This window comes from Nocardioides sp. CFH 31398 (genome assembly GCF_022436705.1).
In the GTDB taxonomy this organism is placed as follows: domain Bacteria; phylum Actinomycetota; class Actinomycetes; order Propionibacteriales; family Nocardioidaceae; genus Nocardioides.
The window spans coordinates 168,377-223,905 of the sequence record NZ_JAKUHT010000011.1 but is presented as its reverse complement, the minus strand read 5'-3'; the positions used below and the strand labels follow the sequence as shown (position 1 = coordinate 223,905).

General features: G+C 74.4%; 58 protein-coding genes, 1 tRNA gene and 1 riboswitch (1 of these 60 cut by a window edge). Of the genes, 44 read left to right on the top strand and 15 right to left on the bottom strand.

Annotated elements, in window-relative coordinates:
• Positions 1–416: 416 nt before the first annotated feature.
• Genes MJ876_RS10845 through der form a run of 13 tightly spaced genes read left to right on the top strand, consistent with a single transcriptional unit; the run spans position 417 to position 9,938 of the window.
• Positions 417–1,232 (top strand): ParA family protein, encoded by an 816-nt coding sequence (locus tag MJ876_RS10845; RefSeq protein WP_308192592.1) that lies wholly within the window; start codon positions 417–419, stop codon positions 1,230–1,232.
• Positions 1,217–1,543, top strand: a complete 327-nt coding sequence (locus MJ876_RS10840; protein ID WP_240236294.1) for a hypothetical protein — start codon at positions 1,217–1,219, stop codon at positions 1,541–1,543. The genes MJ876_RS10845 and MJ876_RS10840 overlap by 16 nt, the downstream gene beginning before the upstream one ends.
• Positions 1,544–1,570: 27 nt before the next feature.
• Complete coding sequence (locus MJ876_RS10835; RefSeq protein ID WP_240236293.1) at positions 1,571–2,407, top strand: ScpA family protein; 837 nt, start codon at positions 1,571–1,573, stop codon at positions 2,405–2,407.
• Entirely contained in the window at positions 2,400–3,044 is a 645-nt protein-coding gene (scpB, locus tag MJ876_RS10830; RefSeq protein ID WP_240236292.1) for an SMC-Scp complex subunit ScpB, read from the top strand. Before MJ876_RS10835 ends, scpB begins: the two co-directional genes overlap by 8 nt.
• Complete coding sequence (locus MJ876_RS10825; RefSeq protein WP_240236291.1) at positions 3,041–3,808, top strand: pseudouridine synthase; 768 nt, start codon at positions 3,041–3,043, stop codon at positions 3,806–3,808. Before scpB ends, MJ876_RS10825 begins: the two co-directional genes overlap by 4 nt.
• Before the next feature lie 4 nt (positions 3,809–3,812).
• The gene (locus tag MJ876_RS10820; protein ID WP_240236290.1) at positions 3,813–4,475 is read left to right on the top strand and encodes a hypothetical protein; all 663 of its coding nucleotides are present in this window, start codon (positions 3,813–3,815) and stop codon (positions 4,473–4,475) included.
• A complete protein-coding gene (locus tag MJ876_RS10815) occupies positions 4,468–5,247 on the top strand; it encodes an AraC family transcriptional regulator (protein ID WP_240236289.1) in 780 nt (259 codons plus the stop codon). Before MJ876_RS10820 ends, MJ876_RS10815 begins: the two co-directional genes overlap by 8 nt.
• A gap of 4 nt (positions 5,248–5,251) precedes the next feature.
• On the top strand, positions 5,252–5,659 hold the full coding sequence (locus MJ876_RS10810; protein ID WP_240236288.1) for a VOC family protein: 408 nt from the start codon (positions 5,252–5,254) through the stop codon (positions 5,657–5,659).
• 24 nt (positions 5,660–5,683) lie between these two features.
• Entirely contained in the window at positions 5,684–6,073 is a 390-nt protein-coding gene (aroH, locus tag MJ876_RS10805) for a chorismate mutase (RefSeq protein ID WP_240236287.1), read from the top strand.
• Complete coding sequence (locus tag MJ876_RS10800; protein ID WP_240236286.1) at positions 6,066–7,148, top strand: prephenate dehydrogenase; 1,083 nt, start codon at positions 6,066–6,068, stop codon at positions 7,146–7,148. Before aroH ends, MJ876_RS10800 begins: the two co-directional genes overlap by 8 nt.
• Before the next feature lie 11 nt (positions 7,149–7,159).
• The gene (gene cmk / locus MJ876_RS10795) at positions 7,160–7,852 is read left to right on the top strand and encodes a (d)CMP kinase (RefSeq protein ID WP_240236285.1); all 693 of its coding nucleotides are present in this window, start codon (positions 7,160–7,162) and stop codon (positions 7,850–7,852) included.
• Positions 7,849–8,622, top strand: coding sequence for a 1-acyl-sn-glycerol-3-phosphate acyltransferase (locus tag MJ876_RS10790; RefSeq protein ID WP_240236284.1), 774 nt, complete (start codon positions 7,849–7,851; stop codon positions 8,620–8,622). The genes cmk and MJ876_RS10790 overlap by 4 nt, the downstream gene beginning before the upstream one ends.
• Entirely contained in the window at positions 8,619–9,938 is a 1,320-nt protein-coding gene (gene der, locus MJ876_RS10785; protein ID WP_240236283.1) for a ribosome biogenesis GTPase Der, read from the top strand. Before MJ876_RS10790 ends, der begins: the two co-directional genes overlap by 4 nt.
• A 20-nt stretch (positions 9,939–9,958) precedes the next feature.
• Here the strand turns inward: der and MJ876_RS10780 are convergent, their stop codons facing one another.
• Both MJ876_RS10780 and MJ876_RS10775 read right to left on the bottom strand, forming a co-directional pair.
• Entirely contained in the window at positions 9,959–10,510 is a 552-nt protein-coding gene (locus MJ876_RS10780; RefSeq protein ID WP_240236282.1) for a cysteine hydrolase family protein, read from the bottom strand.
• A 16-nt stretch (positions 10,511–10,526) separates the two neighbouring features.
• The gene (locus MJ876_RS10775) at positions 10,527–10,826 is read right to left on the bottom strand and encodes a helix-turn-helix domain-containing protein (RefSeq protein WP_240236281.1); all 300 of its coding nucleotides are present in this window, start codon (positions 10,824–10,826) and stop codon (positions 10,527–10,529) included.
• Between the two features lie 153 nt (positions 10,827–10,979).
• On the opposite strand from MJ876_RS10775, the gene MJ876_RS10770 reads away from it, so the two are divergent.
• Positions 10,980–11,053, top strand: a tRNA-Pro gene (locus MJ876_RS10770).
• 494 nt (positions 11,054–11,547) lie between these two features.
• Here the strand turns inward: MJ876_RS10770 and MJ876_RS10765 are convergent.
• Entirely contained in the window at positions 11,548–11,784 is a 237-nt protein-coding gene (locus tag MJ876_RS10765) for a hypothetical protein (protein ID WP_240236280.1), read from the bottom strand.
• A gap of 447 nt (positions 11,785–12,231) precedes the next feature.
• On the bottom strand, positions 12,232–12,372 hold the full coding sequence (locus MJ876_RS10760) for a hypothetical protein (protein ID WP_240236279.1): 141 nt from the start codon (positions 12,370–12,372) through the stop codon (positions 12,232–12,234).
• A 1,324-nt stretch (positions 12,373–13,696) separates the two neighbouring features.
• Here MJ876_RS10760 and MJ876_RS10755 point away from each other — a divergent pair.
• From MJ876_RS10755 to MJ876_RS10745, 3 genes are all read left to right on the top strand, one after another.
• Positions 13,697–14,344, top strand: a complete 648-nt coding sequence (locus MJ876_RS10755) for a DUF433 domain-containing protein (protein ID WP_240236278.1) — start codon at positions 13,697–13,699, stop codon at positions 14,342–14,344.
• Between the two features lie 15 nt (positions 14,345–14,359).
• On the top strand, positions 14,360–14,719 hold the full coding sequence (locus MJ876_RS10750) for a DUF5615 family PIN-like protein (protein WP_240236277.1): 360 nt from the start codon (positions 14,360–14,362) through the stop codon (positions 14,717–14,719).
• A gap of 376 nt (positions 14,720–15,095) precedes the next feature.
• The gene (locus MJ876_RS10745; RefSeq protein ID WP_240236276.1) at positions 15,096–15,404 is read left to right on the top strand and encodes a hypothetical protein; all 309 of its coding nucleotides are present in this window, start codon (positions 15,096–15,098) and stop codon (positions 15,402–15,404) included.
• A gap of 54 nt (positions 15,405–15,458) precedes the next feature.
• Here MJ876_RS10745 and MJ876_RS10740 read toward each other — a convergent pair whose 3' ends face one another.
• The gene (locus MJ876_RS10740) at positions 15,459–16,031 is read right to left on the bottom strand and encodes a helix-turn-helix domain-containing protein (RefSeq protein WP_240236275.1); all 573 of its coding nucleotides are present in this window, start codon (positions 16,029–16,031) and stop codon (positions 15,459–15,461) included.
• A gap of 65 nt (positions 16,032–16,096) precedes the next feature.
• Here MJ876_RS10740 and MJ876_RS10735 point away from each other — a divergent pair, with 65 nt between their 5' ends.
• The 3 genes from MJ876_RS10735 to MJ876_RS10725 all read left to right on the top strand — a co-directional run bounded on the left by MJ876_RS10735 (position 16,097) and on the right by MJ876_RS10725 (position 18,682).
• A complete protein-coding gene (locus MJ876_RS10735) occupies positions 16,097–17,311 on the top strand; it encodes an MFS transporter (protein ID WP_240236274.1) in 1,215 nt (404 codons plus the stop codon).
• A gap of 221 nt (positions 17,312–17,532) precedes the next feature.
• Positions 17,533–17,892, top strand: a complete 360-nt coding sequence (locus tag MJ876_RS10730; RefSeq protein ID WP_240236273.1) for a helix-turn-helix domain-containing protein — start codon at positions 17,533–17,535, stop codon at positions 17,890–17,892.
• 19 nt (positions 17,893–17,911) lie between these two features.
• Positions 17,912–18,682: a GAF and ANTAR domain-containing protein gene (locus MJ876_RS10725; protein WP_240236272.1), complete on the top strand. Its 771-nt coding sequence runs from the start codon at positions 17,912–17,914 to the stop codon at positions 18,680–18,682.
• Between the two features lie 136 nt (positions 18,683–18,818).
• Here the strand turns inward: MJ876_RS10725 and MJ876_RS10720 are convergent, their stop codons facing one another.
• The gene (locus MJ876_RS10720; RefSeq protein WP_240236271.1) at positions 18,819–19,313 is read right to left on the bottom strand and encodes a hypothetical protein; all 495 of its coding nucleotides are present in this window, start codon (positions 19,311–19,313) and stop codon (positions 18,819–18,821) included.
• A 27-nt stretch (positions 19,314–19,340) separates the two neighbouring features.
• Here MJ876_RS10720 and MJ876_RS10715 point away from each other — a divergent pair, with 27 nt between their 5' ends.
• From MJ876_RS10715 to MJ876_RS10670, 10 genes are all read left to right on the top strand, one after another.
• Entirely contained in the window at positions 19,341–20,498 is a 1,158-nt protein-coding gene (locus tag MJ876_RS10715) for an epoxide hydrolase family protein (RefSeq protein ID WP_240236270.1), read from the top strand.
• A gap of 136 nt (positions 20,499–20,634) precedes the next feature.
• Positions 20,635–21,102 (top strand): GtrA family protein, encoded by a 468-nt coding sequence (locus MJ876_RS10710; RefSeq protein ID WP_240236269.1) that lies wholly within the window; start codon positions 20,635–20,637, stop codon positions 21,100–21,102.
• A 164-nt stretch (positions 21,103–21,266) separates the two neighbouring features.
• Positions 21,267–21,773, top strand: coding sequence for an SRPBCC family protein (locus tag MJ876_RS10705; protein WP_240236268.1), 507 nt, complete (start codon positions 21,267–21,269; stop codon positions 21,771–21,773).
• A gap of 116 nt (positions 21,774–21,889) precedes the next feature.
• Positions 21,890–24,175, top strand: a complete 2,286-nt coding sequence (locus MJ876_RS10700; RefSeq protein WP_240236267.1) for an FdhF/YdeP family oxidoreductase — start codon at positions 21,890–21,892, stop codon at positions 24,173–24,175.
• A gap of 43 nt (positions 24,176–24,218) precedes the next feature.
• The gene (locus MJ876_RS10695; protein ID WP_240236266.1) at positions 24,219–24,848 is read left to right on the top strand and encodes an endonuclease; all 630 of its coding nucleotides are present in this window, start codon (positions 24,219–24,221) and stop codon (positions 24,846–24,848) included.
• Between the two features lie 41 nt (positions 24,849–24,889).
• Entirely contained in the window at positions 24,890–26,137 is a 1,248-nt protein-coding gene (locus tag MJ876_RS10690; RefSeq protein ID WP_240236265.1) for an aldolase/citrate lyase family protein, read from the top strand.
• Complete coding sequence (locus tag MJ876_RS10685; RefSeq protein WP_240236264.1) at positions 26,134–26,970, top strand: bifunctional allantoicase/(S)-ureidoglycine aminohydrolase; 837 nt, start codon at positions 26,134–26,136, stop codon at positions 26,968–26,970. The genes MJ876_RS10690 and MJ876_RS10685 overlap by 4 nt, the downstream gene beginning before the upstream one ends.
• On the top strand, positions 26,967–28,319 hold the full coding sequence (gene allB / locus MJ876_RS10680; RefSeq protein WP_240236263.1) for an allantoinase AllB: 1,353 nt from the start codon (positions 26,967–26,969) through the stop codon (positions 28,317–28,319). Before MJ876_RS10685 ends, allB begins: the two co-directional genes overlap by 4 nt.
• Positions 28,320–28,392: 73 nt before the next feature.
• A complete protein-coding gene (locus tag MJ876_RS10675; protein WP_240236262.1) occupies positions 28,393–29,229 on the top strand; it encodes an SDR family oxidoreductase in 837 nt (278 codons plus the stop codon).
• A gap of 104 nt (positions 29,230–29,333) precedes the next feature.
• Positions 29,334–30,818, top strand: coding sequence for a YdiU family protein (locus tag MJ876_RS10670; protein WP_240236261.1), 1,485 nt, complete (start codon positions 29,334–29,336; stop codon positions 30,816–30,818).
• 53 nt (positions 30,819–30,871) lie between these two features.
• Here the strand turns inward: MJ876_RS10670 and MJ876_RS10665 are convergent, their stop codons facing one another.
• Positions 30,872–31,162, bottom strand: a complete 291-nt coding sequence (locus MJ876_RS10665) for a DUF1330 domain-containing protein (RefSeq protein WP_240236260.1) — start codon at positions 31,160–31,162, stop codon at positions 30,872–30,874.
• 4 nt (positions 31,163–31,166) lie between these two features.
• Entirely contained in the window at positions 31,167–32,063 is an 897-nt protein-coding gene (locus tag MJ876_RS10660) for a 3-keto-5-aminohexanoate cleavage protein (RefSeq protein ID WP_240236259.1), read from the bottom strand.
• Positions 32,064–32,095: 32 nt separating this feature from the next.
• Between MJ876_RS10660 and MJ876_RS10655 the strand changes: the two genes are divergently transcribed.
• Together MJ876_RS10655 and MJ876_RS10650 are read left to right on the top strand one after the other, a co-directional pair.
• On the top strand, positions 32,096–32,515 hold the full coding sequence (locus MJ876_RS10655) for a hypothetical protein (protein WP_240236258.1): 420 nt from the start codon (positions 32,096–32,098) through the stop codon (positions 32,513–32,515).
• A 136-nt stretch (positions 32,516–32,651) separates the two neighbouring features.
• A complete protein-coding gene (locus MJ876_RS10650; RefSeq protein WP_240236257.1) occupies positions 32,652–33,185 on the top strand; it encodes a hypothetical protein in 534 nt (177 codons plus the stop codon).
• A gap of 20 nt (positions 33,186–33,205) precedes the next feature.
• Here the strand turns inward: MJ876_RS10650 and MJ876_RS10645 are convergent, their stop codons facing one another.
• From MJ876_RS10645 to MJ876_RS10635, 3 genes are all read right to left on the bottom strand, one after another.
• Positions 33,206–34,180 (bottom strand): alpha/beta hydrolase fold domain-containing protein, encoded by a 975-nt coding sequence (locus MJ876_RS10645; RefSeq protein ID WP_240236256.1) that lies wholly within the window; start codon positions 34,178–34,180, stop codon positions 33,206–33,208.
• Positions 34,181–34,208: 28 nt separating this feature from the next.
• A complete protein-coding gene (locus tag MJ876_RS10640; RefSeq protein WP_240236255.1) occupies positions 34,209–35,480 on the bottom strand; it encodes a DUF1501 domain-containing protein in 1,272 nt (423 codons plus the stop codon).
• A 94-nt stretch (positions 35,481–35,574) separates the two neighbouring features.
• Positions 35,575–37,143 (bottom strand): DUF1800 domain-containing protein, encoded by a 1,569-nt coding sequence (locus MJ876_RS10635; RefSeq protein ID WP_240236254.1) that lies wholly within the window; start codon positions 37,141–37,143, stop codon positions 35,575–35,577.
• Positions 37,144–37,408: 265 nt separating this feature from the next.
• Here MJ876_RS10635 and MJ876_RS10630 point away from each other — a divergent pair, with 265 nt between their 5' ends.
• The 12 genes from MJ876_RS10630 (at position 37,409) to MJ876_RS10575 (ending at position 49,426) form a co-directional block, all read left to right on the top strand.
• Positions 37,409–38,020, top strand: coding sequence for a CDP-alcohol phosphatidyltransferase family protein (locus MJ876_RS10630; RefSeq protein ID WP_308192591.1), 612 nt, complete (start codon positions 37,409–37,411; stop codon positions 38,018–38,020).
• Positions 38,013–38,990, top strand: coding sequence for a DUF881 domain-containing protein (locus MJ876_RS10625; protein WP_240236253.1), 978 nt, complete (start codon positions 38,013–38,015; stop codon positions 38,988–38,990). Before MJ876_RS10630 ends, MJ876_RS10625 begins: the two co-directional genes overlap by 8 nt.
• Positions 38,987–39,319 carry a small basic family protein gene (locus tag MJ876_RS10620; protein WP_240236252.1) on the top strand — a complete coding sequence of 111 codons (333 nt, stop codon included), beginning with the start codon at positions 38,987–38,989 and terminating at the stop codon, positions 39,317–39,319. Before MJ876_RS10625 ends, MJ876_RS10620 begins: the two co-directional genes overlap by 4 nt.
• Positions 39,312–40,067, top strand: coding sequence for a DUF881 domain-containing protein (locus MJ876_RS10615; protein WP_240236251.1), 756 nt, complete (start codon positions 39,312–39,314; stop codon positions 40,065–40,067). Before MJ876_RS10620 ends, MJ876_RS10615 begins: the two co-directional genes overlap by 8 nt.
• Before the next feature lie 31 nt (positions 40,068–40,098).
• Positions 40,099–40,488: a glycine cleavage system protein GcvH gene (gene gcvH, locus MJ876_RS10610; protein WP_240236250.1), complete on the top strand. Its 390-nt coding sequence runs from the start codon at positions 40,099–40,101 to the stop codon at positions 40,486–40,488.
• 105 nt (positions 40,489–40,593) lie between these two features.
• Complete coding sequence (locus tag MJ876_RS10605) at positions 40,594–41,118, top strand: FHA domain-containing protein (RefSeq protein WP_240236249.1); 525 nt, start codon at positions 40,594–40,596, stop codon at positions 41,116–41,118.
• Between the two features lie 59 nt (positions 41,119–41,177).
• Positions 41,178–41,876 (top strand): MerR family transcriptional regulator, encoded by a 699-nt coding sequence (locus MJ876_RS10600; RefSeq protein ID WP_240236248.1) that lies wholly within the window; start codon positions 41,178–41,180, stop codon positions 41,874–41,876.
• Between the two features lie 52 nt (positions 41,877–41,928).
• Positions 41,929–42,393 carry a bifunctional nuclease family protein gene (locus MJ876_RS10595; protein ID WP_240236247.1) on the top strand — a complete coding sequence of 155 codons (465 nt, stop codon included), beginning with the start codon at positions 41,929–41,931 and terminating at the stop codon, positions 42,391–42,393.
• A 338-nt stretch (positions 42,394–42,731) separates the two neighbouring features.
• A complete protein-coding gene (locus tag MJ876_RS10590; RefSeq protein WP_374202468.1) occupies positions 42,732–43,355 on the top strand; it encodes a MerR family transcriptional regulator in 624 nt (207 codons plus the stop codon).
• A gap of 80 nt (positions 43,356–43,435) precedes the next feature.
• A riboswitch (glycine riboswitch) is annotated at positions 43,436–43,539 on the top strand.
• A gap of 87 nt (positions 43,540–43,626) precedes the next feature.
• Positions 43,627–46,527, top strand: a complete 2,901-nt coding sequence (gene gcvP, locus MJ876_RS10585; RefSeq protein WP_240236246.1) for an aminomethyl-transferring glycine dehydrogenase — start codon at positions 43,627–43,629, stop codon at positions 46,525–46,527.
• Positions 46,528–46,556: 29 nt separating this feature from the next.
• On the top strand, positions 46,557–47,885 hold the full coding sequence (locus tag MJ876_RS10580) for a serine hydrolase (protein ID WP_240236245.1): 1,329 nt from the start codon (positions 46,557–46,559) through the stop codon (positions 47,883–47,885).
• A complete protein-coding gene (locus MJ876_RS10575; protein ID WP_240236244.1) occupies positions 47,882–49,426 on the top strand; it encodes a CYTH and CHAD domain-containing protein in 1,545 nt (514 codons plus the stop codon). Before MJ876_RS10580 ends, MJ876_RS10575 begins: the two co-directional genes overlap by 4 nt.
• Before the next feature lie 19 nt (positions 49,427–49,445).
• On the opposite strand, the gene MJ876_RS10570 is transcribed toward MJ876_RS10575, so the two are convergent.
• The 4 genes in view from MJ876_RS10570 to MJ876_RS22220 are tightly spaced (at most 9 nt apart) and all read right to left on the bottom strand, a layout consistent with a single transcriptional unit that may run on beyond the window.
• Complete coding sequence (locus MJ876_RS10570) at positions 49,446–50,873, bottom strand: metallopeptidase TldD-related protein (RefSeq protein ID WP_240236243.1); 1,428 nt, start codon at positions 50,871–50,873, stop codon at positions 49,446–49,448.
• Positions 50,873–52,396 (bottom strand): TldD/PmbA family protein, encoded by a 1,524-nt coding sequence (locus MJ876_RS10565; RefSeq protein ID WP_240236242.1) that lies wholly within the window; start codon positions 52,394–52,396, stop codon positions 50,873–50,875. Before MJ876_RS10565 ends, MJ876_RS10570 begins: the two co-directional genes overlap by 1 nt.
• A gap of 9 nt (positions 52,397–52,405) precedes the next feature.
• Entirely contained in the window at positions 52,406–55,420 is a 3,015-nt protein-coding gene (locus tag MJ876_RS10560) for an AAA family ATPase (protein ID WP_240236241.1), read from the bottom strand.
• On the bottom strand, positions 55,417–55,529 hold the end of the coding sequence (locus MJ876_RS22220; RefSeq protein WP_240236240.1) for an exonuclease SbcCD subunit D. The gene runs 1,039 nt beyond the window's last position; the window shows 113 of its 1,152 coding nt (coding positions 1,040–1,152); its start codon lies off the right edge, out of view; its stop codon occupies positions 55,417–55,419. The genes MJ876_RS10560 and MJ876_RS22220 overlap by 4 nt, the downstream gene beginning before the upstream one ends.

The window sequence follows — 55,529 nt, the reverse complement described above, 5'->3', positions numbered from 1 at the left end:
GCTGCGCTCGCACCTCAACCAGCGGGGGTGCGGATCGGCGTACCCCTCGTCGGGTTTCGAGGCGCGTCGCCGGCGCTCCTCGCACCTGGACCTGCGGCGGGGGAGCGTCGTGACGGCTGAGGTTTCTGAGGCGGCTGCGACACGCCGGGCGTGGGAGCGCACAAGTCGTCGAGTCGACAATTAGCGTCAGTGACGTGAACATGCACGCAGGTCCCGCACCCGCCATGCCACCGCGTCCGCCGATGCCGCAGGCGCGGCCGGACGCCACGGCTCCGCAGAGGTCCACCTCAGCCGAGCCCCTGCCGTTTGAGCGGCCCACCCCCAAGCCCACGCCGGAGGAGCTCCACGCGGCCGACCCGCTGCCGGAGCCCGAGGTCGTCGAGACCCCGGTCGAGATCGGCCCCACCGGCCGTCCGATGCCGTTCTTCCCGGACCCGCCGGCCGTCGAGAAGCACGGCCCGGCGCGCGTCATCTCCATGTGCAACCAGAAGGGTGGCGTCGGCAAGACCACGACGACCATCAACCTGGGCGCGGCCATGGCCGAGATGGGCCGCAAGGTCCTGCTCGTCGACTTCGACCCCCAGGGGTCGCTGTCCGTCGGTCTCGGTCTCAACCCGCACGAGATGGACTTCACCATCTACAACCTGCTGATGGAGCGCGACGTCACGGTCCACGACGTCATCGTCCCGTCCGGCGTGCCCGGCATGGACCTGCTGCCGTCGAACATCGACCTGTCCGCCGCCGAGGTGCAGCTCGTGCACGAGGTGGCGCGCGAGCAGACCCTGCAGCGGGTGCTGCGCCCCGCCATCGCCGAGTACGACGTCATCCTCGTCGACTGCCAGCCCAGCCTCGGCCTGCTGACGGTCAACGCGCTGACCGCCTCCGACGGCGTCATCGTGCCGCTCGAGTGCGAGTACTTCGCGCTGCGCGGCGTCGCGCTGCTGAAGACCACGCTCGACAAGGTCTCGGAGCGCCTGAACCCCGACCTGCAGGTCGACGGCGTCCTCGGCACCATGTACGACGGCCGCACGCTGCACAGCCGCGAGGTCATGGAGCGCCTGGTGCAGGCGTGGGGCGACAAGGTGTTCCACACCGTCATCCGCCGCACCGTGAAGTTCTCCGACGCGACCGTCGCCGGCGAGCCCATCACGAACTACGCCTCCGCCTCGGCGGGCGCAGGGTCCTACCGCCAGCTCGCCAGGGAGGTGCTGAACCGGTGCCACGCCGGGTGAGCCTCCCCGCCGCGGACGACCTGTTCCGGCCCACCGACGACAAGCCCCACCTCACCGCGGCCCCCGAGCCCGAGACGCCGGCCGAGCCCGGCGGTCGGACGGCGAGCGGACGGGTCAAGCACGACGAGAAGATGACGGTCTACGTCACCTCCGGCGAGCTGCTCGACCTGGAGGAGGCCCGGCTGTCGCTGCGACGGCAGAAGCTGTCGGTCGACCGCGGGCGGCTCGTGCGCGCCGCGATCGCCATGGCGCTGGCGGACCTCGACGAGAACGGCGCCGAGTCCGAGCTCGTCCGCCGCCTCTCCTCCTGAGCCGCCCGAGCGTCAGCGAATGAGGCGGTGAGCGAGCAGGCCCCGGAGTTCACCCTCCGGCTCGACAATTTCGAGGGCCCCTTCGACCTGCTGCTCTCCCTCATCGCCAAGCACGAGCTCGACATCACCGAGGTCGCCCTGTCGCAGGTGACCGACGAGTTCATCGCCCACGTCAAGGCGGGCGGCGAGACGTGGGACCTCGAGCGCACCTCGTCGTTCCTCGTCGTCGCCGCCACGCTGCTCGACCTCAAGGCGGCCCGGCTGCTGCCCGCCGGTGACGTCGAGGACGACGAGGACCTGGCGCTGCTCGAGGCCCGCGACCTGCTGTTCGCCCGGCTGCTGCAGTACCGCGCCTACAAGCAGGTCGCGGCCGCCCTCGAGCAGCGGCTCGCGGTCGAGGCGCGCCGCTTCCCCCGCGCCGTCGGGCTCGAGGAGCGGTTCGCCACCCTCCTGCCCGAGGTCCTCATCGGCATCGGGCTGGCCGAGTTCGCCCGGCTGGCGGCGCAGGCCATGGCCCCCAAGCCGGAGCCCGAGGTGGGTCTGGCGCACATCCACGTCAGCCGTGTCAGCGTCCGCGAGCAGGCGGTGATCGTCGCGGAGCGGGTCCGCCGCGCCGGGACGACGACGTTCCGCGCGCTGTGCACCGACGCCGGTGACACCCAGACCACGGTCGCCCGGTTCCTCAGCCTGCTCGAGCTGTTCCGCGAGGGCGTCGTCGCGTTCGAGCAGGCCCACTCGTTCGCCGAGCTCGGGGTGCGGTGGACCGGTGACGACGACGCGACCGACGTCGCCGAGGCGATCGAGGTCGACGAGTTCGACGGGTCGCCGATGATCCCGATGGACAGGAGCCCGAGCGATGAGTGACCCCCGCGACGACGACGAGCAGGCCCTGGACGTCCCCTTGTCGGAGCTGCGCCCCGCGCTGGAGGCGCTCCTCATGGTCGCCGACCAGCCCCTCGACACCGCCACGCTCGCCGCCGCGGTCGGCTACCCGACCGCCGAGGTCGCGCAGGCGCTCGGCGGCCTCGCCGCGGAGTACGACGAGCAGGGCCGCGGCTTCGAGCTGCGCTCGGTGGCCGGCGGCTGGCGGTTCTACACCCGGGAGGCGCACGCCCACGTCGTGGAGCGGTTCCTCGTCGACGGCCAGCAGGCCCGCCTCACCCAGGCCGCGCTGGAGACCCTCGCTGTCGTCGCGTACAGCCAGCCGGTCTCACGGGCGCGGGTCTCCGCCGTCCGCGGCGTCAACGTGGACGGCGTGATGCGGACGCTGCTCGCCCGCGGCCTGGTCGAGGAGGCCGGGCAGGACCCGACCAGCGGCGCCCACCTCTACCGGACCTCGTCGTACTTCCTCGAGCGGATCGGCATCGACTCCCTCGACGAGCTGCCCGAGCTGGCGCCGTACCTGCCGGAGATGGCCGACCTCGAGGACGACCTGCTGGAGGCCACCCCGGCCCCGACGCCGGGTGCGACCGCCGGGGACGAGACACTGCCGGAGCAATGAGCGACGAGCCGAGCTTCAACATCGACATCGAACCGGACGACGAGGGGCTCGTCCGGCTCCAGAAGTTGCTCGCCCGCCACGGGGTCGCGTCGCGGCGTCGCTGCGAGGAGCTGATGCTCGCCGGCGAGGTCACCGTCGACGGCGAGGTCGTCACCCGGCTCGGCACCAAGGTCGACCCCCGCACCGCGGTCGTGCACGTCTCCGGCAAGCGGCTCCCGCCGCTGTCGGAGCACGTCTACCTCGTGCTGCACAAGCCCGTCGGGGTCGTCTCGACCATGTCGGACCCGCAGGGTCGCCGCACGCTCGGTGACCTGGTGGCCGACCGCCCCGAGCGGCTGTTCCACGTCGGGCGGCTCGACACCGACACCTCGGGGCTGATCCTGCTCACCAACGACGGCGACTTCGCGCAGCGGATGGCGCACCCGTCGTACGAGGTGGAGAAGACGTACGTGGCCGAGGTCGAGGGCACCGTCTACCCGAACGTGAAGAGGCGACTGCTGGCCGGCGTGGAGCTCGAGGACGGCCCGGTCGAGGTCCGCCGGGTGAAGGTCCGCGAGGGCCGGCCGGGCTCCTCGATCGTCGAGCTGGTCATCCACGAGGGGCGCAACCGCATCGTGCGGCGGCTGCTCGAGGAGGTCGGCCACCCGGTCACCCAGCTGGCGCGGACCGTCTTCGGGCCCCTGCACCTCGGCGGCCTCAAGCCCGGCCAGATGCGCGACCTCACGCCAGACGAGCTCGGGTTGCTCCTCGACGCCGCGGGCTGAGCCCGTGGCGCTGATGCCGGGCAGCACCGAGGGCGAGGGCTGGCAGCAGACCCCGACCCCGCCCCCACCGGGCGGCATCACGACGTACGACGGCCGCCGCCGGGGTCTCGAGGTCGGGATGCCGGTCATGTCGCGGGGCGGCGCCTCGTGGCTGTACGCCGTCCTCGCCGCGTGGATGCTCCTCGGCGCCGTCGGCTTCGTCGTAGCGGGCGCGGTCGTCCACCCCGCGCTGTACGTCGTCGCGGTGGTGGTCGGGGTCCTCGGTGTCCTGGCCGCCGTCGGGTTCGTGCGCATCCGCGCGAGCGACCCGCAGCTGCGCTTCGGGCTGTGGCTCTGGCCCGAGGGGCTGACGGTCGTCCTGCCCGGCGGGGCGGTCGAGCTCGCCTGGGAGGACGTCCGGGCCGTGCGCCAGCGCTGGACCCGCCGGGCCGCACCCGGTGCCGTCGGCGTGACGGTGATCGACTGGATCGTCCTCGAGACGCCCCGGTGGCCGGGCGGGCAGCGGGCGGGCGTGCGCGGGGTCCCGCTCGCCACGTCGCAGCTCACCGCCGACCGCGACCTCGTGCTGGCACTGCTGCGGTACTACCTGGAGCACCCCGGTGACCGCCACGAGCTCGCGGACGGCCGCGCCGCCGCCCGGTTCGGCCTACCCTGGCCGGGTGCCTGAGCGGCTCCCCGGCCTGCTGTCGCTGACGGCGTACGACGTCGTCGGCGAGCCGGGCGTGCACGTCGGGATGCCGTCGACGACCCTCACCCTGGTCCTGCCGTACGACGACCCGCTCGACGTCGGCTGGGCCGGCGGGCCCCGCACGGTCGCGTGGTCGACGGTGGCCGGCCTGCACACCGTGCCGGCCGCCATCCACCACGGCGCACGCCAGGCCGGGGTCCAGCTGGAGCTCTCCGCGCTGGGGGCGCGCCTGCTGCTCGGCGTGCCCGCGGCGGACCTGCGCCAGCAGATCGTCACGCTGGGCGACCTCGACGCCGCGCTGGCGATCCTGCCCGAGCGCCTGGCCGCCACCCCCGTTCGCGACCGCCCCGCCCTCGTCCGTGACGCCCTGCGCCGGGCGGCCGCCCGGCGGGAGGACGCCGCGGCGGCCCGCGCCGAGGTCGGGCGGTCGCTGGCGCTGCTCACCCGCGGCGTCCCGGTGGCCGCCGTGGCCGAGGACGTCGGGTTCAGCCGCCGTCGGCTGCAGGACCTGGTCCGCGCCGAGGTGGGCGTGACGCCGAAGGAGTTCGCCCGCCTCGCGCGGTTCGAGCGGAGCCGCCGTCTCGTGCGGCCGGGCACGCCGCTCGCGGAGGTCGCCGCCCGGTGCGGGTACGCCGACCAGGCCCACCTCGCCCGTGAGTGGCGGGCGCTCGCCGGACTGCCGCCCAGCCGGTGGCTCGAGCAGGAGTTCCCGAACGTCCAAGCCGCCCGGGCCGGGCTCGCGGCAGGGTGAGCCCATGAGCGCCTCCACCGTGACCTGCTGGCACACCTTCTCCGTCCGTGACGCGGCCGTCATGATCGACTGGCTGCGCGCCGTCGGCTTCGTCGAGCACGCGACGTACCGCGACGACGCCGACCCGTCCGTCGTCGTCCACGCCGAGTGGCTCTGGGAGGGCCCGACCGGCACCGCCGGCGTCATGTTCGGAACGGAGCGCGACTCGGGCGTCGTCCACAACACCGGCCAGGCCTCGGCGTACCTGGTCTGCGCGGACGCCGACGCCGTCCGCGCGACCGCCGAGGCGGCGGTCGCCGCGGGAGGGTCGCTGGAGCAGGCGGTCACCGAGAAGGACTACGGCGGTGCCGGGGGCACCGTCCGCGACCCCGAGGGCAACCAGTGGTCGCTGGGGGACTACCAGCCCTCGTGAGCCCCCTGCCCTAGCCTGTGCGCCATGGCAGTGCGAGCGATCCGCGGAGCCACCCAGCTCGACGCCGACGAGCGCGACCACCTGCTCGAGCGGGTCGCCGAGATGGTCACGGGCGTCATGGGGGCCAACCACCTCGAGGTGGACGACGTCATCTCGATCATCTTCACCTCGACCTCCGACCTGACCAGCGAGTTCCCGGCGTACGCCGCCCGCCAGCTCGGCTTCGGCGACGTCCCGCTGATTTGCGCCCGCGAGCTCGAGATCGAGCGGTCGATGCCGCGCGTGGTGCGGATGCTGGCGCACGTCGAGACCGACCTGCCCCGCGCCGACGTCACCCACGTCTACCTCCACGGCGCCGCGGCCCTGCGGCGCGACCTCACCCGGGTGCAGGCCGTCCCCGACGCCGATGCCTGAGCCGGACGGCGAGCGCGCGGGTCCGGTCCTCGTCGTCGGCGTCGGGCTCCTCGGGACGTCCGTCGGGCTCGCGCTGACCCGTGCCGGTCGCGACGTCCGCCTGCTCGACCCGCACCCCGAGCACGTGCGCACCGCGTCCGGCCTCGGCGCCGGTCGCGCGGCGAAGGACGGCGACCCGGAGCCCGCGCTCGTCGTCGTCGCCTGCCCGCCCGACGCCCTCGGCGGCGTCATCGCCGAGCAGCTGCTGGCCCACCCCGACGCCGTCGTCACCGACGTCGGCAGCGTCAAGACCGCCCCGCTGGCCGCCCTGGCGTCGCGGGTCGACCGCGCGGCGGGCGCCCGGTACGTCGGGTCGCACCCCATGGCGGGCAGCGAGCGGTCGGGGCCGCTCGCGGCGTCCGCGACGCTCTTCGAGGGCCGGCCCTGGGCCGTCACCCCCCACGGCGGGAGCGCCCCGGACGCGGTCGCCGCGGTCGTCGACCTCGCCGAGACGTGCGGCGCGGTCACCGTCACCATGAGCCCGGGCGAGCACGACCTCGCCGTGGCCCGCACCTCCCACCTCCCGCACCTCATGGCGGTCCTCGTGGCCGGCCGGCTCGCCGACGCGCCCCGCGACCAGCTGGCGCTGTCGGGGCAGGGCGTCCGCGACGTGACGCGCGTCGCCGGGGGCGACCCCAGCCTGTGGCAGCAGATCGTCGGGGCCAACGCCCCCGCGGTGGCCGACCTGCTGCGCGAGGTCCGTACCGACCTCGACGGGCTCATCGGCGCCGTCGAGTCCGGCGCGCCGCTCGCGCCCGTGCTCGACCGGGGCGTGGCCGGCGTCCGCGCCATCCCCGGCAAGCACGGCGGCCCGCCGGCGGAGACCTCGCTGGTCGTCGTCGCCGTCCCCGACCACCCCGGCGAGCTGGCCCGGCTGTTCGCCGATGCGGGCGAGATCGGCGTCAACATCGAGGACGTCCGCATCGACCACGACCCCGGCCGCCCCGTCGGTCGCGTCGAGCTCACCGTGACCGCCGCCCACGCCGTCGTGCTGCGCCACGCACTGGGGGAGAGGGGCTGGGAGACCCAGCGATAGGGTCGGGCCCCGTGGAGAACGCGGGACTGGTGGTGGCGATCGACGGCGTGTCCGGGTCGGGCAAGTCGAGCACCTCGCGGGGCGTCGCGTCCCGGCTTGGCCTCGCCTACCTCGACACCGGCGCGATGTTCCGCGCGATGACCTGGTGGCTGCTCCGCGCGGACGTCGACGTCCAGGACGCCGCCGCCGTGGCGGCGCGCTGCGGCGAGCCCGAGATCGTCTCCGGCACCGACCCGGCCGCGCCGACGATCACCGTCGACGGGCGCGACGTCGGCGTCGAGATCCGCTCCGCCGAGGTCAACGCCGCCGTCAGCCCCGTCAGCGCCGTCCCCGAGGTGCGGGCGCGGCTGCTCGCGCTCCAGCGCGCGGTCATCGCCGACGCGACCACCGGCGGGGGCGGGATCGTCGTCGAGGGCCGTGACATCGGCTCCGTCGTGGCTCCCGACGCCCAGGTGAAGGTGTACCTGACCGCCGACCCCGCCGCCCGCGCCGACCGGCGCGCGGCCGAGGAGGGGGCCGGGTCCGCCGTGGACGCCGCAGCCGTCGAGGCCGTGCGCGCCTCGCTGCTGGCCCGCGACGAGATCGACTCCAGCCGTGCCACCGCACCGCTCACGATGGCCGAGGGGGCGGTCCACGTCGACACGACGTCGTCCTCCCTCGAGGAGGTCGTGGACCGGATCGCGGACCTCGCGGGGGCCCGGTGAGCGACCCCGTCACGGCGTCCGCGCACCGGCGGGTGCCGGCCAGCGACCACGTCCGTCACCCGTCCCGCTGGCTGCTGCACGGCGGCCGGCCGCTGTCGCGGTGGCTGATCCGGCGCCGCTTCGCCGTCCGCACCCACGGTGGTGGTCACGTGCCCGCCCGCGGGGGCGTGATCCTCGCCGCCAACCACATCGGCTGGTCCGACGGGCCGCTGCTCGCCATCTTCAGCCCGCGCCCCGCGCACGTGCTGACCAAGGTCGAGATGTTCGACGGCGCGCTGGGTGCGTTCCTGACGGCCTGCGGGCAGCTGCCGCTCGACCGGTTCTCCTACGACCCGCACGCCGTGCGCACCTGCCTGCGTGTCCTGCGCGACGGCGGCGTCGTCGGCGTCTTCCCCGAGGGGCGGCGCGGGGGAGGGGACCTCGAGCGGTTCCACCGGGGCGCGGCGTACCTCGCCCTGGTGACGGGCGCGCCCGTCGTCCCCGTCGCGGTCCTCGGCACCCGCGAGCCCGGTGGCCGGGCCTCCGACGTCCCCGGCCCCGGAGCGGTCGTGGACCTCGTCTACGGCGACCCGGTGCACCTCGGTCGGCAGGACTGGCCGCGGACCCGGGAACAGGTGACCCGTGCCTCGTTGTTCGTCAGGGAGCGCATGCTGGCCCACCTCGACGAGGCGCGGCAGCGCACCGGCCGGGACCTGCCCGGCCCTCTCGCGCCCGGCGAGCTGGAGGACGATCCCTACACCGGGTTGATCCTGGACGGAGAAGAGATATGAGCACGCCTGCGGTCGTGGCCGTGGTCGGCCGACCCAACGTCGGCAAGTCCACCCTGGTCAACCGGATCATCGGTCGCCGCGAGGCGGTGGTCGAGGACGTCCCGGGCGTGACCCGTGACCGCATCTCCTACGACGCGAACTGGGCCGGCAAGGCCTTCACCGTCGTCGACACCGGCGGCTGGGACCCCGACGCCCGTGGTCTCGCGGAGGCGATCCGCGCCCAGGCCGAGGTGGCGGTGACCCTCGCGGACGCCGTCCTGTTCGTCGTCGACGCCACCGTCGGGATCACCGACGCCGACGAGGCCGTCGTCCGCGTGCTGCGGAAGTCCGGCAAGCCCGTCGTCCTCGCGGCCAACAAGGTCGACGACCAGCGCACGGAGGCCGAGGCGTTCGGCCTGTGGAACCTCGGGCTCGGCGAGCCGCACCCGGTCAGCGCCGTCCACGGGCGCGGCTCCGGCGACCTGCTGGACGCCGTCGTCGCCGCGCTGCCCGACGCGCAGGACGAGTCCTTCGAGGTCGAGCGGGGCCCGCGGCGCATCGCCATCGTCGGCAAGCCGAACGTCGGCAAGTCCTCCTTGCTCAACCGGCTCGCCGGCTCGGAGCGCGCCGTCGTGGACGACGCGTCGGGCACCACCGTCGACCCGGTCGACGAGCTGGTCGAGCTCGACGGACGGACCTGGCGGTTCATCGACACCGCCGGCATCCGCAAGCGCGTGAACCAGGCGTCGGGCCACGAGTGGTACGCCTCGCTGCGCACGACGACCGCGATCGACCGCGCCGAGGTCGCCGTGCTCGTGCTCGACGCCGAGGCGTCCATCTCGGAGCAGGACCTGCGCATCGTGCAGACCGTCCGCGAGGCCGGCCGCGCGCTCGTCATCGCCTTCAACAAGTGGGACCTCGTCGACGAGGAGCGTCGCCACTTCCTCGAGCGGGAGGTCGAGCGGGAGTTCGTGCAGGTGGCCTGGGCGCCCCGCATCAACATCACCGCCCGGACCGGCTGGCACGTCGACCGCGTCGTCCGGGCGATCGACGCCGCGATCGAGGGCTGGGAGACCCGCGTCGGGACCGGCGCCCTCAACACCTTCCTCGGTCGCCTGGTCGCGGAGCACCCGCACCCGGTGCGGTCGGGCAAGCAGCCGAAGATCATGTTCGGCACCCAGGCCCAGACGGCGCCGCCGACGTTCATCCTCTTCACCTCCGGCCGGCTCGACGCCGGGTACGAGCGCTTCATCGAGCGCCGGCTGCGCGAGGAGTTCGGCTTCGTCGGCTCCCCGATCGTGCTGCAGCAGCGGGTGCGGGAGAAGCGCAAGCGCTGAGTCCGGTGCGGCGCCCGGGCTCACACGAGGTCGTCGGTCGCCACGACCGTCGCGAACTCGCCGTGCAGGTTGGTCGCCGTGACCCGGGACAGCTCGGCGGCGGTCACGGTCGACCCGTCGGGCGCCGCCCGGTCGAACGTGTGGGTGGCGTCGAGGGCGAACAGCACCTCGAAGCCGAGGTTGCCGCCGACGCGCGCGGTGGTCTCGCAGCAGTGGTTGGTGGTGATCCCGCAGACCACGAGACGGGCGATGCCCTCGCCGTGGAGCCAGGCCTCCAGGTCGGGGGAGCCGTGGAACGACGAGTTGACGCTCTTCGTGACGAGCAGGTCGGCGGGGCCCTCGACCCCGGGCAGCAGGTCGTTGCCCGGCGTCCCCGGCGCGAGCGGCGAGCCCGGCTCGGCCGAGTCGTGACGCACGAGGACGACGGGGCGGCTGCGGGCCCGCCAGTGGTCGAGCAGGCGGCCGATGTTGGCCTCGCAGGCGGGGTTGTCCCGCGAGCCCCAGAACCCGAGGTCGGCGAAGCCCCGTTGGGCGTCGACGACGACCAGGGCCGTGGCGTCGTCCGGCGTCACGAGGTCGGTCAGCCGCTCAGCCGGCCATGGCGCGCGGCCCGGCGACCCGCGAGGGCTGCAGCGACCGGGCGACGCCGACCGTGAGGTCGAGCAGGGTCATGCCGAGCGCCCCGGAGACGGCGGCGAGGATCTCCGAGCTGGGCTCCTTCAGCCCGCGCTCGACCTCCGACAGGTACTGGATCGACACCCCGGACCGCTCCGCGGTGTCCCGCAGGCGGTCGCCGCGGGCCTGGCGCGCACGGCGCAGCACGTCGCCGACCGCCTCCCGCCACAGGGGTTCGAGGTCGGGGGTGGGAAGCCGCAGCACGTCGCCCATGGGGCGAACCTAGCGCCGACGTCGTGACCGCGGGGCGGCGTACGCCGAGGGCAGAACGGGGCCTCACGTCTCCCCTCGGCCCGCTCTCGGCCCGGGTCGGACCCGGCCGGAGGGCTGCGGTAGTGTTCCGATGCGCTCGCGAGCCGGGCGCCTCGGGCTGTGGCGCAGCTTGGTAGCGCACCTGACTGGGGGTCAGGGGGTCGCAGGTTCAAATCCTGTCAGCCCGACAACCGCCTCTCACCTGTTTCCGCAGGTGAGGGGCGTTTTTCGTTCTCCAGGGTCAAACCCCCAGGTGGCCCCAGCGGGGTCGAAATGGGGCCGCGTGCCACTTCGGTGCCACATCGACTCCGACGAACTGGCACGGACCGAAAGGTCTCGACCCGGCACCAACGCTCGTCAGCGACGTGCCACGAGACGTGCCCCGACGGGCCAGACGAGAAGTGACAAATGACTTCCACCAGAACCCTGCCCAGCGGCAAGCACCAGGGCCGCTACCGCGACGCACGCAGGTGCGAGGCGCCTTGACTGGCAGCGCGTCGTGCGCCTCGTGCTCGGGGTCGCCTGCCAGGCCCTGCGCATCCGCCTGCGCGTCCTGCGCCAGGCCCGCCTGCCCCGCTGGGGATGAGACCCTTCTCGACGCTCTGGCCACTTGGGCGACCGAGCTCAGGGCCCTCTCCGTCCCGGCGGTGGCCGGTCACCCGAACCTCGTCAGGGTCGCTCTTCACGCGGTACCCAGTGCGAGCCAGCTGCGGCTCGCCCGGTCACAACCGGACAGCGCCAGCGCTTTGAAGTACTGGTAGGCGCCGTCGCGTTCTCCGATGTGGTGGCGCCTATCGATGACCCCGGGGTCGGGGTCCAGGGTCAGCAGGGCGCCGATCACGGACGCAGGCAGCCGACCCACCGTAGTCTCGAGCTGCCCGCTGTACCTGGCGATGGTGCGGGCGTCGACGACGTTCATGGAAGAACCCTCTCGCAGACGTCTGGCACTGCGAGCTCTGGCGCTCGCGGCGTCTGGTCCTGCGCGGCACGGTAGACGCGAGCGCCGACACCCAGGGGTCGGCTGCGACGGCGCAACCGGCCCCGGGCTCACCACTCCGGGCCGGCGGAACCGATCGACCTCCGGCGGCCCAGCTTTGGTCCATCCCCTCCCGATTGATCGGTCAGCGGGAAAGGGGGGCGGTGCTCTGGGGCATCCTCGGAGAACCCCACCACCTTCCGGAGGAACCAATGGCTCAGCCCATCCGGCCTGCCGCGCCCGTCCCGCCGCCCGAGCCAGGCCCGCTACGGATCGCAAAGCTCAAGCTCGGCAGCGTCGCGGACGACTTCTCGCCCCACGAGGACTGGCAGCTCCTCGTCTGCCACCTGAGTCGCCCGTTGACGCCGTTCGAGCAGAGCAGTTCAGGAACTACGAGGCGGAGGACCCGAGGTTGCAGGCGGTCAGCGACCGCACCGTGATGGTGGCGGTGGTGAGGTGGCGTCGTTCGACCTCGATCAGCATCAGGAGCTCCTGGCGCAGCTCGAGGTCGAAGGCAAGCGGCTCGTCCACGAGGCGGCCGTCGCCCTTGACGACGCGCGGACCTCATTGACCGCCCTGCAGGAGCGTCTCGGAGGTGCGCGACGCTCCCTCGGCACGCCTGGCTGATAGGCGAGTCCACGAACAACCGCTGTCCGCCGACGATTGCTCTGCTCTTGGAGTGGCGCTGGATCGAGCGTCATGGACTCGCGCACTAGCGCGCGGCCGAGCCGCACCGGATACCGTCGCTTACCCGGGTGGCGGGCTCAGGGTGTGGTGGGAGCGCGCCGAGGTGCTGCCGCCGTTCGAAGCGTGGCCGCAGCCGCCTAAGAGTCCCTGGCGATCACCACTCCCGCGACGTACGGTGCGTCGATGACGACCGAGCCCCGACCCGCAGCGCCAGCAGGGTGGTACGAGTGGGGCGAGATGAAGGACACCGTCCGTTACTGGACGGGCTCGGGCTGGTCTGACCACTACGGCCCGGCGCCGACCGATATCCCTAGGCCGGCCACAGCCTCGCCGCAACGCAGGACGCAGCGGCAGACGTATAGCGCGGGCCGACCGTGCGCGTACTGCGGCGAGGAGGTTGGCGCTCAGGCGACGCGGTGCCCTCACTGCTCGGGGGAGTTCATGCACTGCTCACGGTGTAAGGCGCTACGAGCGGTGAACACACGCCAGAAGTTCGTGGGCGTCCTCCGTGGTGGAAGGACCGAGGTGCACGACTGCCGCCAGTGCGGGAAGCAGCTCACCGGCCCCCGCATGTGACCCTGAAGGTCAGAGGGGCAAGGGGAACGACGGAAGGGGCTCGAGCAACTTGAGAGCGATCCGGACGACGAGCCAAACCAAGAGGGGTAGGCCACGAGCCGCACCACGGAGTCCTCCAGAAACTGAACCAGTCCCGCACGGGTGAGGTCGTCGTGGAGCGGTCGTAGAGGTCGGAGAGCGGGTTGAAGCTGATCAGGAACAGCGGCGCGCTGAGTGGGTTGGCGGCAGGGCCCGGACGCGGCGGCCTGTCCTGGGGAAGGCGCCGGGGGCCTCTCGGTTGGCGGCGGAGGCATCGGGCCAGGCTGAGTGAATCCACCCTCTTCCGTCGGGCCATCGGCCGGCCCCTGCACAGTCACCGGACGCGGCCCAGATGCCGCAGGCGGAGGTTGACCGTTTGACTCGTCGCGAGATTCGCCGCCATCGCACTCTCACTGAGCCCCCTACTCGTGGAGGACGCTGGCTGGAGAACGGCGCGGATGCCGGTGTGCAGAGTCTGCGGCTACTTAGTCAGGCTTACCGACGCAGGATGGTGACTACAGGCATCTCTGCGTTCTATGGTGCGGCATCGCCGACGACCTGATGTGGGGGGCTCATGGACGACAACCTGGTCGTGTTCTCACGGGCCCGTGCGGCGCGGCTCGCAGGACTCACTGCCCGACAGCTCGATTACTGGCGGACCACCCTTCTGCTCGAGCCGGCCACGAACGAGCGGATCTCATCTGCCCGGGCCGTGCGGCTGTACAGCTTCACCGACATGGTCGCGCTGGTCACGATCTCGAGGTTGCTGGACCGGAAGGTGCCGCTGCAGCGCATCCGCAAGGTCGTCGACCGCCTCCGCGCGGCGGGCAGGGAGAACCCGCTCGTTGAACTGAAGTTCGGGGTCTACGGCGCTACGGACGCGACCCGCGCGGCGCACGTGCACCTCACGGTCAGATTCGCAGACGGCCACATCGAGGTCGACGATGCGCCAGGGCAGCCCGTGCTCGGGGAGGAGGTTCTCGTCGACCTTGAGGAGATCCGTGCGTCCCTTCGTGATGCTCGTCGCCGGGACGCAGCGACGGTTGGCGAGACTGAGAAGCGGCGCAACGCGCTGGGGAGCAAACCGCTCATCGCCGGCACCCGCATCCCGGTTGCCACCATCCTTCGCTACTTTCGCGCCCAGGTGCCTGACAGCGAGATCCTCGAGGCGTTCCCAGCGCTCGCTGCTGAGGACCTCGACGCCCTGCGCGTCGCCAACTAGCGGTCGCTCGTCGACGTGAGGTTCTTCCTCGACCAGAACGTCGACGCGCGTCTGCGGGGCAAGCTCGTCAACGCGGGGCACGTGGCCTGGACCGCTGACGACGCCGGTCTCTCCGCAGAATCAGACCCCGACCTCAGCATCTACGCTCACGACCGCTCGGCCGTTCTCGTAACCCACGATCGCGAGTTCTCGCAGCGTGTCCGCAAACGAGTCGTGGGACACCACATCTGGCTGCACTGCGACGAGTTGGAAGGGCCCGCGCTGATGACGCACCACCTTGAGGACGCGGTGCTGATCCTTCAGCGCCACCCTGATCTGTTCATCGAGATGACGGTCTCCCAGTTCACGGTCATCCATCCCTCGCAGGACCTGTGACTGCGACGGGTGGCGAGCGAACTGGGCCAGCGGCCCTGTCAGCCTTGCCGCTGGCCGACATCGTCCGACCCCCTCCTCCACCAGCAACGTCGCACGCCCCCGACAGCCGGGAGCAGGCTCAAGCCCCGACAGCCGGGTGCAAGCTCAGGCCCCCGTCAGCGCCTCTTGTAGAAGGCGGCGAGGACCTACTGTGCCGCCCACGGCCGACCCCACCCGCAAGAGTGGCTGATCTACGGGAGGGCCGCACACCGAGCTCCTAGGCCGCGGTTTCGAAAAGGCGCAAGGTGGTCGTTGACGATCGCCTGATCTCGTTCCCACCGGTGGTGGGGGCGGCCTCGTCCGTGCCCGGCCCGCCGGCCGGTGCTTGGATGTCGCGATGACGGGTTCCACGCAGCCCACGGTTGTGCCCTGTGACGAGCGGACGACCTCGTGGGAGAGGACCGACCCGACGTTCCGGGTGTACTTCGACACCTTCATGGGCGACAACCCGGACCCCGTGAGGGTGGCGACCCACGACATCAGCGGAGCCGACCTGCTGTGGGCGCTCGACTGGGCGCGGGCTCACTGCCCGGAGGACAGTCATCCCTCCATCGCCCTCCTCCTCCCCGACGACGCCCGCGGGAGGGGAGCGGGGTTGGTCTGGCTCCTCGGTGACCGCATGTCGAGCTGGGACGACATGGCGTGAGCGTGCGCGGCGGGCGGCGAACCCGCTGCGTCGCCCCGGGCCGCCACGGCCCCGTCAGGTGCGCAGCGCCACGACCCGGACGAGGTCGACCGGGCCGTCGGGGGCACGGAAGGTGAAGGACGCCGCGCCCGAGGCCCGCCAGGAACCCCCGGCGTCCACGACGTGCGGGCCGTCGGCGCTGTCGATCGTCAGGCGACCACGGACCACGTGGAGCAGCGAGTCGGCGCCGGCGGCGTCCGGCCTGATCTCGTAGGCGTCCCCGGGCAGCAGCGTCCACCGCCAGAGCTCGACCTCGGCCGCCGCGGTGGTCCGCATTGCGTTGAGCAGGTGCGCGGAGCTGCCCGCCGGCCCGGCCCACACCTGGACGCCCTCGGGCGACGGGGAGTCGGTGACCTCCAGCAGCCCGGGGAGGGTGGTGCCCAGGGCGGCGGCGACCTTGTCGATGGTGGCCAGGCTCGGGTTGGCCTGCCCCAGCTCGATCTGGGTGAGCATCCTCCGGCTCACGTCGCTCAGCTCCGCCAGGCGGACGACGGTCAGGCCGCGGTCGCCGCGCAGTGCGCGCACCCGTCGCCCGATGCGGACGGCGACCGCCGGTCGGATGCGCTCCGGCTCGTTCCCGACGTCCATGTGGGCACTATAGTGCTCAGAGCGGGTCGGCCGGTGGCCGAGCGGGACGAGCACGGAGGTGTGGTGTGGCCGGGGCCGGGCTCGCGCGGTGGCAGGTCGCGCACGGCACCCTCGCCGTCCCGCAGGCCGGGGCCCCGATCGCGTTCGGGCTGCTGGGCCTGCAGGCCACCGGGAGCGCGCGGGCCGGTGCCTCGATGGTGCTGGTGATGACGGTGGCGCAGATCGCCGGCGCCGTGCCCTTGTCGCGCCTCGGACGGCGCCGGGAGCCCGTGGGGTACCTGCGGCTCCTGCTCGGGGTGCGGGCGGCCTCGCTGCTGGCGGTCGCCGTGGTCGTCGGCGTCGGCGCGCCGTTCGGGCTCGCCGTCGCGCTGAGCGCCGTGGCGGGCGTGGTGAACGTCGCCGCCTACGGGCTGCTCCGTTCGTCGCTCAGCTCGTTCGTGGTCCCGGCCCGCCTGCCCCGGGCCCTCGGCGTCGCGGCCACGGCGAATGAGGTGACCTTCGCCGCCGCGCCGTTGCTCGCCGCCGGTGTGGGCGCCTTCTCGCCGACCGCGGGGCTCGTCGTCCTCACGGTGCTGGGGGCGGTCCCCGCCGTCGTCCTGCCCACCGCGGTACGACCGTCGGTCGGCGACCCCGGCGCCCCGGCCACGGCGTCGGCGTCGGCGCTCGGGGTGCGGTGGCCGGTGCGGGCGATCACCCCCTGGTTGGTCTGCGCGCTCGCGGGCAGCACCGCCGTGGCCGGGGTCGAGGTCGGCGCCGTCTCCCTCGCGCTGGCGGAGGGGCTCGACGCCGAGTGGGCCTTCGTCTTCGCGCTGGCCCTCTGCGTCGGGTCCGTCGCGGGCGGCGTCGTGGTCAGCTGGCTCAACCGCCGCCTCCCGGACGGCGCCGTGCTGGCCCTGCTGCTCGCCACCGCCGCCGCGGCGAGCCTGGTCCTCGCCTCCTGGCACGTGCTGGTCACCCTCGCCGGTGCGACGGCGACCGGGTTCTGCCTGCCGTTCCTCGCGACGACGTACTCGCTGCGGGTCGAGGACGCCGCCCCGCCGCTGCTGCGGGCCGAGGCCTTCGCCGTCCTGCGGACGGCGAGCTCGCTCGGCATCGTGGTCGTGAGCGGCCTCATCGCCCTCGCCGGCCTCGACGCCGCCCTCCGCACGGCGCCCCTGCTGCTCCTCGGCGCAGCGCTGATGGTCCTGGGACGCCGGGTCTCCGGCCCCGCGCGGCCGTCGCCGGCCCAGGACGAGCGAGGCGAGGCCGCCCCGGCCCCTCCCGGGCGGGGCGGCCTCTGAAGGCTCGGGGGACAGGCGGCGAGGCAGAGGCCCCCCGCATACGTCGCCGCGGATCCCGAGACCGGCCTCGTGATCACGGTAGGGCCCGGCGGGGCCGTGGCGCAGGGGAACGGCGTGGTCCGCGACCTTGCGCGCGGTGGTCCGTCTGTGCGTACGGTGGGCAGGTTCGCGCCGGGCTCGACCAGAGGGTCCACGGGTGCGACCGAGGTAGGGACCACACCATGTCCCGCACGCCACCGACCACCGCCGCCCAGGAGCCGGCCACGCTGCGTCGAGCCGTCGAGCACATCGAGGCGCACGCCGGCGAGGCACTGACGTTGGGCGAGATCGCCCGCACCGCGCGAGCGTCGCCCCGGGCCGTCCAGTACGCCTTCCGGCGCTACCGCGGGACCACGCCGACCGGGTACCTGCGCCGGGTCCGCCTGGAGGGGGCGCACCGCGACCTCGTGAGGGGTGACCCGACCACCGGCGACACCGTCGCCGCCATCGCCGCCCGGTGGGGCTTCGCGAAGGCAGGGCGCTTCTCCGCCCTGTACGCCGCGGCGTACGGACGACCACCCAGCCACACCCTTCGGCAGTGAGAGGCCCGAGGAGGCCACGATGAGCAACAGCCAGCCCCAGGTCGACCGCCGGCCCGACGAGCCGGGCCACGACGACCCCGACGCGAGCGGTCTGCCCGAGCGCATGGCCGAGGCGGCCCGGGACCTCCAGGTGCAGCAGGACCCGGCCGCCACCTACGCCGCGGCCACCCGCCTGGCGCACGACAACATCCTCGGGTGCCACGCGGCGAGCCTGTCGATGGTGCGGCGCTCGGGGAGCGACCGGATCGTCAACTTCGCCGCCACCCACCCCGGGGCCTCCCGCGCCGACGAGCTGCAGACCGAGCACTCCGAGGGGCCCTGCCTCGACTCCATCGTCGAGGCCGTCACCACCTACAGCCCCAGCCTCGCCCACGACCACCGGTGGCCACGCTGGGGTCCGGAGGTCGTCGAGCAGACGGGACTGCGCAGCGTGCTGTCGTTCCAGCTGTTCACCCACCTGGACACCCTCGGCGCGCTGAACCTCTACAGCCTCGACAAGGACGGGTTCGGCGCCGAGGACCAGCACGACGGTCAGGTCCTGGCCGCGCACGTCGCGATCGCCTTCGCCGCCGCGCAACGCATCGACGCCCTGGACCACGCCCTCAGCACCCGCACCGTCATCGGCCAGGCGACCGGCATCCTGATGGAGCGGTACCAGGTGAGCAGCGAGGTCGCCTTCCGCATCCTCGGCCGGATCTCCTCCCAGGAGGAACGGAAGATCCGCGACCTCGCCCGGGAGGTCGTCAGCACGGGACGGCTCCCCGGGCTGGACCACGCCGACCGGTCCTGACCGGCCCGGCCGGTCACCCGCAGGGGTGTGGTGGCGCCGCCCGGCGCGTCACTACGGTCGTTCGCGGCTCGGTGGGGCGCCCCCGAGGACCTCGGGGTCTGGTTGCGCCCCACCGGGCCGAGCCCCGTGGGCCCGCTCAGCCGTCGAACGGCACGAGCGGGAGTCCCGGCTCGACGACGACCGGCGTGCCCCGGGGGCCGGCCGCGGGGACCGAGCCCTCGCCTGGGAGCACGTGCACGACGACCACCGGGAAGGTCTCGCACTCGCCGAGGCCGATCGAGTGTATCGGCCCCCCGAGGCCGAGGGCGTGGGTCTGGTGGTCGCGGTCGGCGACCGCGACGACCGTGGAGACCCGGGTCACCTCGCCCGCGTCGAGCAGCGACCGGCAGCCGTACGGCGGGCCTGTGGTCGGAGCGGGGGTCGGGACCGCGGTCGGGACCGTCGTCGGCTCCGGGAGCGCCGATCCGGCGCCGGTGGTCCCCTCGGACGGCGCGGACGCCCCGGCCGGCGTCGGCTCGTCGCCGGGGAGGAACGACCAGAGCGACGCGACGACCACGACGGCGACCACCGTGAGCGCGACCACCCCCATGACGACGTCGCCCCGGTCCTCCCCGGGCGCCCGGTGCTCCATGGCGGGAGTATGCGGCACTGTGGGCCCGTGGCACACGACCTCCAGCCCCGCCCGTTCACGGTCGACGTCGGTGAGGAGGTGCTGGACGACCTGCGGGAGCGGCTGCGGCGCACCCGCTGGCCCGAGCAGGTCCCCGGCGTCGGCTGGGACCACGGCGCCGACCTGTCCGTCGTCCGCCGCCTCTGCGAGCACTGGGCGACGGCCTACGACTGGCGGGCGGCGGAGGCACGGCTCAACGCCCACCCGCAGGTGCTCGTCGCGATCGACGGCGTCGACGTGCACGCCCTGCACGTGCGGGGGCAGGGCCCGGCGCCCGTCCCCGTGCTCATGGTCCACGGCTGGCCCGGCTCGGTCTGGGAGTTCATGGACGTGATCGGCCCGCTGACCGACCCCGCGTCGTACGGCGGCGACCCCGCGGACGCCGTGGACCTCGTCGTCCCCTCGCTGCCCGGTTTCGGCTTCTCCTCCGCGCCGCGCGAGCGCGGCTGGAGCGCGACACGGATCGCCGACGCGCTCGACACCCTCATGCGGGGTCTCGGGTACGACGGGTACGTGGCCCAGGGGGGTGACTGGGGCGCCAACGTCTCGTCCCTCCTCGGTGCCCGGCACCCCGAGACCTGCCGGGCGCTCCACGTGACCATGCCGCTGGCGAGCCCGCCCGCCGACCCGTCGCCCGAGACCGAGCGGTGGGTGGCCGCGATGAAGGACTTCGGGGAGCGCGAGCGCGGCTACTCCGCCGTCCAGAGCACCAAGCCGGACTCCCTCACGCTGGCGCAGCACGACTCCCCGGCCGGGCTGGCGGCGTGGGTGCTGGAGAAGTTCCACGGCTGGTCGGACCTCGGCGGGCGGGACCTGCTCGACGTGTACGTCGTCGACGACCTCTGCTCGAACCTGATGCTCTACTGGGCCACCGGCGCCACCCCGAGCGCGGCCCGGATCTACCTCGAGAGCCGGAACGACCCCACCGACCGGGCCCGTCCGCCGGTGACGGTCCCGACGGGCGTCGCGCACTTCCCGGCCGAACCGTTCGCGGCGCCGCGGGAGGTGAGCGAGACCCGCTACCCGATCGACACCTGGACCGAGATGGACGCCGGAGGCCACTTCGCGGCCATGGAGGCCCCCGACGCGCTCGTGACCGACCTCCGCGCGTTCCTGCGGCGGCACCGGGAGCGCGTGCTCGCCTAGGAGGGTCCGGGCCGCGCGGGATGGTCCGCGCGGGATCGTCCGGGCGGGATGGTCCGGGCGGGTCCGCGCGTTGGGGACGGACGGCGCGATCCCGACGCGGGCGCGCACTCGGGTCGGTGGGGCGGTCGCGGGTGACGTGACCACCCAACGGGTACGCCGCCGGTGGACCATCGACCTGGAGGGAGGACGCGCCGTGCCGTGGTGGCTGCGCAAGGTGCCGGGCTTCCTCGTGGTCGGGGCCTGCTGCACCGTCGGCTACTTCACCCTCTACCTGCTGCTGCGGGGTCCGCTCGACGCCCAGTGGGCCAACGCCGTCGCGCTCGTCCTGTCCACCGTGGCCGACACCTGGGGCAACCGCCGGTGGACGTTCGGCGTCCGCGACCCCTCGACCGCCCTCTCGCACCAGGCGCTCGGCCTGGCCGTGCTCGCGCTCGGAGCCGTCCTGACGTCGGTGTCGCTCTGGTGGCTCTCGACCGTCGACCCGGACGCGAGCGCCGTCGCCGAGGTCGTCACGCTCGCCGTCGCGAACGGCGTCTCGGGCGCCGTCCGCTTCTTCGCGTACGCGCACGTGATGCAGACCGACCGGCCCGCGCGGGTGGTCTGAGCCTCCCGGGAGGCGTCGGTCTCCCGGGGTCGTCGCCCGCACTCCACCCCGCACTCCACCCTGGTCGACCAGATCAGGGCGCCGTGTGGCCGGCGGGGGAGCGGGTACGAGACGCGGCCCGTCGTCTTGACGGACGACCACCCGTGGACGAGAGGAGCCCGTCGGTGAGGACCCTGGAGGTGACCGCCGAGGTGGCGGTGCCCATCCGCACGGCGTACGACCAGTGGACGCGCTTCGAGAGCTTCCCGCGCTTCATGAGCACGGTGCGGGAGGTCGAGCAGGTGCGGCCCGCGGTGACCCGGTGGTTGATCGGGCTGGGGCCGGTGACCCGCGAGTTCCACGCCGAGATCCTCGAGCAGGAGCCCGACTCGCACATCTCCTGGCGCAGCTGGGACCGCCGCCTGCGCCACGCGGGGACGGTCTCGTTCACCCCGGTGGACCCCCAGCGGACCCTCGTGACGATCGCGGTGCGCTGCGCCACGTGGACCGGGCCGGGTGTCGTCACCCTCCCGCTCGTCCGACGCACGCTCGCCGCCGAGCTCGAGCACTTCCGGGTGTTCATCGAGGGCGTCGGTGACGCGGGCGAGACCTGGCGCGGCACCATCCACGACGGCCGCCTCAAGCACCTGAAGAACCAGCCCCCGACCGTCCCCGGTTGGCAGCACGGCTGACGGTCTCCTCCGTCCCGGTCACCACCGCACGGCCCCCACCGCGCGGCCCCCACCGCACGGCCCCCACCGCGCGGCCCCCACCGCACGGCCACCCATCGCGAAAGGCAGGCCCCCGCATGCGCACCCCCTCCCACGAGGAGACCCCCGGCGAGCTGACCCGGACCGAGCCGAAGGACTGGGCGGCCGGCGTCCCGGCGGTCCGCAAGGCCCTCGAGTACTCGCTGTCGGAGACGACGCCCCGCCGGACGGCGCTGACGCTGCTCACGATGAACCAGGTCACGGGCATCGACTGCCCGGGCTGCGCCTGGCCGGACCCGGCGCCGGGCAAGCGGCACGTCAACGAGTACTGCGAGAACGGCGCCAAGCACATCAACGACGAGGCGACGTCCAAGCGGGTCACCCGGGAGTTCTTCGCCCAGCACTCGGTGTCCGACCTGGCCCAGCGCTCCGACCAGTGGCTCAACGACCAAGGCCGTCTGACGGAGCCGATGCTGAAGCGGGCGGGGTCGGACCACTACGAGCCCGTCGCCTGGCGGGAGGCCATCGGCCTGCTCGCCGACGAGCTGCGCTCGCTCGACTCGCCCGACGAGGCGACGTTCTACACGTCGGGACGGGTGAGCAACGAGGCCGCGTTCCTCCTGCAGCTCTTCGCCCGGGCGTACGGCACGAACAACCTGCCGGACTGCTCGAACATGTGCCACGAGTCCAGCGGCGCCGCCCTCCACGAGACTCTCGGCACCGGCAAGGGCACGGTCACGCTGCTCGACCTGCAGCACGCCGACCTCGTGCTCCTCGTCGGGCAGAACCCCGGCAGCAACCACCCCCGCCAGCTCTCCGCACTGGAGGAGACCAAGCTGAACGGCGGGCGCATCGTCGCGATCAACCCGCTGCCCGAGGCGGGCCTGAAGCGGTTCAAGAACCCGCAGAAGCCTCGCGGCGTCGTCGGCCGCGGCGTCGACATCGCCGACCGCTTCCTCCAGGTCCGGATCGGCGGGGACCTCGCGCTGTTCCGCGCCCTCAACCGCCTCCTGCTCGAGGCCGAGGACGCCGCCCCGGGCACCGTCCTCGACCGCGACTTCATCGACACCTCCACCAGCGGCTTCGAGGCGTTCTCCGACCACGTCCGCTCGACCGACTGGGACCAGGTGCTCACCGACACCGGCCTGACCCGGGCCGAGATCGAGGGGCTGCGCGACGAGGTGCTGGCCAGCGACAGGGTCGTCGTCTGCTGGGCGATGGGCCTGACGCAGCACCGCCACGCCGTCCCCACGATCCGCGAGATCGTCAACTTCCTCATGCTCCGCGGCAACCTGGGCAAGCCCGGCTCGGGCGCCTGCCCGGTCCGCGGCCACAGCAACGTGCAGGGTGACCGCACCATGGGGATCTGGGAGAAGATGCCCGACGGGTTCCTCGACGCGATCCAGCAGGAGTTCGGGTTCGACCCGCCCCGCCACCACGGCGTCGACGCCGTCAAGGCCATCCACGCGATGCACGACGGTGACGTCAAGGTCTTCCTCGGGATGGCCGGCAACTTCGTCAGCGCGGCGCCGGACACGGCGTACACGGAGGAGGCGATGCGGCGCTGCCGCCTCACCGCGCACGTGTCGACGAAGCTCAACCGGTCGCACGTCGTCACCGGCGAGGCCGCGCTGATCCTGCCCACGCTGGGACGCACCGAGGTCGACGTGCAGGACGGCGGCCCGCAGTTCGTCACCGTCGAGAACTCGATGAGCGTCGTGCACCAGTCACGGGGCAAGCTCGAGCCGTCGTCCCGGCTGCTGCTCAGCGAGGTGGCCATCCTCTGCCGCCTGGCGCGGGCGACGCTCGGTCCCGACACCACGGTCCCGTGGGACACCTTCGAGGCCGACTACGGCGCGATCCGCGACCGGATCTCCCGCATCGTCCCCGGGTTCGGTGACTTCAACGCCCGCGTGGCCGAGCCCGGCGGCTTCGCCCTGCCCAACCCCGTCAACGAGGGCTTCTTCCTCACCGAGACCGGCACCGCGCAGTTCAGCGTCAACACCGGCGAGGCCCCGCACGCCCCGCCGGGCCACCTCGTGCTGCAGACGCTGCGCTCGCACGACCAGTGGAACACCATCCCCTACACCGACGACGACCGCTACCGCGGCATCCACGGCTCCCGGCGCATCGTCATGGTCAACGCCGACGACCTGACCGAGCTCGGCCTCGCCGAGGGCGACCTGGTGGACGTGGTCAGCGTCTGGGGGGACGGCGTCGAGCGGCGCGCGCCCGGCTTCCGGCTCGTCCCCTACCCGACGCCGCGGGGCTGCGCGGCGGCCTACTACCCGGAGACCAACGTCCTGGTCCCGCTCGACCATGTCGACGAGACCAGCGGCCAGCCGGCGTCGAAGAGCATCACGGTGCGGTTCGAACGGGTCTGAGCCGCCTCGGTCCCCGGCCGGGCGCCGGGGGTACCGGGGCGCCATGACCCACGAGGCCCTGCTGTCACGGCTGCTGGAGCGCCACGGGACGACGTACGCCGAGGAGGCCGGCATCACGCTGGACGACAAGCCGGCGCCGTTGTTCCAGCTGCTGGTGCTGTCCCACCTGCTGTCGGCCAACATCTCCGCCGACCTCGGGGTGCGGGCGGCGACGGCGATGCGGAAGACCTACCGCACCGCCGACGCGATGGCCGAGGCCGACGACGACGCGCGGCACGCGGTCCTGTCCGAGGCACGGTTCCTGCGCAAGCGGAAGACCGCCGAGCTGCTCGGCCGCACCGCGCGCGTGGTGGTCGACGACTACGACGGCGACCTGCGGCGCCTGCGGGACCGGGCGTACGGCGACCACGACGGGGTCGCCGCGCTCGTGCGCGAGATGCCCGGGATCGGCGAGGTCGGCGCCGACATCTTCTGCCGCGAGGTGCAGGCGGTGTGGCCCTCGCTGCGCCCGTGCAGCGACCCCCGCATGGCCGACGCCGCCCGTGACCTGGGTCTGCCGCACACCGCGCGGGGGCTCGCGGACGCCACCGGCTCCGACGACCTGTCCGTGGTCGGCGCGGCGCTGATCCGCTCGTCCCTGGCCGGCGACACCGAAGAGCTCCGCGCGGGCTGAGCCCCCTCGGGGGTGGGGGTGGCGACCGGTAGCGTCGCCGCATGCTGAGCCCCGCGGACCTCGACGCGCTCGACGTCCTGCTCGAGCCCACCGACCGGCTGCTGGCCGAGCGGTACCCGGGTGACGACGGCCGGCGACAGCCGGTCCACACCGTCTACGTGCCGGCCGACCGGTTCGACGCCGGGCTCGTCCGCGACTGGGGCGACCGTGCCCACCGGCTCGTCGACGAGCACGGCGGGTGGGACCGGCTCGCCGGTGAGCTCTGCCGCCCCGACCTCGCCGCCGGGCTGGCCCGCCGCGCCGCCGCCAAGATCCGCGCCGACCCGGTCGAGGACCTCCGCATCGACCTGGAGGACGGTTACGGGGTCCGCGACGACGCGACCGAGGACGCCGACGTCGTCGCCGCCGCCCGCGAGGTCGTCCGCGCCGCCGAGCACGGGATGCTGCCCGGCAGCGTCGGGCTGCGGGTCAAGTGCCTCGAGGCGCCCCTGCGGCGCCGCAGCATCCGCACGCTCGGCCTGTTCCTGACCACGGTCCTGGAGCACGGCGAGCTCCCGCCCGTCCTCGCGATCACCCTCCCGAAGGTGTCCACGGCGGCCCAGGTCGAGGCCTTCCGCCGGGTCTGCGAGCGCCTGGAGGCCTCCCTCGGGCTCGCCGAGCGGACGCTGCGCTTCGAGGTGCAGGTCGAGACGCCCCCCGTCGTCCTCGGCGCAGACGGCCGGGTGCCCCTCGCCGACTGCCTCACCGCGGGGGAGGGGCGGGTGAGTGCCCTGCACTACGGCACCTACGACTACAGCGCCTCGATCGGCGTCGCCGCCGGGGACCAGTCCCTCGAGCACCCCGCCGCCGACCTCGCGAAGGGCCTGATGCAGCTCGTCGTGGCCGGCACCGGCGTCCACCTCTCCGACGGCTCGACCAACGTCGTGCCCGCCGGGGACGACGCCCAGGTCCGCGAGGCGTGGGCGCTGCACCACCGGCTGGTCCGCCGCTCGCTGTCGTGGGGCGTCTACCAGGGCTGGGACCTCCACCCCGGGCACCTGCCCACCCGCTACCTCGCCACGTTCGGCTGGTACCGCGAGGGCTTCGACGCCGCCACCGACCGCCTCTCGGCCTACCTGGCGAGGGCCGGGGGCGCCGTCATGGACGAGCCCGCCACCGCCAAGGCCCTCAGCGGGTTCGTCGTCCGCGCCCTGCGGTGCGGCGCCGTCGACGCCGCCGAGGTCGACGCCCGCACCGGCCTCACCCCCGACCAGCTCGACGCCCTCGCCCGGACAGGAGCCCTCCCGTGACCCCGCCCGACCCGACGTACCACTCCCCGCGCGGCGGACTGCCGCCGCAGACGGACCTGCTGACCGACCGCGCCGTCTTCACCGAGGCGTACGCCGTCGTCCCGCGCGGGGTGCTGCGCGACATCGTCACCTCGGCCCTGCCCGGGTGGACCGGGATGCGGATGTGGGTGATCGCGCGTCCGCTGTCGGGCTTCGCCGAGACCTTCTCCCAGTACGTCGTCGAGGTCTCGCCGGGCGGGGGCAGCGACCGCCCCGAGACCGACCCGGCCGCGGAGGCGGTGCTGTTCGTGACCGAGGGTTCGGTCGACCTCACCGTCGACGGCGCCCGCCACGACCTCGGCGAGGGCGGCTACGCCTTCCTGCCGCCGGGCGCGGACTGGGCGCTCCACAACTCCGGCGGCGAGCGCGCCGTCCTCCACTGGATCCGCAAGGCCTACGAGCACGCCGAGGGCGTCGACGTCCCGGCGGCGTTCGTGACGAACGAGCGGGACGTCGTCCCGACGCCGATGCCCGACACCGACGGCGTGTGGGCCACGACCCGCTTCGTCGACCCGTCCGACGTCCGGCACGACATGCACGTCAACATCGTCACCTTCGAGCCCGGGGGAGTGATCCCCTTCCCGGAGACCCACGTGATGGAGCACGGGCTCTACGTGCTCGAGGGCAAGGCGGTCTACCGCCTCAACCAGGACTGGGTCGAGGTCGAGGCCGGCGACTTCATGTGGCTGCGCGCCTTCTGCCCGCAGGCCTGCTACGCCGGCGGGCCCGGCCGCTTCCGCTACCTGCTCTACAAGGACGTCAACCGCCACGCCCGGCTGTGGCACGGCCGATGACGGACCCCGCGCTCGACCTCGTCGTCCGTGGACGGCGGGTCGTCCTGCCGGACGGCGAGCAGCCCGCCGAGGTGGGCGTCGCCGCGGGACGCGTCGTCGCGGTCGAGCCGCCCGGCACCGGGCTGACGGCGACCACCGTGGTCGACCTCGCCGACGACGAGGTCCTGCTCCCCGGGCTCGTCGACGCGCACGTGCACGTCAACGAGCCCGGGCGCACGCACTGGGAGGGCTTCGCGACGGCCACCCACGCTGCCGCGGCGGGCGGCGTCACGACGATCGTCGACATGCCGCTGAACGCGGTCCCGCCGACCGTCGACGTCGCCGCGCTGGCGGTGAAGCGCGACGCCGCGGGCCCGCAGGTGCACGTGGACGTCGCGTTCTGGGGCGGCGCCGTGCCCGGCAACGCCGGCGACCTCGCCGGGCTGCACGCCGAGGGCGTCGTCGGGGTGAAGTGCTTCCTGCTCGACTCCGGCGTCGAGGAGTTCCCCGCGCTGCCGCCGACCGAGCTCGACGGGCACCTCACCGAGGTCGCCCGCCTCGGCTCGCTCATGATCGTGCACGCCGAGGACGCCGGCGAGATCGACCGCGCCCCGGCGCCGTCGGGGCCGGTGTACGGCGACTTCCTCGCCTCGCGGCCTCCCGTCGCGGAGGACGTCGCGATCGCCGGGCTCCTCGACGCCACCCGGCGGACGGGCGCGCGGACCCACGTCGTCCACCTCTCGGCGGCCGAGGCGCTGCCGCTGCTGCGGGCGGCGCGGGAGGAGGGCCTGGACGTCACCGCCGAGACCTGCCCGCACTACCTGACGCTGGCCGCGGAGGACGTCCCGGACGGTGCGACGGCGTACAAGTGCTGCCCGCCGATCCGGGAGGCGGCCAACGCGGACCTCCTGTGGGAGGCGCTGCTCGACGGCACCCTCGCCTACGTCGCCTCCGACCACTCGCCCGCCACCCCGGAGCTCAAGCAGCCGCCCGGCGGCGACTTCGGCGCGGCCTGGGGCGGGATCAGCTCCGTGCAGCTGATGCTGCCGGTGGTCTGGACCGAGGCCCGGCGTCGCGGCGTCGACCTCGCCCGGGTCGTGGGGTGGATGAGCGCCGCCCCCGCCGACCGCGTCGGCCTGCCCGGCAAGGGCCGGATCGCGCTGGACGCCGACGCCGACCTCGTCGTCCTCGCCCCCGAGGAGACCTTCACCGTCGACGCCACGCACCTGCGGCACCGCCACGCGGTCACGCCGTACGACGGGCGCACGCTGCACGGGGTCGTCCGGCGCACCTGGCTGAGGGGTGTCGAGGTCGAGGACGGGTCCGAGCCCCGGGGTCGGCTGCTGCGGCGGGGGACCCGCGTCGGCTGACGGGAAGCGGACCCCCGCTCGGCGTGTTGGGACAGGAGAGCGATCCCAGCGGACTCCCCAGCGAAGGAGCGTCATGAGTAAGGTCTGGTTCATCACCGGTGCGTCGAAGGGCTTCGGGCGCGAGTGGACGGAGGCCGCGCTCGAGCGCGGCGACCGCGTGGCCGCCACCGCCCGGCGACCGGAGACCCTGGACGCCCTCGTGGAGACGTACGGCGACGCCGTCCTGCCGCTGCAGCTGGACGTCACCGACCGCGCCGCCGACCTCGCCGCGGTCCAGAGGGCCGCCGAGCACTTCGGCCGCCTCGACGTCGTCGTCAACAACGCCGGCTACGGCCACTTCGGGATGGTCGAGGAGCTGACCGAGGACGAGTTCCGCGCCCAGATCGAGACCAACCTGTTCGGCGCGACCTGGGTGACCCAGGCGGCGCTGCCGATCCTGCGCGAGCAGGGCTCCGGCCACGTCGTCCAGGTCTCGAGCATCGGCGGGATCAGCGCGTTCCCGACCGTCGGCGCCTACCATGCGTCGAAGTGGGCGCTGGAGGGTCTGTCGCAGTCCCTCGCGCAGGAGGTCGCCGGGTTCGGCATCCACGTCACGCTGGTCGAGCCGGGTGGTTTCTCCACCGACTGGTCCGGCCCGTCGGCGACGCGCAGCGAGGAGATCGCCGCCTACGCCGACGTCCGTGAGGCCGCGTCGAAGCGCCCCACCGCCAACGACCCGGGTGACCCGCGGGCGACCCGCGCGGCGATCCTCGCGGTCGTCGACGCCGAGCAGCCGCCGCTGCGCGTCTTCTTCGGCCGCGTGCCCCTCGACATCGCCACGAAGGACTACGAGTCGCGCCTGGAGACCTGGCGCGCGTGGCAGCCCGTCGCCCTCCAGGCGCACGGCGGCGACGCCGCGGCGTCCGCCTGAGGCTCGGATCCCGTTCGCCGCCCTCCGGCGGCCACCCGCCTGGCGTGGTGAGCCGCAGGCGCCGGCCCACCACCCACCCCGCACCACCCGACAGGAGGACGCCGATGACCGGCACCGTCACGCAGGACGCCCCCGCCCTCGAGCACGTCTACGCCGACCTGCTGCCCGAGCTGGCGAAGCCGTGGCAGGCGGCGCCCGCGCCCGACCCGTCGCTCGTCGTCCTCAACGAGCCGCTGGCGGCGGAGCTCGGTCTGGACGCCGACTGGCTGCGCAGCCCCGACGGCCTCGCCTTCCTCGTCGGCGCCCAGGTGCCGGACGGCGCGACGCCGGTCGCGATGGCGTACGCCGGGCACCAGTTCGGTGGGTTCTCCCCGCTGCTGGGCGACGGCCGGGCGCTGCTGCTCGGCGAGCTGCGCGACGCCGGGGGCCGGCTGCGCGACGTCCACCTCAAGGGGTCGGGCCGGACGCCGTTCGCCCGCGGCGGTGACGGGCTCGCCGTCCTGGCGCCGATGCTGCGCGAGTACGTGGTGTCCGAGGCGATGCACGCGCTCGGCGTCCCCACGACACGGTCGCTGGCCGTGGTGACGACCGGCCGCGACGTCGCCCGCGACGGCGGGGCGTTCCCCGGCGCGCTGCTGGTCCGGGTCGCGAGCAGCCACCTCCGGGTCGGCACGTTCCAGCTCGCCCGGACCACCGACGACGCCGACCTGCTGCGCCGGCTCGCCGACCACGCCATCGCCCGCCACCACCCGGCCGCCGCCGACGCGGGGCCGGACGGGGCGCCGTACGTCGCCCTGTTCGAGGCCGTCCGCGACGCCCAGGCGCGGCTGGTGGCGCAGTGGATGGGCGTCGGCTTCGTGCACGGCGTGATGAACACCGACAACGTGACCATCTCGGGGGAGACGATCGACTACGGCCCGTGCGCCTTTCTCGACGCCGAGGACCCCGCCACCGTCTTCAGCTCGATCGACCACGGCGGCCGCTACGCCTTCGGCAACCAGCCCGGCGTCACCGCCTGGAACCTCGCCCGCCTCGCCGAGGGGCTGCTGCCGCTCGTCGACGCCGACACCGACCGGGCCGTGGAGACGGCCACCGCCTCGCTGCAGGGCTTCGCGCCGTCGTACGCCGCCGCGTGGACCGACGAGCTCCGTCGCAAGCTGGGGCTGGCGGGCGTCGAGGCGGCCACCGACGAGGTCGTCGCCCCGTTGGGCGAGCGGCTCGTGGAGATCATGCAGGCCACCCCGGTGGACCACACCGGCTTCTGGCGCGACCTGGCCGCCGCCGCCCGCGGCGACGCCGGGCCCGCCCGCGACCGGGTGCTCGACCTCGAGGGCTTCGACGCCTGGGTCGAGCAGTGGCGCGCGCTCGGCCCCGACGCCGACGCGATGGACCGGGTCAACCCCGTCCATGTGCCCCGCAACCACCTCGTCGAGGAGGCCCTCGACGCGGCGACCGCGGGTGACCTCGACCCGCTGCACGCCCTGCTCGCCGCCGTCACCCAGCCGTACGACGAGACCGGGGTCGACGAGCGCTACCGCCGCCCGGCGCCGGAGGGCTTCGGCGCGTACACGACGTACTGCGGGACCTGAGTGACCGATCGGTGTCGCTCAGCGACACCGATCGGTCACTAGGGCGTCAGGGGCTACTCCGCGGCGGGGACGATGCGCATGTCGCGGACGGCGCCGCCGTCGAGGGCGTCGAGCGCGGCGGCGTACTCCGCGGAGTCGTGCGCCGCGACGGCGGCCTCCACGGAGTCGAACTCGATGACGACGGTGCGCAGCTCCTGGCCGGCCTCGTAGACCTGCTCGGGGGTGCCGCGGACCACGAAGCGGCCGCCCGCCGCCTTGAGGGCGGGTCCGGCGAGCTCGGCGTACGCCGCGACCTTGTCGGGGTCGGTGACGTCGCGGTACATGGCGATCCAGTAGGCGGTCATGGCCTCATCCTGCCGTGGGCGCCGGACCGATGCCGAGCAGCGTCCGCGCCTCGGTGAGCGAGGCGGGGTGGTCGCCGACCGACTCGACCAGCGCGACGGCCTCCGCCAGCAGCTCGGCGTTGGACGGCGTCCGCGGGCCGGCGTGGTCCTCCAGCCCGACACGCAGGTGGCCGCCGCGCTCCAGCGCGTACGCCGCCAGGCCGCAGGCGACGACGTCCCCGCCCAGCACGGCCACCGACCACGGCAGGCCCGACGGCTCGAGCAGCTCGAGGTAGGCGTCTAGGCCGGTGCGCGTGGGCGGCAGCCCGAAGGCGAGGTCGCCGCCGAAGTACAGCTTCACGATCGCCCCGTCCGGCACGCGCCCCGCGCGGTGCCAGGCCAGGGTGGTGCGCAGGAAGCCCGGCTCGAAGATCGAGATGCTCGGCGCCGCGCCGAGCTCGCCGGTACGACGGAACATGTGGGCCAGGTCGGCGTAGGAGTTCTGGTACGGCCCCGGCGCCGCCGCGTCCGGCACCTCGCCGTCCTCGGTCAGGCCCACGTTGACCGAGCCGGGGTCGACGAGGGTCAGCCCGCCGAGGCCCCGGCGGGCGAGCTCCTCGACGTGCGCCCAGCGGTCCTCGACGGCGATGCCGCGCGCCCCGGCGGCCATGGTCGGGTAGAGCAGCGCGTCGGGGTGCCGCTCGACGACCGGCGTCCAGGCCTCGACGTACGGCGCGACGTCGTGCACGCCGGTCTCGGTGAACATCGTGTCGTCGGTGTGGTGGTGCACGATCGCGGCGCCGTGGCCGATGGCGTCGAGCGTCGCGGCGGTGACCTCGGACGGCGTCCGCGGCACGTGCGGGTTGGCGGAGCGGGGCGTCGCGCCGTTGAGGGCGACCTCGAGGACCACGGGGCGGCTCACCCGCGACACCGTAGTCCGGCGAGACTGGTCCCATGCGCTTCACCGAGAGGGAGATGACCGTCGGGGTCAAGGCGGTCGCCCAGCAGCTGATGGTCGCGACGAAGCCCTTCGCCCGCGGCAGTGTCGAGGAGCGGTGGGAGCGGCTGACGCCGATGCAGCGCTACGAGAAGCTCGCCGCCGCGGGCGAGCTGGTGCTGCCGGTGCTCGTCGCGCTGCCCGACCGGCCCACGGTGGGGGCGAGCCCGCAGTTCACCACCGAGGAGTGGGAGACGGCCGCCACCGAGGCGCAGCGCTCCGCGGCCGAGCAGCGCTCACCCGGCTCGTGGGACTCGCTGAGCGAGCGCAAGCGCCGCGGCGCCGTCGCGGTCGTCGTCCGCCTCGGGCGCGTGGCCGTCGAGGCCATGCCGATCCGCCAGGACCCCGACGCCATCGTCGTGCCCGACCACCTCTGAGCACGTCCGCCCCCGGTCCCGCGCAGGCCCGGGTGTGGCCACCGCCCCGAGCGGGCAGGAGGCCGGGGCCCGGGGTCCGCCCGCACCGGACCCCGGGGTGCGGCATCCTGGCAGGCGCCCGAGACGAGGAGACCCGATGTCACGCACGACCGCCCGGTCGACCACCCCGACCTCCAGGACGGCGTCCGCCGTCGTCGCCGTCGTGCTCTCGGCCGGGCTGCTGAGCGGGTGCGGCGCGATCAGCGGCGCCTTCGGGGGCAACGACACCGAGAGCTACTGCGAGGACCTCCAGGCCGCGCAGGAGCAGGGTGACGAGCTCGCCGGGGACGGCGAGTCGACACCCGACCCGCAGGCGCTCGAGGACTCCGTCGAGGCGACCCGTGGCCTCGCCGACTCGGCGCCCGACGAGGTGGCCGACGACTGGGCGGTCGTCGACGAGAACCTCGACCAGCGTGAGCAGGTGCTCGACGAGGCGGGCCTGACGTACGGCGACCTCGCCCAGATCGGTCCCGACGGCGAGCTGCCCGAGGGCGTCAGCGAGCAGGACGTGCAGGAGGTGGGCCGGGAGCTCCAGGCGCTCAACACGGCCGAGTTCCAGGAGGCCAACGAGAACATCTCGGCCCACGCCCGCGACGAGTGCGACCTGGAGCTGCCGCAGCTGCCGTCCTGACGCGCCCGGAGGGGGAGCCCTCAGCCGGTGGCCCGCGCCGCGTCGGCGACGACGGCGTCCACGACCCCCGCGGCGTCGCGGGCGAGGCGGGGGAAGCCCAGGAACCCGTGCGGCATGCCCGGGGCGTCGACGACCTCCACCACCGTGCCGGCCGCGGCCAGCGCGTCGGCGTACGCCGCGGCGGCGTCGCGCAGCGGGTCGTGCCCGGCGAGCACGACGCACGTCGGGGGCAGTCCCCGGGCCTCGGCCAGGGCGGGGGAGCACCGCGGGTCGGCCGCGTCGCCCCGGGGCCCGAGGTAGGCGTCGCGGAACCACCGCAGCGCGGCGGCGGAGCCGATCGCGGCGGCGTGGTGCTCGGCGTACGACGCGGTGCGGGCGAGCGCCTCGGTGAGGTCGACGGGCGGGTAGAGCAGCGACTGGTGGACGACGCGAGCCCCACCGGGCAGCCCCTCGTCGACGGCACGGCGGGCCGTGACGGCCGCGAGCGTGCCGCCGGCGCTCTCGCCGAGCAGGCAGGTGCGAGCCGCGTCGGCACCGAGCGCGGCGGCGTGCCCGACCGCCCACCCGAGGGCGTCCCAGGCGTCGTCGACGGCGGCGGGGAAGGGGTGCTCTGGGGCGAGGCGGTAGTCGGGGGCGACGACGACCGCGTCGAGGTCGCGGGCCACCCGGCCGTGCAGCCAGTCCTGCTGACGGGCGCTGCCGAGGACGAAACCGCCGCCGTGCAGCGCCAGCACGAGGGCTCGGCGCGGCGAGGTGCCGGCGGGGGTGTAGAGCCGCAGCGGCAGCGCCCCGTGGTGGTCGGTGGTGACCACGACGCCCGCGGGCACGCGGCCGACCACGAGACCGGCCAGGGCGGCGACGGCGCCGGACTCCGGCAGCGGCCGTGCCCGCAGCCGGGCCAGGCGGGCGTCGTCCAGCCGGGCGGCCCGGAGCGCGGGCACGGTCCGGAAGGCGCGCGCGACGAGCCGGGCCCCCGGCGGCATGGGCTCGCTCACGCCGCCGACCGTACGGCGATCCGCGGCGTCAGGCCATGAAGCCGACATCCTCGGGCTGGAAGCCGGGGAACACCGCCGAGGTGGAGGTGTCGAAGCGGCGGCGCAGCACCTCGGACAGGACGCTGCGGTAGTCGGTGGTGACGGTGAGGTCGGCGTCCAGGGAGTTCTGCAGGCCCGGCCAGCGCCCGTAGTACTTCCCGCCCTTGACCCCGGCGCCCGCCACGAACATGACGTTGCCGTAGCCGTGGTCGGTGCCCCACGACGAGTTCTCCTTCACCCGGCGGCCGAACTCGCTGAGGGTCACGAGGGTGACGTTGTCGGCGAGCGGTCCGAGGTCGGTGAAGAAGGCGGCGATCGCGTCGCCGAGCTCGGTGACGTTCGCCTTCATGCGGCCCCAGGACATGTTGCCCATGTCGGTGTGCATGTCCCAGTCGCCCTGGTCGACGGTCACGGCCTCGACGCCGACGTTGCCGCGCAGGATGCGGGCGACCTCGCCGAGCGCGGTGCCGAGGTCGCTGCGCGGGTAGGTCGCGCCGTTGCGCGGGCCCTCGGCGACGCCGAGCACGGGCTCGAAGGCGTCGATGGCGGCGAAGCTGGAGCGGACGTTGCGGCCGAGCAGCGACATGTCGCGGTTCCACAGCTTCTGCAGCGAGCGGCGGCGGCCGTCGTTGACGGCGTACTGGTCGTCGCCGGCGAGCTTGACGGCGCTGGCGGCGCGGGCGGACATCACCTGGTGCGGCCCGTACATCGAGGTCGGCGGGACGCCGCCGCCGACGTGCATGCCCTGCAGCGGGGAGGTGTTCGAGTCGAGGCCGAGGAACCGGTTCAGCCAGCCGGTGCGGGCCGAGGAGCCCGGGTCCGCGTCCTCGATCTCCTCCATCGCGAAGAAGTGGGAGCGGTTCGGCGCGGGCATGCCGGTGGCGTGGATGGCGGCGAGCTTGCCGGAGCGCCACATCGGCTGCAGGGCCTTGAGGCCCGGGTGGAGGCCGAAGAAGTCGTCGCGCTCCAGGAGGGTGTCCTTGGGGACGTTGATCCGCGGGCGGGCGGCGTAGTACGCCGGGTCGCCGTGCGGGACGACGATGTTGAGGCCGTCGGCGGCGCCCCGCAGGGACAGCAGCACGAGGGTGCCGCGGGCCGGTGCGCCCCACGAGGCGGCGGCGGGCCGGGCGCTCGTGGTGACCACGGCCGACCCGAAGGTCGCGGTGGCGCCGAGCAGGGCGGCGCCGCGGATCAGGCCGCGGCGCGACATGCCGGCGTACTCGTCGCAGCAGGACGTGGCGGGGGAGGCGGTGACGGTCATGAGGGGGGTCCGTTTCGGCGCGGCCGGTGGCGGGGCCACCGGTGGGGAGGGGGTCCGAGAGGAGCGGTCGTGCGGAGGGAGCGGGACGTGTGGCTCAGCGGGTCAGGTGGGCCGGGGAGTCCAGGACCGTGGCGAGGACGCGGTGCATGTTCCACTTCACGAGGCCGTGGTCGGCGTGGATCATCTCGGCGGGCGTCAGGTCGACCGACAGGCAGCAGGCCTCGAGCAGCGCCGCGGTCGAGGGGCGGTGCAGCAGCATGCGCGAGAGGTAGTCGACGAGCATGTCGAAGCGCATGCGCTTGCGGGGCAGCCAGGCGCTCTTGGGGCGGTAGGTGACGTCCTTCTTCGGCCACCAGCCGCCCGAGAGCGTGTAGTGGGTGTCGAACGACGCGAGGATGCGGGACGGGGAGCTCCAGGCCTCGCTGGTCAGCGGCGGACCGTCGGGCTGCGGCCACGACACCGGGGTCTGGCCGAGGTTGGAGACCTGCCAGAGCATCGCGTTGACCGCGGAGTCGGAGGCGGTCGGACGAGCGACCTTCATCTGCAGGACGCGGTAGGTGGCGACGAGGTCCTCACCCGGGTCGCGGACCTTCTTGCCGGCGGAGCGCTTGAACTCATCGCTGGCGACCAGCGCCCGCAGGACGGGTGCGATCGCGGTGCCGTTGCGCAGGTACACGTCGGCGAGCTGCGACACCAGGGCCTCGGAGGGGGTGTCGGACACGAACTTCACGGCGAGCTTGCGGGCGACCCGGGCGGCGGTGGAGGGGTGCTTGGCGAGGTAGCTGAGGTAGCGGCGGACGACGGCGCGGCCGTCGGGGTCGCGGTTGTCGTCGGTGAAGTCCATGACCTGCACGCGGCCGGTCCAGTGCTCCTCGGGGCGGTAGCTCGCCGTCCAGGTGCGCCACATGTCGACCCAGTAGCCGGTGAGGATGCGCGCGGAGCTCTTGACGTCGTCCTCGTCGTAGACCCCGCGGCCGACGGTGTGCAGCTCGAGCAGCTCGCGGCCGAGGTTCTCGTTGGGCGCGGACTTCGACGACTTCGCGTTGTCGAGGAACATGCCCATCGCCGGGTGGACGGTGACCGCCTGCAGGAGGTCCTCGAAGGTGCCGAGGGCCCGGGCGCGGATGGTGTCGCCGTAGTTCTTGCGGAAGGTGAAGACACCGTCGCCGAAGACCGGGACGTTGAAGTGGTTCTCCCAGAACTCCGTCATGACCTCGGCGAGCTGGCGCTGCGAGTAGGTGCGCCGCATCAGCAGCCAGCGCTGGTAGGACTGCATGACCTCCCAGCCGCCCTCGAGGGTGCCCTGGCTGCGCTCCCACAGCTTGGGCGCGTCGTACGACAGGGACGGCCACCAGCCCTCGAGCGCGGCGGCCGTGCCGTCGGCGACGCCGGACGGGTCGAGCTGGCGCTCGAACCACGCCTGTGCGCCACCGGCCTTGCGGACCTGGTTCGCCAGCGCGGGCGTCACGCCGTAGGAGAACCGGGAGACGAGGTGACGCTCGGCCTCCGGCAGGAGCTGCACGCCGGTGAACGACGCCGGGGTGTAGCGCACCCCGGCCGCCTGCGCCGGCGCGGTCACGGCGCCCGCGGCGGCCGCCGCTGTGCCGGCGCCGACACCCGCGAGGAGGGTGCGTCGGCGGGGGGCGGCGGTCATGGTGCTCATACCCGAGAAGGTAGGGCGCCGCAAGGTCGTGTGTTGCGGTTTTTACTCAAGAAGTCCGCAAGCGACACACGCCCGTCACGGGGTCTGGCGTCCATGGTGCCGAGTCGGCAGGTCTGCGCGGCTGACGGGGGTCGAGTCGGCACGTCCGCGCACGTGTGGGGACGGCGCCGGTCGCCCCGGCGTCCGTGGTGCGCCGCGTGCCGGGCCCGCGGGCGTCCCGCACGTCGGGGACGGCAGCGTGAGGGGCGCGCCGTAGGGTGCTGCCGTGCCAGATGAGCGACGGGAGGAGGCGATCCGCACGCGACGCGTGTGGACGGTGCCGAACGTCCTGAGCATGCTCCGCCTGGCGGCCCTGCCCCTGTTCCTCTGGCTGGTGCTGGGCCCCGAGGCCGACGGCTGGGCGCTGGTGGTGCTCATGCTGTCGGGCGTCACCGACTACCTGGACGGCTACCTCGCGCGCCGGCTCGGGCAGTACTCGACGGTGGGGGAGATCCTCGACCCGGTCGCCGACCGGCTCTACATCCTCGCCGTGATCATCGGGCTGGCGCTGCGCGACGTGATCCCCTGGTGGGTGGCGGTCGCCCTGCCGCTGCGCGACCTGCTCCTGTGGGGACTGGTGCCGATCCTGCGCACCCGGGGCTACAGCTCGCTGCCGGTGCACTTCCTCGGCAAGGCGGCGACGTTCAACCTCCTCTACGCCTTCCCGCTGCTGCTGCTCGGCGAGGGGGACGGCGTGGTCGCCACGATGGCGCTCGTCTTCGGCTGGGCCTTCGCCGTCTGGGGCATCGGCCTGTACTGGTGGGCCGGCGTCCTCTACGCCTGGCAGGTCAGGAAGCTCCTCGCGACCACCGAGCGCCGGGTGGTGCCGCGTGGCTGAGCCGACCGCGTCGCCGGGGCCGACCCGGCACCGGGCACCCCACCGGGCGCCCCACCTGCCGCACCGCCCGGAGCGTGCCGAGCGCCCGCCGCGCGACGACGTCCCGGCGCCGCCGCTGCCCGCCCACGTCACCACCCCGCTGCTGGACCTGCTGACCGCCCAGGCCCTCGACGAGGACTACGCCGTCGCCGCCCGCCGTCGTGCGGAGGCGGCCGCCGCGACCTCCGAGGACGACGGCGGGACCGCGGACGCCGGGCCGCCACGACGCCGGGCCGGTCTCCCGGCGCTGGTGGCGGTGGCCGTCCTCGGCATGCTGATCACCGTCGCGGCCGTCGAGACCGACCGCGGCCGCGGCGCCCAGGAGTCCGACCGCGCCGGGCTCATCGAGGAGGCCGAGCTGCGCCGCGACGCCCTCGGCGAGCAGCAGGACCGGCTGGCCGAGCTCCGCGACGCCAACGTCACCGACGCCGCGGCGCTCGCCGACCTCACCGCGACCGAGGAGTCGTTCGACACCCGCCTCGCCCGGCTCCGCTCGGTCACCGGGTACGGCGCCGTCACGGGACCGGGCGTCCGCCTGACCTTCGAGGACCCGCCGGACGGCGACCCCGCAGACGACATGACGCAGGTCCTCGACGGCCTGTGGAACGCCGGGGCCGAGGCCGTCGCCATCAACGGGCGCCGGATCGGGACCCTGACCCGCGTCGCCAGCACCGGACCCGCCGTGAGCCTCGACGGCCGCAGCCTCGACCCGCCGTACGTCGTCGAGGCGATCGGCGACCCGCAGACGATGCCGGCCCGGTTCGCCGAGTCGTCGTCCGGCGCGGAGTTCACCCAGCTCTCGGAGCTGCTGTTCTTCGACGTGCAGCTGGAGACCGTCGACGAGCTCGAGCTGCCCGCCGCCTCGCTGCCGCCGGGTCTCGACCTCGGCGCCGACGACGAGCGCGAGCTGCCGGAGAGGAGCACCCCGTGATCGCCGTCCTCGGCCTGCTGGTCGGCATCGTCCTCGGGCTGGTGCTGACCCCCGACGTGCCCCTCGGGCTCGAGCCGTACCTGCCGATCGCGGTCGTCGCCGCCCTCGACGCGGCCTTCGGCGGCCTGCGTGCCTTCCTTGACGGGATCTTCGACGACAAGGTCTTCGTCATCTCGTTCGTCTCGAACGTCGTCATCGCCGCCGCGATCGTGTACGTCGGCGACCGGCTCGGTGTCGGCGGCCAGCTCTCGACCGGGGTCATCGTCGTCCTCGGCATCCGGATCTTCTCCAACGTCGCGGCCATCCGCCGTCACCTCTTCCATGCCTGAGCGGGACCCGCAGGACCCCGGCCCCGGCACCGCGCAGGACGGGCGCGACCGGCTCAGGGAGGCGTTCCGCCGCCCGGGCCGCGGCCAGGTCGTGGTCGCCGTGCTGCTGGCCGCCGTGGGCTTCGGCGCCGTCACCCAGGTCAGCGCGACCGAGAGCGACGACACGTACGCCGGCTACCGCCAGCAGGACCTCATCGACGCGCTGTCCGGCCTGGCCGGGGCCTCGGAGCGGGCCCGGTCGGAGATCCAGCGCCTCGAGGAGCAGCGGCGCGACCTCCTCGACCGCGGCGAGCGGCGCCGGGCCGCCCTCGACCAGGCCCGCCAGGAGGCCGACGACCTCACCGTGCTGGCCGGTCTCGTGCCCGTCTCCGGGCCCGGGCTGAGGATCACGATCGAGGGCACCGTCAGCATCAACTCGATGCTCGACCTGGTCCAGGAGCTGCGCAGCGCCGGCGCGGAGGCCATCGAGGTCGACTCGCAGGTGCGGCTGGTCGTGTCGTCGGCCTTCGAGGCGACCGAGGAGGGCCTCGTCGTGGACGGCGTGCTGCTCGAGTCGCCGTACGTCGTCGACGTCATCGGGGAGCCCTCGGCGCTGCGCGGCGCCCTCAGCTTCCCCGGCGGTCCGGAGGACTCGATCGAGGAGGACGGCGCCACGACCGTCGTCGAGCAGCCGGAGACGGTCGAGGTGGAGGCGGTCGTCGAGGACGCCGCGCCCGACCTCGCCGAGCCCGTGGAACCCGGGGAGTAGGCACGGCCGCCGCCGAGTACGCTCGGCGCCCATGAGCCAGACCCCACCGGACCTGCACTACACGCCGGAGCACGAGTGGGTCGCGGACCCCGACGGCGACGGAGCGGTGCGCGTCGGGATCACCGACTTCGCGCAGGGCGAGCTCGGCGACATCGTGTACGTCGACCTCCCCGAGGCCGGCACCGAGGTCCACGCCGGCAGCACCTGCGGCGAGCTCGAGTCGACCAAGTCGGTCAGCGACGTCTACGCCCCCGTCTCGGGGACCGTCACGGCCGTCAACCCGGCGCTCGAGGCGACCCCCGAGCTGGTGAACTCCGACCCGTACGGCGAGGGCTGGCTGTTCGAGGTCCGACCCGACGACGCGGACGCGGTCGGCGCCCTGATGGACGCCGCGGCGTACTCGGCGAGCCTCGAGTCCTGACTGATAGGTTCGGCACCCACCGCGGTCGGAGGACCGTGGGGAGGGCGCACGACCACCCACGTCCGGCCTGAGACCGGCGAGACGCAGCACCGGAGGGATGCACCAATGCCGTTCTGCACAGCCTGCGGAAGGCAGAACCCGGACGACGCCCGGTTCTGCGCCCAGTGCGGCACCCGGCTGGCGACCGACGTCACCTCGACCGGCAGCTCGCCGGCGGTCGAGCCCACGGACGCCACCGCGACCATCACGTTCGGAGCCCCCGAGAAGGAGAGCTCCGACCGCCAGCTCAGCCCGGTCGACGCCGCGGCCGTCGACGCGCTCCCGCCGGGCCACGCCCTGCTCGTGGTGCAGCGCGGGCCGGGGGCGGGCAGCCGCTTCCTGCTCGACCAGGACCTGGTCAACGCGGGGCGTCACCCGGAGAGCGAGATCTTCCTCGACGACGTCACCGTGTCCCGTCGCCACGCGGAGTTCCGCCGCGGCGCGGGCACCTTCACCGTCAGCGACGTCGGCAGCCTGAACGGCACCTACGTGAACCGCGACCGCATCGACGAGCTCGCGCTCACCGACGGCGACGAGGTGCAGATCGGCAAGTACCGCCTCGTCTTCTTCGCCGGCCACCAGCAGGGCTGACCCGCACGATGCCGGTCCACTCGGCCGACCCCTCCGGGGCCGCGACACCGGCTGCCCGGATGACGATCGGGCAGGTGCTCGATCTGCTGCGCCCGGACTTCCCGGGCGTGACGATCCCGAAGATCCGCTTCCTGGAGGACAAGGGGCTGATCAAGCCGGAGCGGACCGCCGCGGGCTACCGGAAGTTCTCCAGCGACGACGTCGACCGGCTGCGCTACGTGCTGCGGATGCAGCGCGACCACTACCTGCCGCTGCGGGTCATCGGGGAGCAGCTCGACGCCATCGACCGCGGCCTCGAGCCGCCGGAGCCGGAGGCCGTGACCCCCACCGTGCCCGTCGTGGCGCTCGGCGAGGACGGCCTGCCGTCGCCGGAGGCCTTCACCCGCAACGACGGGCTGCGCCTGTCGCGGCGTGAGCTGCTGAAGGTCGCCGAGGTGGACGAGGAGCTCCTGGTCGCCCTGGAGCAGTACGGCCTCCTCGCCCCCGTCACCGGCACCACCCACTACGACACCGACGCCCTGCTGGTGGCGCGCACGGCGCGCGACCTCGCGGCGTACGGCGTGCAGCCGCGGCACCTGCGCGCCTTCCGCACCGCCGCCGACCGCGAGATCGGGCTCGTCGAGCAGGTCATCGCGCCCGTCCGCGCCTCCCGCGACGCCGGTGCACGGCAGCGCGCGGAGGAGACGCAGGGCCAGGTCGCGGCGCTCTCGGTGCGGTTGCACGCGACGCTGGTCCGCGCGGGCCTGCGCCGCTCCTGAGCCTGCCCCGAACCCGCCGTCCGGCTTGCTCGGCCGGGAGTAGGGTGAGGACGTGCGCGAGGTCGATGTCATCGGAGTCCGGGTCGAGATGCCCTCGAACCAGCCGATCGTGCTGCTTCGCGAGGTCAGCGGCGAGCGGTACCTGCCCATCTGGATCGGGGCCGTCGAGGCCACCGCCATCGCGTTCGCGCAGCAGGGCGTCGTCCCGCCGCGCCCGCTGACGCACGACCTGCTGAAGGACGTGCTCGAGGCCACCGGCAGCCCGCTCACCGAGGTCCGCATCGACGACATGCGCGACGGCGTCTTCTACGCCACGCTCGTGCTGGACGGCGGCACCGAGGTCAGCGCCCGCCCGTCCGACTCGATCGCCCTGGCGCTGCGCACGGGCACCAAGATCGTCTGCGCCGACTCCGTGCTCGAGGAGGCCGGCCTCGCCGTCCCCGCCGAGCAGGAGGACGAGGTCGAGAAGTTCCGCGAGTTCCTCGACCAGGTGACCCCGGAGGACTTCGAGTCCTGAGCCGCGCGGGGGTCGGGTCCCGGGTCGGTCCTGGGGCAAATCCCCACGGTCACACGGTGGGTCGACGCCTCCCACGACGAATTCGTCGTGAGGAGTGACGAACGATCTACCTACCGTGGGAATTCGACCGCCCGCGCGCACGTGCGGACCAGCCCTCACCCTCAACTCGAAGGTGAGACTGTCGCTCGACACACCGGGTGTCGCGTTGACCGGCCCGGGAGCCCGGCCTACCGTGAACTGTCTCCGTTGAAACTCCACCGTTGTGGTCAGCCCCCTCGCTGATCCCTCACGCGGTCCTCGGGAGTGGCATCGAGCGGAGCGGACGATGGAGGACCCCCGTGGGTAGCAAGGACCAGCCGGCCGACCGGCACGACGACCCGGCCGAGATCGTGAAGGCCACCCAGGCCGCCGACGAGCAGGGGCTTCTCTTCACCGACGACGTGTCGCCGCTGCCCAGCGACACCGGCTACCGCGGACCGACCGCGTGCAACGCCGCGGGCATCACCTACCGCCAGCTCGACTACTGGGCGCGCACCGGCCTGGTCGAGCCGACCGTCCGCGGGGCGAAGGGGTCCGGCTCGCAGCGGCTCTACTCGTTCCGCGACATCCTGCTGCTGAAGGTCATCAAGCGGCTCCTGGACGCCGGCATCTCGCTGCAGCAGATCCGCTCCGCCGTCCAGCACCTGCGCGAGCGGGGCACCGACGACCTGACCCAGGTCACGCTGATGAGCGACGGCGCCTCGGTCTACGAGTGCACCTCCGACCACGAGGTCATCGACCTCCTCCAGGGCGGGCAGGGCGTCTTCGGCATCGCGATCGGCGGGGTGTGGCGCGAGATCGAGGGGACGCTCGCCGACCTCCCGAGCGAGCGCACCGCCGCCGACGACGAGGCCGACACCCCGGCGGCCCCGGCGGCCGACGACGAGCTGGCCCGGCGCCGCGCCGCCCGCGCCACGGGCTGACCAGGACCCTCCACGACGCGGGACGCACCCGCGAGGAACCACGACCACGCGCCGCCCCGGTGTAACCTGGGCGGCGCTGGTGATCCCGCACGGGAGAGTCGCCGCACGACCGCGAGGGCGTACGGCGCGCCGAAGGGGCAATTCCTCCCCGGAACCTCTCAGGCACCCGGACCGTGCGGACCAGGCAGCTCTGGAGCAGCCCCGACGCACCACCGGGGCGGTGACAGAGGGGGAGGGTGACCTGGTCGCCACCCTGAGGAGCCCTGCCGGAATGACCGTTCCGACCGCCGCACCGTCGTCCGCCCCGTCGTCCGCACCGTTCGTCTCCCGCCACGTCGGTCTCGCCGACGAGGCCGTCGCCACCATGCTGGAGCGCGTCGGCCACGACAGCCTCGACGCGCTCATGGACGCCGCCGTCCCCGCGTCGATCCGCGCGAGCAGCCCGATGACGCTGCCGGACCCGGTCGACGAGACCACCTGCGCCGCCGAGCTCCGTGAGCTCGCCGCCGCGAACGGCCCCGCCGAGTCGATGATCGGCCTGGGCTACCACGCGACGATCACCCCGCCGGTGATCCGCCGCAACGTGCTCGAGGATCCGTCCTGGTACACCGCCTACACGCCGTACCAGCCGGAGATCAGCCAGGGCCGGCTCGAGGCGCTGATCAACTTCCAGACCATGGTCGGCGACCTCACCGGCCTGCCGACCGCCAACGCGAGCCTGCTCGACGAGGCCACCGCCGCCGCCGAGGCGATGACGCTCGTGCGCCGCGCCGACCGCAAGGCCACCGGCCCGTTCGTCGTGGACGCCGACGCCCTGCCGCAGACGATCGACGTCGTCCGCACCCGCGCCGAGGCCATGGGCCTCGAGGTGCTCGTCGCGGACCTGTCGCCCGAGGGGCTCGCCGCGCGGGCCTTGCCCGAGCGGGTCTCCGGCGTCCTCGTGCAGTACCCCGGCGCCTCCGGCGCCGTCCGCGACCCCCGCCCGGCCATCGACGCCGCCCACGAGCACGGGGGGCTCGCCGTCGTCGCCTGCGACCTGCTCGCCTCGACGCTGCTGACCCCGCCCGGCGAGCTCGGCGCGGACGTCGCCGTCGGCTCGTCCCAGCGCTTCGGCGTCCCGCTGTTCGGCGGCGGCCCGCACGCCGCGTTCATGGCCGTCCGGTCCGGGCTCGAGCGCCACCTGCCCGGCCGCCTGGTCGGCGTCTCGAAGGACGCCGAGGGGCGCCCGGCGTACCGCCTGGCCCTGCAGACCCGCGAGCAGCACATCCGCCGCGACAAGGCCACGTCCAACATCTGCACGGCCCAGGTGCTGCTCGCCGTCGTCGCCTCGATGTACGCCGTCCACCACGGCCCGGACGGGCTGCGGGCGATCGCGAGCCGCGTCGCCGGTCACGCCGCCCGCCTCGCCGACTCCCTGCGCGCCGGCGACGTCGAGGTCGTCCACGACGCGTTCTTCGACACCGTCCTGGCCCGCGTGCCGGGCCGCGCCGGCGAGGTCGTCGGCGTCGCCCGCGACCTCGGCGTCCACCTGCGCCACGTCGACGACGACCACGTCGGCCTCAGCGTGGGGGAGACGTTCACCGAGGCCACGGCCGAGGCCGTCGTCAAGGCGTTCGGCGTCGACCTGGTCGCGGCGGACTCCTCGGGTGACGCCGTCTCCGCCGGGTCGGTCGCCGCGCTGCCCGCCGACCTCGCCCGCACCTCGCCGTACCTGACGCACGAGGTCTTCTCGACGCACCGCAGCGAGACCCAGATGCTGCGCTACCTCGCGCGGCTCTCGAACCGCGACTTCGCGCTCGACCGCGGCATGATCCCGCTGGGCTCCTGCACGATGAAGCTCAACGCCACCACCGAGATGGAGGCCATCGGGCTGCCGGGGTTCACCGACCTGCACCCGTTCGCGCCCGTCGAGGACGCCGAGGGCTACCGCCGCCTCGTCGCCGACCTCGAGGGCTGGCTCGCCGCGATCACCGGCTACGACCGGGTCTCCATCCAGCCGAACGCCGGCTCGCAGGGCGAGCTGGCCGGGCTGCTGGCGATCCGCGGCTGGCAGCGTGCCCGCGGCGAGGAGCGCCGCGACGTCTGCCTCATCCCGTCGTCCGCGCACGGCACGAACGCCGCCTCCGCGGTGATGGCCGGCATGCGGGTCGTCGTCGTGGCCTCCGGCGAGGACGGCGGCGTCGACCTCGACGACCTGCGCACGAAGTGCGCCGAGCACGCCGACGACCTCGCGGCCATCATGATCACCTACCCCTCGACCCACGGTGTCTACGAGTCCGGCGTCGTCGAGCTCTGCGAGGTCGTCCACGACCACGGCGGCCAGGTGTACGTCGACGGCGCGAACCTCAACGCGCTCGTCGGGTACGCCGAGCCCGGCTCGTTCGGCGGCGACGTCTCGCACCTGAACCTGCACAAGACGTTCTGCATCCCGCACGGCGGTGGTGGCCCCGGGGTCGGTCCGGTCGCGGTGCGCGAGCACCTCGCGCCGTACCTGCCCTCCCACGCGGCCCACCCCGACGCGGAGCGTCGCGACGGCGTCGGCCCGATCAGCGCGGCGCCGTACGGCTCGGCGGGGATCCTGCCGATCTCCTGGGCGTACGTGCGGATGATGGGCGCCGAGGGTCTCACCCGCGCCACCGCGGCGGCCGTGCTGTCCGCGAACTACGTCGCCGCCCGCCTGCGGGACCACTTCGGTGTCCTCTACACCGGCGAGAACGGCCTCGTGGCGCACGAGTGCATCCTCGACCTGCGACAGCTCACCAAGGAGACCGGCGTCAGCGTCGAGGACGTCGCCAAGCGTCTCGTCGACCACGGCTTCCACGCCCCGACGATGTCGTTCCCGGTGGCGGGGACGCTGATGGTCGAGCCCACCGAGTCCGAGGACCTCGCCGAGATCGACCGGTTCTGCGACGCGATGATCGCCATCCGCCGCGAGATCGACCGTGTCGCCGCCGGGGACTGGGACGTCGAGGCGTCGCCGCTGCGCCACGCGCCCCACACGGCTCGTGCCCTGGTGGGGGAGTGGGACCGCCCGTACTCCCGCGAGGAGGGCGTCTTCCCCGCCGGCATCGACCCCGACAAGTACTGGCCGCCCGTGGCCCGCGTCGACCAGGCGTACGGCGACCGCAACCTGCAGTGCGCCTGCCCGCCGCTGGAGGCGTTCGCCGAGTAGGGGCCGGCCGGACCGGTAGCGTCCGGCGGGTGAGCGTCACCGAGTCCACCGCCCGGCGGCTGCAGGCCGACCTCGCCCACGTCCAGGTCGAGGGCCGGCTGCCGTCGGTGGTGGCGTGCGTGGTGCGCGACGGCTACCCGGTCTGGTCCGACGGCTACGGCGACGTCCCCGGGCCGGTGCGCCACACGCAGTACCGGATCGGGTCGATCACCAAGACGATGACCGCGGTCGGCGTCCTCGCCCTGGCCGAGGCCGGCGAGGTCGACCTGGACGAGCCGGCCTCGGCGTACTGGCCCGACGCGCCGTACGGCGCCGCGACGCTGACCCAGCTCCTCGGGCACGGCGGCGGGCTGCCCGCCGAGCCCGCGGGGCCCTGGTGGGAGCGCGCCGGCCGGCCCGACAACGCCGCCGCCCTCGCGGTGGCCGAGAACGGCCGCCGGGCCCCGCACCGGCCCGGCGAGACGTTCCACTACTCGAACCTCGGGTACGCCGTCCTGGGCGAGGTGCACGCGCGCGTCCGCGGCACGACGTGGGCGGAGGCGATCCGCGCCGACGTGCTGGACCCCCTCGGCCTGCGCCGCACCACTCTGGACCCCGCCGGTGCCCGGGCGCACGGCTTCAGCGTCCACCCGTGGACCTCCGTGCTCCTGCCGGAACCCGACTCCGACACCGGGACGATGGCCCCGGCCGGCCAGCTGTGGAGCACCCTCGACGACCTCGCCCGGTGGGCGGGCTTCCTGCTGCACGGCGACGACAAGGTCCTGGGGGCGGACGTGCTGGCCTGCGCCCGCGCCGGCCAGGTCGGCGACGGCGCCGCGGGGCCGGGGTCGCGCCACGGCCTCGGGTTCCAGCTGGCCCCGGGCGGTGCGGCCGGCCTGGTCGGCCACGGCGGCTCGATGCCGGGCTTCGTGGCGTCGTTGTTCGTCGACCCCGTCCGACGGACCGGCGCCGTCCTGCTCGCCAACGGCACCACCGGGCTGCCGCAGGTCGCGGCGGCGGACCGCCTCCTGGCCACCCTCGAGGCGTGCGAGCCGTCGCTGCCCGCGCCGTGGACGCCGACGGCCGACGTCCCGGGCCCGCTGGCGCCGTTGCTCGGGGTCTGGCACTGGGGGGCGCGCCCCCAGACCTGGTCGATGGACGGCGACGGGGTCGTCGCCCGCGAGGGCGGCCGGGTGGTGCACCGCTTCGCCGTGGTCAAGGGCCGCGTCGTGGCCGTCGCGGGCTACTTCACCGGCGAGGAGGTCGTGCTCCGGCACGGCGCCGGCGGGGCGGCGTACGTCGACCTCGGGACGTTCGTCCTGACCCGCGAGCCCTACGCGCCGGGCGATGTCGTGCCCGGTGGTACACCTACGGTGTGACCGACCTTCCCCAGCGTCGCCCCCGTCGTCGATCAGGCAGCCACCACGAGGTCGAGCGGACCTACACCCCGGGGGGCGAGGTCGGCGCGACCGACGACCTGGCCCTCCCCGACCTGGTCGGCGCCGGGCCCGTCACCGCCCTCGGCAGGGCGGGGACCGCCGAGCTCGACGCGACGTACCACGACACCGTCGACCTGCGCCTGACCCGCGCCGGCATCACCCTGCGACGCCGCGAGGGCGGCGGCGACGAGGGCTGGCACCTCAAGCTGCCCGTCGGCGCGGGACGCGACGAGGTGCACCGGCCCCTCGGCCGGGCCGCCACCCCGCCCAAGCCGCTGCGTGACCTCGTGACCGCGTGGACCGCGGGCGCGGACGTGGCCCCGGTCGCCCGGATCCGCACCGAGCGGACCACCCACGACCTGGTGGGCGCCGACGGCGCCGTGCTGGCCGAGGTCGCCGACGACCGGACCACCGCGATGCGCGACGACACCGTCGTCCTCGCATGGCGCGAGGTCGAGGTCGAGCTGGTCGACGGCGACGAGGACCTCCTGGACGCCGTGGAGGAGCAGCTGCTCGCGGCCGGGTTCGTCCCCGCCGCGGTCGGCCGCAAGATCGAGCGTGCGCTCGCCGACGTCCTCCCCGAGGCGGAGGAGGCGCCACGCATCAGCACCAAGCGGCCCGTGCACCGGCTGGTGCACGCGCGGCTGGTCGAGCAGCTCGACGCGTTCCGCCGCCACGAGGTCGAGGTGCGCCGCCGACGCCCGGACGGCGTCCACCAGGCCCGCGTCGCCGCCCGTCGGCTGCGCGCGGCCCTGCGCACCTTCTCGCCGCTCTTCGAGGGTGACGCCGCCGACGACCTGCAGCGTCGTCTGCAGACGTTCACGCGCGCGCTGGGTCCGGAGCGCGACCTCGAGGTCGCCGCCGAGCGGCTGGAGGCCGCCCTCGCCGACACCCCGGCGGACCTGCTCGTCGGCCCGGTCCGCACGCGCCTGCGCGCCGTCGTCCGCGAGCAGATGAAGGGGCACCGGGCGGCCACGGCCGTCGAGCTGGACTCGCCCCGCCACCTTGAGCTGCTGACCGCGCTCGACCGGTTCGTCGCGGACCCGCCCTGGGCGCCCGAGGCGAAGCGGCGGACCCGGGACGTCGTGCCGCCGCTGCTCGCGAAGGACCGCAAGCGGGTCGGGAAGCGGTTCGCCGCCGCCGAGGACGACGACGGCCTGCACCGCGCCCGGTCCGCGCTGAAGCGCCTGCGCTACGCCGGGGAGGCCGCCGTGACGGCGTACGGCGACGACGCGGAGCGGGTCGCGAAGACCGCCAAGCACGTCCAGCAGCCCCTCGGCACGCTCCAGGACACCCGGCTGTCGCGCCAGCTCGTGCGCGACGTCGCCGCCGCGGCCGACGCCGCCGGCGAGAGCTCGTTCACCTACGGGATCTGGCACGAGTGGGAGGTGCTCGCCGCCGAGGAGGCCCGCGAGCTCGCCCGCGCCCGCTGGGCCCGGGCGCACAAGCGGCGGAAGGGCAGGGGCCTGCGGCTGTCGTGAGGCGGCCACCTCGAGGCCGCTACCGCGCCTGCGACACGCTCGACATGGTGAAGTCGGGGACCCGCAGGGCGGGGGTGGCGGTGCGGGAGAAGTAGTCGTCGCCCCACTCCCGGCCGAAGCTCTGCCGGGTCGCGGACGCGTGGGTGAAGCGGCCGAGGATCTCGACCGGGCTCTCGTTCCACCGGAAGTTGTTGACCGCGGCGGTGATCTCGCCGTCCTCGACGAGGTAGACGCCGTCGCGGGTCAGCCCCGTGAGGAGCATCCGCTGGGGGTCGACCTCGCGGATGTACCACAGGCACGTCAGCAGCAGGCCGCGCTCGACACCGGCGACGAGGTCGGCGGTGTCGCCGGTGCCGCCCTCGACCTCCAGCACCAGGTTGTCGACGTACGGGGTGGTGGCCAGCCCGGTGAGCGCCGAGGTGTGGCGGGTCCCGAGCAGCGAGGTGAGGACGCCGTCGCGGATCCAGTCGGTCGGGCCGAGCGGCATGCCGTTGTCGAAGACGGAGCTGAGGTTGCCCGACGCCGACGCGGTGACGAACGGCGCCGAGGAGATCCCGGGGGCGGCCGGGTCGGACCGCAGCGTGACCCGCGGGTCGACGACCTGCTCGCCGACGCGGGTGCCGCCGCCGCGGCGGCTGTAGACGCTGCCGCCCTCGTGGGCGTCGCGGGCGCCGGCGCCCCAGTAGACGTCGACCATGAGGTCGGCGACCGCCGACGGCGGCAGGACGACGTCGTACCGCCCGGCGGGGAGGTCGACGCTCCGCTCGGCCCAGGCGAGGCGCTGGGCGAGCTCGGCCTCGATCGCCTCGGGGTCGACGTCGGTGAGGTCCCGGCTGGCCACGCCGACCCAGGCGCTGCGGCCGAGGTCGGCAGACTTGCCGGTGCACCCGAGGTGACCGGTGGGCTGCTCGTGGCGCAGCCGCAGCCCGCTGCTCGACGCGAGGTAGGTGGTCTCGACCTCGTGGTTGACGAAGCCGTACAGCACCCGCTCGCCCGCCGAGGCGGTCGCGAAGGCGCGGCCCAGGGCGGGCGCCAGCCCGGCGTACGTCTCGGGCCCGGTGGTCGCGGGGGCGGCCTCCCAGTCGCCGGCGGGACCGGCCTGCTCGGGGGTCAGCAGCGGGTTGGCGTCCTCCGCGGGGCCCGCCTGCGCGGCGGCGGCCTCCGCGGCACGGAGCACCTCCTCCGCCTGCTCACGGGTGGTCGCGCTGCCGGTCACCGAGCCGACGCTCGTGCCGCCGTCGGACTCCACGAGGGCGACGACCGTGACGGTGAGCCGGCGTGACGCGCCGTTGGTGGTCAGGGTCGTGTTCGCCCAGCGCAGGTGGGCGCCCCGCGCGTCGCTGACCACCACGACGCAGCCGGTCGTGGCCGAGGCCGCGAGGACGTGCTCGGCGAGGTCCTGGGGGCGGGTGGCGGACCCGGTCGGCCCGGTCGGGACGGTGGTCATCAGCCCTCCTCGGTGGTGTCGAGGATGCGGACGCCGCGGAACAGCGCGGTCGGGCACCCGTGGCTGACGGCCGCGACCTGGCCCGGTTGGGCCTTGCCGCAGTTGAAGGCGCCGCCGAGCTCCCACGTCTCCGGGCCGCCCACGGCCTCCATGGAGCCCCAGAAGTCGGTGGTCGTCGCCTGGTAGGCGACGTCGCGCACCTGCCCGGCGAGCCGGCCGTCCTCGATGCGGAAGAACCGCTGGCCGGTGAACTGGAAGTTGAAGCGCTGCATGTCGATGGACCAGGAGCGGTCGCCGACGACGTACAGGCCGCGGTCGACCCGCGAGATGAGCTCCTCGGTCGAGGGGCCGTCGGCGGCGGGCTGCAGCGACACGTTCGCCATCCGCTGGAGGGGGACGTGCCCGGGGGAGTCGGCGTACGCGCACCCGTTGGACCGGCCGCGCTCGGGGTCGCTCGTGAGGTGCGGCATCGCGGCGGCCATCGGCCGGTCCAGCTGGTAGCCGACCAGGACACCGTCGCGGACGATGTCCCAGCGCGTGGTCTCGACGCCCTCGTCGTCCCAGCCGGTGCTCGCGAGGCCGTGCGGCTCGGTGCGGTCGCCGGTGACGTGCATGACGTCGGAGCCGTACTGCAGCGACCCGACCAGGTCCGGTGTGGCGAACGAGGTGCCGGCGTAGTTGGCCTCGTAGCCCAGCGCACGGTCGAGCTCGGTGGCGTGACCGATGGACTCGTGGATCGTCAGCCACAGGTTCGAGGGGTGGATGACGAGGTCGTACGTGCCGGCCTCGACCGTGGGGGCGCGGAGCTTGTCGGCGAGCAGGGCCGGGACCTCGACGAGCTCACGCTCCCAGTCGTGGGTGCCGCCGGTGAGGTGCTCCCAGCCCCGCCCGGCCGGCGGCGCGATGGAGCGCATGGAGTCGAACACGCCGGTCGCGGCGTCCGTGCCCATCGCGGTCAGCTCGGGGTCGACGCGGATCCGCTGCTGGGTGGTGCGCGTCCCGGCGAGGTCGGCGTAGTACTTGACCTCCTTCACCAGCTGGGTCGCGGCGGTGGCGTGGTCGACGGCGCCGTGCTCGCGCAGCCGTCGGGTCCAGTCGACGAGGAGGGCCGCCTTCTCGGCGTCGGGGACCTCGAAGGGGTCGACGTCGTACGGCGAGACCCACTCGACGTCGGCGTGGACCGGCTCGGGGGCGAGCTCGACGGGCTCCCGGGTCATCGTGGCGGCCACCCGCGCGAGGGCGACCGCCTCCTCGGCGACGCGACGGGCCTCGTCCTCGGTCAGCGCGACGCCCGCGGCGAAGCCCCAGGCCCCGCCGTGGACGACGCGGACGCTGAAACCCAGGTCCTCGGTCGACGCGGCGGTCTGCAGGACGCCGTCGCGGGCGGCGAGGTACTGGTGCCGCAGTCGCTCGAACCGGAAGTCGGCGTGGGTGGCCCCGAGGTCGGCGGCGCGGCCGAGGGCGACCTCGCCCAGGGCGCGGTGGGGCAGGGCCGCGAACGTCGGGTCGAGGAGGCCGGGCATGGGCCGAACCTACGCCCCGGCCACGACGAGCCGCACGCGACTTCCCCGGGCCCCACCGTCACCGTCGGCCCCTCCGGCGGACCCCGGGGTGACCTCGAGGCGGCGGCCGATCCGCTCCCTCATGCTCTCGACGTGGCTGACGACGCCGACCACCCGCCCGCCGGCGCGGAGGTCGTCCAGGACCCCCATCACGTCCTCCAGCGTGTCGGCGTCCAGGGAGCCGAAGCCCTCGTCGACGAAGAGCGTGTCGATGTCCACGCCGACCGCGTCGGCGGCCGCCTCCTGGCTGACCACGTCGGCGAGACCGAGAGCCAGGGCCAGGGACACGACGAAGGTCTCGCCGCCCGACAGGGTGACCGGCGCCCTGGCGGCGCCCGACCACTCGTCCCGGACGACCAGGTCGAGGCCGCCGCGCCGTCCGCCCCGGGTGGGCAGGGCGGCGTCGTGGAGCAGGGTGAAGCGCCCGTCGGTCATCGGGGCCAGCCGCACGTTGGCCGCGTCGACCACCTGACCGAGGCGCCAGGACAGGACGTACGCCGACAGCGACAGGCGCAGGCGGTTGTCGGCCGAGCGACCGGTCGCGAGGTCGGCCAGCGCCTCGGCCCGTCGCGCGGCCTCCGCGGCGGGGAGCCAGGCGGCGACGGCGGCGTCGTGCTGCCCGGCGAGGACGTCCACCCGGTCGCGGCGCTCCCGGGCCTGGGCGGCCCGGGTGGCGGCGTCGCGCGCCATGGCCTCCGCGGCCGCCAGGCGGGCCCGGGTGGCGGCGAGGTCCGGCGCGTCCTCGGTGGCCGCGGCGCGGACCACGGGGTCGGCGAGCACGGCGTGCACCTCCCGCAGACCGTCCCGGTGCGCCTGGGCGGCGGCCTCGAGACGGCCCCGCTCCGCGTCGTCGAGGACGGCGGCGCGGGCGGCGGCGAGGTCGTCGAACCGGTGGGCGACGGCCGACGCCTCCGCGTGCGCCAGGCTGCGCGCGGCCTGCGCCCGGGCCGTGGCGAGCTCACCGGCGGCGCGCTGTGCCGCCTCCAGGGCCGCCTCCTGCGCGCCCGTCACGGTCACCGCCTCCTCGAGGGCACCGGTCAGCCCGCCGGCGGCGTCGAGGAGCGCGCGGAGCCGGCGCTCGGCGTCGTCCGCCGCGGTGCGGGCGGAGCGCTCGGCGGTCTCGGCCGCCGCCACCTCGCTCGCGAGCCCGGAGCGGTGCTCGCGCGCCGCGGTGAGGGCGCCCTCGGCCTCCGCCAGGGCACGCAAGGCCCGCGCGGCGCCGTTGCGGGCCACGGTCGCGGCGGTCGTGGCCTGCTCGAGCCGCTCCTGCTCCTGCTGCCACCACGCCTCGTCGTGGCCACCCGCACCCTCCCGGGCGCCGGCGAGCCGCACCCGCAACCCCTGCACGCGGTCGGTGTGGGCGAGGAGGGCCGACTCCGCGTCGTCCAGGCTCGCGCGGGCGCGCCTCTCGGCGGCTAGGTCGACCGCGTCGGCGCCGCGGGTCGCGGGCCGCGGGTGGTCGCAGGAGCCGCACACGGGGCAGTGACCGCCGACGGCCAGCCCGCCCGCCAGCTCGGCGGCGATCCCCTCGAGGCGCGCCTCCCGCACCGCCAGCCACGCCTCGTGCCGCGCGTGCTTGAGCTCGCGGGCGTCGTCGGCGAGCGCCGTGGCCTCCACGAGGAGGGCCTCCAGCTCGACGACCGTCCGCGCCGCGCGCCGGGCGTCGCGCGCCCTCGCCCCGGCCTCGAGCAGACCGGGGAGCCCGGCGGCGACGGCGCCGAGCCTCGTGTGCTCCTCCGCCAGCTCCTCCACCCTGGCGGGCAGGGCGGCGAGCGCGTCGTCAGCCCGCGCCAGTGCCGCCCGGGCCGCCTCGGTGGCGCGGGCCGCGCGAGCGGCGTCGGCGCGGGCGGTGCCGAGCTCCGTCTCGGCCGGACGCGCGTCCAGGAGACGGCCGAGCCGGCGGCGGCACTCCTGCAGGGCGCCGTCGACGGCGTCGGGGTCGGTCACGCCGGCTCGTCCGGCGGCCGCGGACCAGCGACGGCGGGCGACGGCGAGGTCGGCCTCGGCGGCCGCGGCCTGGGCGTCGAGGAGGGCGATGGGGGCCGCGCGCCGGGCCGCGTCGAGACGTGCGGCCTCCCGGTGACGCTGCGGTGCGGCGGCGTCGAGGACGTGTTGCCTCGCCCGGGCCGAGGTGTGCGCCTCCTGGGCGCGGGCGGTGGCGAGCCCGGACTCGAGCTCCGCGCGCGTGGCGTCGAGGGTGGCGTGGGCGGCGGCGTCCTCGTCACGCGCGACGTCGGCGGCGCGCGCCGTCGACGCACGCAGGTCGGCGAGCCATCCGTCGTCGAGGACCCCCTCCGGGGAGGCGTCGCCGGGCACGGTGCCGGCCGCCTCGCCGAGCCGGTGCCGGACGGCGTCGACGGCGACGCGGGCCGCCTCCTCGGTACGGCGGGTCGCGCGCCGGTGCTCGACGAGCCAGGCGGCGATGCGGTCGTAGCGGTCCGTGCGGAAGAGCTGGGCGAGCACCTGCTGGCGGTCGTCGGAACGGGCCTGCAGGAACGTCGAGAACTCCCCCTGGGGGAGCATCGCCACCTGGCAGAACTGGCTGCAGGTCATGCCGAGCAGGCGGCCGACGAGGTCGCCGGCCTCGTCGAGGCGGTTCGTCTCGTGCCGCCAGGTCTCCCCGACCCGCTGCTGGACGGAGGCCGACGCCTGCTGGGTGGTGGTGCCGTCGCCGCGCTTCTTCGGTCGCTCCCAGGCGGGGGAGCGGGTGAAGCGGTAGCGCCGGTCGCCGAGGCTGACGTCGAGCACCACCCGGGTGGCGAGCCCGGGGTCGGACCGGTCGCACCGCAGCGCCCTGGCCTCGTTGCGGCGCCCGGGCACCGCGCCGTACAGGGCGAAGCAGATCGCGTCGAGGACGCTGCTCTTGCCGGCGCCGGTCGGGCCGCTGAGGAGGAACAGGCCGTCGGCGGCGAGGGCGTCGCCGTCGACGACGACGGTCTCGGCGAACGGGCCGAACGCGGTGACCTCGAGACGGTGGACCCTCACGCCGGCACGTCCTGGGTCGGGTCCTCGGCGCAGGCGTCGCAGGCGCTGGCGAGCAACGCCGCCTCGGCGTCGTCCGCCCCGAGGCCCCGGACGTCGGCGACGAAGTCGA

Coding starts and splice junctions, on each gene's coding strand:
- MJ876_RS10845 (WP_308192592.1), top strand. CDS start 417: ATGCCGTTCTTCCCGGACCCGCCGGCCGTCGAGAAGCACGGCCCGGCG.
- scpB (WP_240236292.1), top strand. CDS start 2,400: ATGAGTGACCCCCGCGACGACGACGAGCAGGCCCTGGACGTCCCCTTG.
- MJ876_RS10825 (WP_240236291.1), top strand. CDS start 3,041: ATGAGCGACGAGCCGAGCTTCAACATCGACATCGAACCGGACGACGAG.
- MJ876_RS10810 (WP_240236288.1), top strand. CDS start 5,252: ATGAGCGCCTCCACCGTGACCTGCTGGCACACCTTCTCCGTCCGTGAC.
- aroH (WP_240236287.1), top strand. CDS start 5,684: ATGGCAGTGCGAGCGATCCGCGGAGCCACCCAGCTCGACGCCGACGAG.
- MJ876_RS10800 (WP_240236286.1), top strand. CDS start 6,066: ATGCCTGAGCCGGACGGCGAGCGCGCGGGTCCGGTCCTCGTCGTCGGC.
- der (WP_240236283.1), top strand. CDS start 8,619: ATGAGCACGCCTGCGGTCGTGGCCGTGGTCGGCCGACCCAACGTCGGC.
- MJ876_RS10775 (WP_240236281.1), bottom strand. CDS start 10,826: ATGGGCGACGTGCTGCGGCTTCCCACCCCCGACCTCGAACCCCTGTGG.
- MJ876_RS10765 (WP_240236280.1), bottom strand. CDS start 11,784: ATGAACGTCGTCGACGCCCGCACCATCGCCAGGTACAGCGGGCAGCTC.
- MJ876_RS10755 (WP_240236278.1), top strand. CDS start 13,697: ATGGACGACAACCTGGTCGTGTTCTCACGGGCCCGTGCGGCGCGGCTC.
- MJ876_RS10745 (WP_240236276.1), top strand. CDS start 15,096: ATGACGGGTTCCACGCAGCCCACGGTTGTGCCCTGTGACGAGCGGACG.
- MJ876_RS10740 (WP_240236275.1), bottom strand. CDS start 16,031: ATGGACGTCGGGAACGAGCCGGAGCGCATCCGACCGGCGGTCGCCGTC.
- MJ876_RS10730 (WP_240236273.1), top strand. CDS start 17,533: ATGTCCCGCACGCCACCGACCACCGCCGCCCAGGAGCCGGCCACGCTG.
- MJ876_RS10725 (WP_240236272.1), top strand. CDS start 17,912: ATGAGCAACAGCCAGCCCCAGGTCGACCGCCGGCCCGACGAGCCGGGC.
- MJ876_RS10720 (WP_240236271.1), bottom strand. CDS start 19,313: ATGGAGCACCGGGCGCCCGGGGAGGACCGGGGCGACGTCGTCATGGGG.
- MJ876_RS10700 (WP_240236267.1), top strand. CDS start 21,890: ATGCGCACCCCCTCCCACGAGGAGACCCCCGGCGAGCTGACCCGGACC.
- MJ876_RS10695 (WP_240236266.1), top strand. CDS start 24,219: ATGACCCACGAGGCCCTGCTGTCACGGCTGCTGGAGCGCCACGGGACG.
- MJ876_RS10690 (WP_240236265.1), top strand. CDS start 24,890: ATGCTGAGCCCCGCGGACCTCGACGCGCTCGACGTCCTGCTCGAGCCC.
- allB (WP_240236263.1), top strand. CDS start 26,967: ATGACGGACCCCGCGCTCGACCTCGTCGTCCGTGGACGGCGGGTCGTC.
- MJ876_RS10675 (WP_240236262.1), top strand. CDS start 28,393: ATGAGTAAGGTCTGGTTCATCACCGGTGCGTCGAAGGGCTTCGGGCGC.
- MJ876_RS10670 (WP_240236261.1), top strand. CDS start 29,334: ATGACCGGCACCGTCACGCAGGACGCCCCCGCCCTCGAGCACGTCTAC.
- MJ876_RS10665 (WP_240236260.1), bottom strand. CDS start 31,162: ATGACCGCCTACTGGATCGCCATGTACCGCGACGTCACCGACCCCGAC.
- MJ876_RS10655 (WP_240236258.1), top strand. CDS start 32,096: ATGCGCTTCACCGAGAGGGAGATGACCGTCGGGGTCAAGGCGGTCGCC.
- MJ876_RS10650 (WP_240236257.1), top strand. CDS start 32,652: ATGTCACGCACGACCGCCCGGTCGACCACCCCGACCTCCAGGACGGCG.
- MJ876_RS10640 (WP_240236255.1), bottom strand. CDS start 35,480: ATGACCGTCACCGCCTCCCCCGCCACGTCCTGCTGCGACGAGTACGCC.
- MJ876_RS10635 (WP_240236254.1), bottom strand. CDS start 37,143: ATGAGCACCATGACCGCCGCCCCCCGCCGACGCACCCTCCTCGCGGGT.
- MJ876_RS10615 (WP_240236251.1), top strand. CDS start 39,312: ATGCCTGAGCGGGACCCGCAGGACCCCGGCCCCGGCACCGCGCAGGAC.
- gcvH (WP_240236250.1), top strand. CDS start 40,099: ATGAGCCAGACCCCACCGGACCTGCACTACACGCCGGAGCACGAGTGG.
- MJ876_RS10605 (WP_240236249.1), top strand. CDS start 40,594: ATGCCGTTCTGCACAGCCTGCGGAAGGCAGAACCCGGACGACGCCCGG.
- MJ876_RS10600 (WP_240236248.1), top strand. CDS start 41,178: ATGACGATCGGGCAGGTGCTCGATCTGCTGCGCCCGGACTTCCCGGGC.
- gcvP (WP_240236246.1), top strand. CDS start 43,627: ATGACCGTTCCGACCGCCGCACCGTCGTCCGCCCCGTCGTCCGCACCG.
- MJ876_RS10570 (WP_240236243.1), bottom strand. CDS start 50,873: ATGACCACCGTCCCGACCGGGCCGACCGGGTCCGCCACCCGCCCCCAG.
- MJ876_RS10565 (WP_240236242.1), bottom strand. CDS start 52,396: ATGCCCGGCCTCCTCGACCCGACGTTCGCGGCCCTGCCCCACCGCGCC.